Annotated in this window: 52 protein-coding genes, 1 pseudogene and 1 riboswitch (1 of these 54 running past the window's edge); of the genes and pseudogenes, 35 read left to right on the forward strand and 18 right to left on the reverse strand. The window is 42.4% G+C overall.

The window, feature by feature from the left end; translation table 11 throughout:
- Positions 1-492: 492 nt before the first annotated feature.
- Complete coding sequence (locus B9Z54_RS12640) at positions 493-2,205, reverse strand: sigma 54-interacting transcriptional regulator (RefSeq protein WP_113928740.1); 1,713 nt, start codon at positions 2,203-2,205, stop codon at positions 493-495.
- Positions 2,206-2,414: 209 nt separating this feature from the next.
- Here B9Z54_RS12640 and B9Z54_RS12645 point away from each other — a divergent pair.
- From B9Z54_RS12645 to B9Z54_RS12685, 9 genes and pseudogenes are all read left to right on the forward strand, one after another.
- Positions 2,415-3,841 (forward strand): annotated as a pseudogene (locus tag B9Z54_RS12645) (aldehyde dehydrogenase family protein).
- A 12-nt stretch (positions 3,842-3,853) separates the two neighbouring features.
- Complete coding sequence (gene ahlS, locus B9Z54_RS12650) at positions 3,854-4,699, forward strand: AhlS family quorum-quenching N-acyl homoserine lactonase (protein WP_113928741.1); 846 nt, start codon at positions 3,854-3,856, stop codon at positions 4,697-4,699.
- Positions 4,700-4,713: 14 nt separating this feature from the next.
- The gene (locus tag B9Z54_RS12655; RefSeq protein WP_113928742.1) at positions 4,714-5,892 is read left to right on the forward strand and encodes an iron-containing alcohol dehydrogenase; all 1,179 of its coding nucleotides are present in this window, start codon (positions 4,714-4,716) and stop codon (positions 5,890-5,892) included.
- A 528-nt stretch (positions 5,893-6,420) separates the two neighbouring features.
- Positions 6,421-7,023: a hypothetical protein gene (locus tag B9Z54_RS12660; protein ID WP_113928743.1), complete on the forward strand. Its 603-nt coding sequence runs from the start codon at positions 6,421-6,423 to the stop codon at positions 7,021-7,023.
- A gap of 426 nt (positions 7,024-7,449) precedes the next feature.
- The gene (locus B9Z54_RS12665; RefSeq protein WP_113928744.1) at positions 7,450-9,210 is read left to right on the forward strand and encodes a cache domain-containing sensor histidine kinase; all 1,761 of its coding nucleotides are present in this window, start codon (positions 7,450-7,452) and stop codon (positions 9,208-9,210) included.
- A gap of 4 nt (positions 9,211-9,214) precedes the next feature.
- Positions 9,215-10,396, forward strand: coding sequence for a response regulator transcription factor (locus B9Z54_RS12670; protein ID WP_113928745.1), 1,182 nt, complete (start codon positions 9,215-9,217; stop codon positions 10,394-10,396).
- Positions 10,397-10,475: 79 nt separating this feature from the next.
- Complete coding sequence (locus B9Z54_RS12675; protein ID WP_162785197.1) at positions 10,476-11,654, forward strand: ABC transporter substrate-binding protein; 1,179 nt, start codon at positions 10,476-10,478, stop codon at positions 11,652-11,654.
- 132 nt (positions 11,655-11,786) lie between these two features.
- Positions 11,787-13,277, forward strand: a complete 1,491-nt coding sequence (locus B9Z54_RS12680) for a glycoside hydrolase family 68 protein (RefSeq protein WP_113928747.1) — start codon at positions 11,787-11,789, stop codon at positions 13,275-13,277.
- A 69-nt stretch (positions 13,278-13,346) separates the two neighbouring features.
- Positions 13,347-14,921: a glycoside hydrolase family 32 protein gene (locus B9Z54_RS12685; protein ID WP_113928748.1), complete on the forward strand. Its 1,575-nt coding sequence runs from the start codon at positions 13,347-13,349 to the stop codon at positions 14,919-14,921.
- 333 nt (positions 14,922-15,254) lie between these two features.
- Here B9Z54_RS12685 and B9Z54_RS12690 read toward each other — a convergent pair whose 3' ends face one another.
- Positions 15,255-16,325 carry a hypothetical protein gene (locus tag B9Z54_RS12690; protein WP_113928749.1) on the reverse strand — a complete coding sequence of 357 codons (1,071 nt, stop codon included), beginning with the start codon at positions 16,323-16,325 and terminating at the stop codon, positions 15,255-15,257.
- A gap of 307 nt (positions 16,326-16,632) precedes the next feature.
- Here B9Z54_RS12690 and B9Z54_RS12695 point away from each other — a divergent pair, with 307 nt between their 5' ends.
- Positions 16,633-17,724 carry a D-TA family PLP-dependent enzyme gene (locus B9Z54_RS12695; RefSeq protein WP_113928750.1) on the forward strand — a complete coding sequence of 364 codons (1,092 nt, stop codon included), beginning with the start codon at positions 16,633-16,635 and terminating at the stop codon, positions 17,722-17,724.
- 355 nt (positions 17,725-18,079) lie between these two features.
- Here B9Z54_RS12695 and B9Z54_RS12700 read toward each other — a convergent pair whose 3' ends face one another.
- The 7 genes from B9Z54_RS12700 to B9Z54_RS12730 form a co-directional block, all read right to left on the reverse strand.
- Entirely contained in the window at positions 18,080-18,280 is a 201-nt protein-coding gene (locus B9Z54_RS12700; protein WP_162785198.1) for a hypothetical protein, read from the reverse strand.
- Positions 18,281-18,345: 65 nt separating this feature from the next.
- Positions 18,346-18,552 (reverse strand): hypothetical protein, encoded by a 207-nt coding sequence (locus B9Z54_RS12705; RefSeq protein WP_113928752.1) that lies wholly within the window; start codon positions 18,550-18,552, stop codon positions 18,346-18,348.
- Positions 18,533-19,267 (reverse strand): hypothetical protein, encoded by a 735-nt coding sequence (locus B9Z54_RS12710; protein ID WP_113928753.1) that lies wholly within the window; start codon positions 19,265-19,267, stop codon positions 18,533-18,535. The genes B9Z54_RS12705 and B9Z54_RS12710 overlap by 20 nt, the downstream gene beginning before the upstream one ends.
- A 547-nt stretch (positions 19,268-19,814) precedes the next feature.
- Positions 19,815-20,597 carry an energy-coupling factor transporter transmembrane component T family protein gene (locus tag B9Z54_RS12715; protein WP_113928754.1) on the reverse strand — a complete coding sequence of 261 codons (783 nt, stop codon included), beginning with the start codon at positions 20,595-20,597 and terminating at the stop codon, positions 19,815-19,817.
- Positions 20,578-22,269, reverse strand: coding sequence for an ABC transporter ATP-binding protein (locus tag B9Z54_RS12720; RefSeq protein WP_113928755.1), 1,692 nt, complete (start codon positions 22,267-22,269; stop codon positions 20,578-20,580). The genes B9Z54_RS12715 and B9Z54_RS12720 overlap by 20 nt, the downstream gene beginning before the upstream one ends.
- Positions 22,253-22,849 carry an ECF transporter S component gene (locus B9Z54_RS12725; protein ID WP_113928756.1) on the reverse strand — a complete coding sequence of 199 codons (597 nt, stop codon included), beginning with the start codon at positions 22,847-22,849 and terminating at the stop codon, positions 22,253-22,255. The genes B9Z54_RS12720 and B9Z54_RS12725 overlap by 17 nt, the downstream gene beginning before the upstream one ends.
- Positions 22,849-23,451, reverse strand: a complete 603-nt coding sequence (locus B9Z54_RS12730) for a YkoF family thiamine/hydroxymethylpyrimidine-binding protein (RefSeq protein WP_113928757.1) — start codon at positions 23,449-23,451, stop codon at positions 22,849-22,851. The genes B9Z54_RS12725 and B9Z54_RS12730 overlap by 1 nt, the downstream gene beginning before the upstream one ends.
- Before the next feature lie 100 nt (positions 23,452-23,551).
- Positions 23,552-23,654, reverse strand: a riboswitch (TPP riboswitch).
- Positions 23,655-24,703: 1,049 nt separating this feature from the next.
- Here B9Z54_RS12730 and B9Z54_RS12735 point away from each other — a divergent pair.
- Positions 24,704-24,919 (forward strand): hypothetical protein, encoded by a 216-nt coding sequence (locus B9Z54_RS12735; RefSeq protein WP_113928758.1) that lies wholly within the window; start codon positions 24,704-24,706, stop codon positions 24,917-24,919.
- Positions 24,920-24,968: 49 nt separating this feature from the next.
- On the forward strand, positions 24,969-25,724 hold the full coding sequence (locus tag B9Z54_RS12740; RefSeq protein WP_113928759.1) for an RQC-minor-1 family DNA-binding protein: 756 nt from the start codon (positions 24,969-24,971) through the stop codon (positions 25,722-25,724).
- Positions 25,725-26,684: 960 nt separating this feature from the next.
- Here B9Z54_RS12740 and B9Z54_RS12745 read toward each other — a convergent pair.
- From B9Z54_RS12745 to B9Z54_RS12755, 3 genes are all read right to left on the reverse strand, one after another.
- Entirely contained in the window at positions 26,685-26,897 is a 213-nt protein-coding gene (locus tag B9Z54_RS12745; protein ID WP_113928760.1) for a hypothetical protein, read from the reverse strand.
- A 319-nt stretch (positions 26,898-27,216) separates the two neighbouring features.
- Positions 27,217-27,579 (reverse strand): DUF948 domain-containing protein, encoded by a 363-nt coding sequence (locus B9Z54_RS12750; protein ID WP_113928761.1) that lies wholly within the window; start codon positions 27,577-27,579, stop codon positions 27,217-27,219.
- A gap of 367 nt (positions 27,580-27,946) precedes the next feature.
- Positions 27,947-28,141, reverse strand: a complete 195-nt coding sequence (locus tag B9Z54_RS12755; protein WP_345840726.1) for a type II toxin-antitoxin system RelE family toxin — start codon at positions 28,139-28,141, stop codon at positions 27,947-27,949.
- Between the two features lie 152 nt (positions 28,142-28,293).
- Here B9Z54_RS12755 and B9Z54_RS25275 point away from each other — a divergent pair, with 152 nt between their 5' ends.
- The 6 genes from B9Z54_RS25275 (at position 28,294) to B9Z54_RS12785 (ending at position 31,912) form a co-directional block, all read left to right on the forward strand.
- Positions 28,294-28,440, forward strand: coding sequence for a hypothetical protein (locus B9Z54_RS25275; RefSeq protein WP_205207710.1), 147 nt, complete (start codon positions 28,294-28,296; stop codon positions 28,438-28,440).
- Between the two features lie 123 nt (positions 28,441-28,563).
- A complete protein-coding gene (locus B9Z54_RS12765; RefSeq protein WP_113928763.1) occupies positions 28,564-29,445 on the forward strand; it encodes a DNA helicase in 882 nt (293 codons plus the stop codon).
- The gene (locus B9Z54_RS12770) at positions 29,390-30,712 is read left to right on the forward strand and encodes a replicative DNA helicase (protein WP_240189908.1); all 1,323 of its coding nucleotides are present in this window, start codon (positions 29,390-29,392) and stop codon (positions 30,710-30,712) included. Before B9Z54_RS12765 ends, B9Z54_RS12770 begins: the two co-directional genes overlap by 56 nt.
- Positions 30,713-30,888: 176 nt before the next feature.
- The gene (locus B9Z54_RS12775) at positions 30,889-31,122 is read left to right on the forward strand and encodes a hypothetical protein (RefSeq protein WP_113928764.1); all 234 of its coding nucleotides are present in this window, start codon (positions 30,889-30,891) and stop codon (positions 31,120-31,122) included.
- Positions 31,123-31,262: 140 nt separating this feature from the next.
- Positions 31,263-31,535 carry a hypothetical protein gene (locus B9Z54_RS12780; RefSeq protein ID WP_240189909.1) on the forward strand — a complete coding sequence of 91 codons (273 nt, stop codon included), beginning with the start codon at positions 31,263-31,265 and terminating at the stop codon, positions 31,533-31,535.
- Positions 31,532-31,912, forward strand: a complete 381-nt coding sequence (locus B9Z54_RS12785) for a pepsin/retropepsin-like aspartic protease family protein (RefSeq protein ID WP_113928766.1) — start codon at positions 31,532-31,534, stop codon at positions 31,910-31,912. The genes B9Z54_RS12780 and B9Z54_RS12785 overlap by 4 nt, the downstream gene beginning before the upstream one ends.
- Before the next feature lie 342 nt (positions 31,913-32,254).
- Here B9Z54_RS12785 and B9Z54_RS12795 read toward each other — a convergent pair whose 3' ends face one another.
- Together B9Z54_RS12795 and B9Z54_RS26210 are read right to left on the reverse strand one after the other, a co-directional pair.
- Entirely contained in the window at positions 32,255-32,800 is a 546-nt protein-coding gene (locus B9Z54_RS12795; RefSeq protein ID WP_113928768.1) for a GNAT family N-acetyltransferase, read from the reverse strand.
- Positions 32,793-32,924: a hypothetical protein gene (locus B9Z54_RS26210; RefSeq protein ID WP_275887807.1), complete on the reverse strand. Its 132-nt coding sequence runs from the start codon at positions 32,922-32,924 to the stop codon at positions 32,793-32,795. Before B9Z54_RS26210 ends, B9Z54_RS12795 begins: the two co-directional genes overlap by 8 nt.
- A gap of 291 nt (positions 32,925-33,215) precedes the next feature.
- On the opposite strand from B9Z54_RS26210, the gene B9Z54_RS12800 reads away from it, so the two are divergent.
- Entirely contained in the window at positions 33,216-33,764 is a 549-nt protein-coding gene (locus B9Z54_RS12800) for a DUF488 domain-containing protein (RefSeq protein ID WP_113928769.1), read from the forward strand.
- A 390-nt stretch (positions 33,765-34,154) separates the two neighbouring features.
- Positions 34,155-34,787, forward strand: coding sequence for a helix-turn-helix domain-containing protein (locus B9Z54_RS12805; RefSeq protein WP_113928770.1), 633 nt, complete (start codon positions 34,155-34,157; stop codon positions 34,785-34,787).
- Positions 34,788-34,887: 100 nt separating this feature from the next.
- Here B9Z54_RS12805 and B9Z54_RS12810 read toward each other — a convergent pair whose 3' ends face one another.
- Positions 34,888-35,973: a carbohydrate kinase gene (locus B9Z54_RS12810; protein ID WP_113928771.1), complete on the reverse strand. Its 1,086-nt coding sequence runs from the start codon at positions 35,971-35,973 to the stop codon at positions 34,888-34,890.
- 249 nt (positions 35,974-36,222) lie between these two features.
- Here B9Z54_RS12810 and B9Z54_RS12815 point away from each other — a divergent pair, with 249 nt between their 5' ends.
- From B9Z54_RS12815 to B9Z54_RS12865, 11 genes are all read left to right on the forward strand, one after another.
- Positions 36,223-37,329 (forward strand): carbohydrate kinase, encoded by a 1,107-nt coding sequence (locus B9Z54_RS12815; RefSeq protein WP_113928772.1) that lies wholly within the window; start codon positions 36,223-36,225, stop codon positions 37,327-37,329.
- A gap of 1 nt (position 37,330) precedes the next feature.
- Positions 37,331-38,248, forward strand: coding sequence for a pseudouridine-5'-phosphate glycosidase (locus tag B9Z54_RS12820; protein WP_113928773.1), 918 nt, complete (start codon positions 37,331-37,333; stop codon positions 38,246-38,248).
- Positions 38,249-38,600: 352 nt separating this feature from the next.
- Entirely contained in the window at positions 38,601-39,125 is a 525-nt protein-coding gene (locus B9Z54_RS12825) for a nitroreductase family protein (RefSeq protein ID WP_113928774.1), read from the forward strand.
- Positions 39,126-39,269: 144 nt separating this feature from the next.
- Positions 39,270-40,322 (forward strand): FecCD family ABC transporter permease, encoded by a 1,053-nt coding sequence (locus tag B9Z54_RS12830; RefSeq protein ID WP_113928775.1) that lies wholly within the window; start codon positions 39,270-39,272, stop codon positions 40,320-40,322.
- Complete coding sequence (locus B9Z54_RS12835; RefSeq protein ID WP_113928776.1) at positions 40,323-41,348, forward strand: FecCD family ABC transporter permease; 1,026 nt, start codon at positions 40,323-40,325, stop codon at positions 41,346-41,348.
- 25 nt (positions 41,349-41,373) lie between these two features.
- On the forward strand, positions 41,374-42,159 hold the full coding sequence (locus tag B9Z54_RS12840) for an ABC transporter ATP-binding protein (protein WP_113928777.1): 786 nt from the start codon (positions 41,374-41,376) through the stop codon (positions 42,157-42,159).
- A 24-nt stretch (positions 42,160-42,183) separates the two neighbouring features.
- A complete protein-coding gene (locus B9Z54_RS12845; protein WP_113928778.1) occupies positions 42,184-43,011 on the forward strand; it encodes an ABC transporter ATP-binding protein in 828 nt (275 codons plus the stop codon).
- Positions 43,012-43,187: 176 nt separating this feature from the next.
- A complete protein-coding gene (locus B9Z54_RS12850; protein ID WP_113928779.1) occupies positions 43,188-43,541 on the forward strand; it encodes a hypothetical protein in 354 nt (117 codons plus the stop codon).
- Positions 43,542-43,782: 241 nt separating this feature from the next.
- On the forward strand, positions 43,783-43,923 hold the full coding sequence (locus tag B9Z54_RS26690; protein ID WP_113928780.1) for a (2Fe-2S)-binding protein: 141 nt from the start codon (positions 43,783-43,785) through the stop codon (positions 43,921-43,923).
- A 193-nt stretch (positions 43,924-44,116) separates the two neighbouring features.
- A complete protein-coding gene (locus B9Z54_RS12860) occupies positions 44,117-45,667 on the forward strand; it encodes an AraC family transcriptional regulator (RefSeq protein WP_162785200.1) in 1,551 nt (516 codons plus the stop codon).
- A 107-nt stretch (positions 45,668-45,774) separates the two neighbouring features.
- On the forward strand, positions 45,775-46,740 hold the full coding sequence (locus tag B9Z54_RS12865; RefSeq protein WP_113928782.1) for an ABC transporter substrate-binding protein: 966 nt from the start codon (positions 45,775-45,777) through the stop codon (positions 46,738-46,740).
- A 753-nt stretch (positions 46,741-47,493) separates the two neighbouring features.
- Here the strand turns inward: B9Z54_RS12865 and B9Z54_RS12870 are convergent.
- Positions 47,494-48,486 (reverse strand): sodium:calcium antiporter, encoded by a 993-nt coding sequence (locus B9Z54_RS12870; protein WP_113928783.1) that lies wholly within the window; start codon positions 48,484-48,486, stop codon positions 47,494-47,496.
- 1,056 nt (positions 48,487-49,542) lie between these two features.
- Between B9Z54_RS12870 and B9Z54_RS12880 the strand changes: the two genes are divergently transcribed.
- Positions 49,543-49,830, forward strand: coding sequence for a hypothetical protein (locus B9Z54_RS12880; RefSeq protein WP_113928785.1), 288 nt, complete (start codon positions 49,543-49,545; stop codon positions 49,828-49,830).
- Between the two features lie 107 nt (positions 49,831-49,937).
- On the opposite strand, the gene B9Z54_RS12885 is transcribed toward B9Z54_RS12880, so the two are convergent.
- On the reverse strand, positions 49,938-50,738 hold the full coding sequence (locus B9Z54_RS12885; RefSeq protein WP_113928786.1) for an SDR family NAD(P)-dependent oxidoreductase: 801 nt from the start codon (positions 50,736-50,738) through the stop codon (positions 49,938-49,940).
- 88 nt (positions 50,739-50,826) lie between these two features.
- Positions 50,827-51,849 carry a helix-turn-helix transcriptional regulator gene (locus B9Z54_RS12890; protein WP_113928787.1) on the reverse strand — a complete coding sequence of 341 codons (1,023 nt, stop codon included), beginning with the start codon at positions 51,847-51,849 and terminating at the stop codon, positions 50,827-50,829.
- 654 nt (positions 51,850-52,503) lie between these two features.
- Here B9Z54_RS12890 and B9Z54_RS12900 point away from each other — a divergent pair.
- The 3 genes from B9Z54_RS12900 to B9Z54_RS12910 form a co-directional block, all read left to right on the forward strand.
- Positions 52,504-53,193, forward strand: coding sequence for a response regulator transcription factor (locus B9Z54_RS12900; RefSeq protein ID WP_113928789.1), 690 nt, complete (start codon positions 52,504-52,506; stop codon positions 53,191-53,193).
- Complete coding sequence (locus tag B9Z54_RS12905; protein ID WP_113928790.1) at positions 53,186-54,550, forward strand: sensor histidine kinase; 1,365 nt, start codon at positions 53,186-53,188, stop codon at positions 54,548-54,550. Before B9Z54_RS12900 ends, B9Z54_RS12905 begins: the two co-directional genes overlap by 8 nt.
- A gap of 100 nt (positions 54,551-54,650) precedes the next feature.
- Positions 54,651-57,671, forward strand: partial view of an efflux RND transporter permease subunit gene (locus B9Z54_RS12910; protein ID WP_113928791.1) — the 5' portion only. 39 nt of this gene lie beyond the right edge of the window; 3,021 of the gene's 3,060 nt are visible here — the first part of the coding sequence; it begins with the start codon at positions 54,651-54,653; its stop codon lies beyond the right edge, outside the window.

The following is a 57,671-nucleotide window of genomic DNA, read 5'->3' on the forward strand; positions in this document are numbered from 1 at the left end:
TGTCAGGTGTCCTTCGTGACTTGCTCGAGTGCCACCAGGAGGTAGTTTTTCGATGTTAGGTGTCCTTCGTGATTCGCTCGAGTGCCACCAGGAGGTAGTTTTTTGATGTCAGGTGTCCTTCGTGACTTGCTCGAGTGCCACCAGGAGGTAGTTTTTCGATGTTAGGTGTCCTTCGTGATCGGTTCGAGTGCCACCAGAATGCCGTTTTTTGATGTTAGGTGCCTCTCGTGACCCGCGTGAGTGCCACCAAGAGGTAGTTTTTCGTAGTTAGGTGTCCCTCGTGGCAGCGTGAGAGACACCAGCCGCCGGATTTTCGTAGTCAGGTGTGTTCCACGTGGCCCGTCTGAAGGCCGCTTGGCACCGAATTGTAACTAAAAACCCCTTAATCAAACGTTTGATTAACTTAGCAGAAACCCAGTCTTATCAACCGCCGAAGCCATATTAGTTTCCAGGGGAGTCCGGATTGCTGGACTGGGATTTTCTTGGCGGCGGTCACCAAGAAGAATCCATCCCCCACTTCTTCAGCTTTTTCACCAAAGTAGAATGATCAATTCCCAAGGTTTTCGCGGTTTTTCTTATGGAAGTCTCCTTCTTGAGGGCCTCTTTGATCAGGTTTTGTTCGTATTGTTCGACTCTTTGCTTCAGGTTGGTGTTGTTTTCCAAGCTCTCACCTGCGTTTTTTGCTGTTCTATGGATGTGAGGGGGCAGGTCCGCCCCTTCGATGGTCAGGGATGGCACCGAGACAATCATGCTTTCCACCAGGTTTTTGAGTTCGCGAACATTTCCCGGCCAGCTGTAGCGCTTCAGCATCTCTCTTGTTTCAGGAGCCATTTCTTTCTGGATGTTATAGGATTTGCAAAAATAAGTGAAGAAGTGGTCCATCAATACCTCGATATCATCCGGTCTTTCAACCAAGGGAGGGATGTGAATCTCCACGACCTGCAATCGGTAGTACAGATCCTCCCGGAAGCGGCCTTGGCTCACTAACTCTTTTAAATCCCTGTTTGTCGCGGAAATGATCCGGATATCGAGCTGTTTCACTTTGCTGCTTCCGATTCTCTGAATCTGTTTTTCTTGTATGACGCGAAGGAGCTTGACTTGCAGGGGCAAGGGGAGTTCTCCGATTTCGTCCAGGAGAACGGTGCCTTTGTCAGCCAGTTCCAGTAACCCGATTTTTCCGTCTGAATTCGCGCCTGTGAAAGCTCCCTTTTCATAACCGAATAGCTCGGATTCCAGCAGGTGCTCTGGGATGGCCCCGCAGTTCACTTTTATGAAGGGCTTATCTTTTCTGTCACTGTAATCATGTACTAAATTAGCCAGAACCTCTTTTCCTGCACCGGTAGGGCCGAGCAGAAGGAGGCTGGTGGGGAAAGGGGCGACTTGTTTGATTTTATGAATGATATCAGTCATTTGGCTGCTTTGGAAGATGACCTTTTCGCCGGTGCCGTCGACGGAGTAGGTGAATCGATTATGATTCATCTCTGAAAAGCTTTTGGCTTTTCTCAGTTCTTTGCTCATTTGCGTTAACTGTGTGATATCCCGGACGCTCGTAACGATCATTTCGATGTTGCCGGAGTCATCCAGCACCGGATTTCCTGTGACGATGACATCTTTTTTGTTCTCGATTTTTTGCAGGATGGACAACGGCTTTTTTTCTTCCAAAACTAACAGGGAAACGGATTGGTCAAAATATCCTTCTTTCATCAGGTCGGCCATGTGATTGCCAATCAGGTCATCTCGGTTAAATCCCGTTATTTCCTCATAGGCGGAATTGACGAATAAAGTAAGCCCGTGCTTATCTACAACATAGATGCCGTCAGCTGAGGATTCGATTACCTGTTCCATCTGCTTCAGCAAAAGCCGGTAATGTTCCATTTGCGAGATTTCCTGAAGAACACCCACCGCGCCTATCAATCTGCCGTCCTGGTACAGCGGTGTCCGGTTCACCATATACTGGGCACCGGCAATCTCCATTTTCACGCCGATGGAACTCTGCTCGGTTTCCAATACCTTGTAAAGTTCAGAGTTGGGGATGAATTCTTTGATATCCTGTCCTGTATAGTCTTCATTTCCGTTACATAATAGATTGCTTGCAGAGAGATTCATAAATAGTATTCTTCGATCCCGGTCCACCACAATCACACCATTGGTCATCGAGGAAAAAGTGCTTTTTAAAATCTCTTTATCCATCATTACGTCCTGCAAAATCATCCCACCCATACCTGTTGAATTTTGTCACCGCCTGGTGAATAATATCACCACATCAGAAAGCGTTTACATTAAAGTGTAAAGCAGCCTTTTGGTGAATTTTATCACCACCTGAAGAAAACCACAATTTATAAACCTTGTTATCACACTATTTTAACAGTTGGCACGACTCTTGCATGTAAGTAAGTGAAGGAGGTTAGGAATCTATGAAGACCAGAGGGTTATTGATTAACGGAAAAACGGTAGAAAAAAGAGAACATACCCTCTTCGCTCTCCATTTGATGGGGAACTACTGGCGAATATCAGCATGGCGGACGAACAGGATGTTGAGCAGGCGATAGAAGGAGCACATTCAGCCTTTGAAATCATGAGTAAGATGCCTGCCTATAAACGAGCGGAAATCCTATCCAAGGTGTCGGATATCCTGCGCAGCCGCAAAGAGGAGATGGCACAGGTTATTGCGAAAGAAGCAGGCAAGCCGATCAGGACAGCCCGCGGAGAAATCGACAGGACGGTTGTCACCTACCAGCTTGCTGCAGAAGAAGCGAAAAGGATCTATGGAGAAACGATTCCAATGGATGCAGCACCAGGAGGGGAAAATCGGTTAGGCTTCACATGGAGAGAGCCGTTGGGAGTGGTGACGGCGATCAGCCCATTCAACTTTCCTTTCAATCTGGTGGCACACAAGCTCGGCCCTGCATTCGCAGCCGGAAACACCGTCGTATTGAAGCCTGCTGAACAGACACCGCTCAGCGCCTTTTATATCGCGGAAATTTTTAAAGAGGCGGGTCTTCCGGAAGGGGCGTTATCTGTCGTGACCGGAAGCGGCAAAGAACTGAGCGATGCTTTGATTACAGATGAGAGAGTCAAGAAGGTGACTTTTACCGGCAGTGCCGCGGTAGGGAAAATAATTAAGAAGAAAGCGGGACTCCGCAAAGTCACCCTGGAGCTTGGTTCAAACTCGGGGTTGATCGTTGAGCCCGATGTGCCTGTGGATAAAATTGTTCAAAGATGTGTCGATGGTGCCTTCGGATTCGCGGGACAGGTCTGCATCTCTCTTCAAAGAATTTATGTCCATCAATCCATTTACCAGGAATTCAGTGAACAGTTCATTGAAAAAGCGAAGGGGTTGAAAGCCGGAGATCCCTTGGATGAAACGACGGATATCAGCGCCATGATCAGCAGGGAAGAAGCGGAACGGATTGAGTCATGGATAGGGGATGCAGTAGACCAGGGAGCGTCAGTCGGACTGGGCGGGACCCGGGAAGGCTCTGTTTTTACTCCTACCGTCATGCTGGATGTAACCAATGGTATGTCTATTTCATGTCAGGAAACCTTTGCTCCCGTCATATCAATCGTTCCTTATGAGAACTTGGACGATGCGATTCACATGGTCAATGATTCTGTGTATGGCCTCAATGTGGCTATTTATACACAGAATATCAACAATGCGATGAAAGCAGCCAAAGAACTGCAGGCTGGCGGTGTCATCATCAATGATATCCCTACCTTCAGATTGGATCACATGCCATATGGAGGAGTAAAAGAGAGCGGCTACGGCCGTGAAGGAATCAAGTATGCTGTTGAGGAAATGACAGAATTAAAATTTGTCACGATCAAAACCACATTTTAAGGAGGAAGAAGAATGAACATTATTACACCAAAACCAAAGCTGTATGTAATGGATAATGGAAGAATGAAAATGGACAAGAACTGGATGATCGCCATGCATAATCCCGCAACGATCAATAACCCAAATGCACAGACAGAGTTTGTTGAGTTCCCGGTGTACACCGTACTGATCGACCACCCAGAAGGAAAAATCCTCTTTGATACAGCCTGTAATCCAAACTCCATGGGAGCAGAAGGACGCTGGGGAGAAGCGACTCAGCAGATGTTCCCGATTTCCATGAGCGAAGAATGCTATCTTCATAACCGCCTGGAGCAGTTGAATGTCCGTCCGGAAGACATCAAATATGTCGTCGCTTCCCATCTTCACCTGGATCACGCCGGCTGCCTCGAGATGTTCACCAATGCCAAAATCATTGTCCATGAAGACGAATTGAATGGAACTCTCCAAACCTATGCGCGCAACCAAAAAGAAGGAGCCTATGTCTGGGGTGATATTGACGCCTGGATTAAAAATAACCTGCAGTGGCAGACCGTCAAACGGACAGAGGATAACCTGCAGTTGGCAGAAGGAATCAAGCTGTTGAATTTCGGCAGCGGCCATGCCTGGGGAATGCTCGGCCTCCATATCGATATGCCGGAAACAGGCGGAATCATCCTTGCCTCTGATGCCGTCTACACAGCCGAAAGCTTCGGGCCGCCAATCAAGCCGCCAGGAATTCTCTATGATTCAGTGGGCTACTCAAGCGCTGTTGAAAAAATCCGCAGAATCGCCAGAGAAACCAATTCAGACGTATGGTTCGGACATGATTCAGAGCAATTCAAGAACTTCCGCAAATCCACCGAAGGCTATTACGAATAAAAGGAGGAACAAGGATGAGTTTTTCAAAACTGGTATTCGCTCCTTTAAGTTATACCGGATGGGGTTCATTAGAGCAGCTTGTGCCTGAAGTGCAAAAGTATGCTCCGGAAAAAATCCTCGTGGTGACCGATCCTTTGCTGGCTGACATCGGCCTGGCCAAACGCGTGACAGCCCCTCTGGAGGAGAACGGATTCGATGTGACTCTGTACACAGAGGTAGTACCGGAGCCTCCTTTGGAAACAGGAGAAAAGCTGGTATCCTTTACCCGCGAAGGAAAGTTTGAACTGGTGATCGGCGTCGGAGGGGGAAGCGCAATGGACCTCGCCAAGCTTGCAGCTGTAATGGCTGCCCATGAAGGCCCGGCTGCAGATTATTTGAATCTATCAGGAACCAAACAGGTAGAACACAAAGGCCTGCCTAAAATTTTGATCCCGACGACCTCCGGGACTGGTTCAGAGGTGACCAACATCTCTGTCCTTTCATTGGAGTCAACCAAGGATGTCGTCACACACGATTATCTGCTGGCGGATGTCGCAATTGTCGACCCGGAATTAACCGTCTCGGTCCCGCCGAAAGTAACGGCCGCAACAGGGATCGACGCCCTGACACATGCAGTCGAGGCATACGTGTCCGTTAATGCCAGCCCGACATCGGATGGACTTGCTCTGCAGGCGATAAGACTGATTGCCCGCTCAATCAGAACAGCCGTCAAGGACGGAGAAAATAAACAAGCCCGTATTGATATGAGCCACGGCAGCTACATCGCCGGCCTGGCTTTCTTCAATGCCGGAGTAGCGGGAGTGCACGCATTGGCCTATCCGCTCGGGGGACAATTCCATATCTCCCACGGTGAATCCAATGCCGTCCTGCTGCCCTACGTCATGGGCTACATCCGAAAAAGCTGCACCACGCGTATGGCCGACATACTGAATGCCCTGGGAGGAAACTCTCTCTACTTATCTGATGATGAAGCTTCCTATAAGTGTGTCGAGGAACTCGTCCGGCTCGTCAAAGATGTCGGCATTCCTCAGACTCTATCAGAATTCGATATACCCGAATCCGCTTTGGAAAGCCTGACTCAGGATGGAGTGAAGCAAAAGAGGCTGCTTGCCAGAAGCCCGCTGCCATTAGGAGAGGAAGACATCCGAAAAATCTACAGATCCGCTTTTGAGGGGAATGTGGTTGAGGGGTAATAAGTAAAATGTCTGTTGTAACAGGTGTGCTTGTGAGGTGCAAGACGGAAAATCGCTGGCGGGATCAAACCTCACAGTACAATTCATAGTCAGGAAGGCTGAGGGATGCAATGATCTCTCAGCTTTTTTATATAAATATAGAAGTTGAAAAGGAAGTTTGGAATAAAGGGGAAAATTCCCCTTATTTACGGAATAGTGCCCAAAATCAGCCTAAATAGAGGGAGAAATTCCCGCTATTTGCTTAAAAACCGGGAAAATAGCCTGTTTTTCAGCGCTTAAGGGGAAAATTTCCCCTTATCTACCCAGAAATAGAGTCCAACTTTGCATTTAACGGGAAAATCTCCCCTTATTTTGTAGGTGGTAGGCTACTCAGCGAAAAATAAGACTTCTTAATCCTCCCCACTAATTAGTTCAAGCCCTGGGCCCTATCACCTGAATGAGTTGTAGTTTATGCTCCTTCCTTGTCTCCCTAATTCTCCCAAACTATAATAGTAATAATAGAAGCTAGAAATCAAAGGGGTGACGACAGTGGCAAAACTACCAATCAAACCAATTATAAAACTAGCTAAAACCCACGGCCCGACAGTTGGAAAGTTTGTAAAAGAAAACTGGAAAGAGATATCACAGGGAGCAGCCTTCGTGGGCAGCGCCGGCAAAATCGCAAAGGATTTTCGGAAAAACAGAAAAGAGTCTGAACAGTATCTGGAGAAAAACCATCCCCGTAAAATCCGCTTTCACCAGTACAAAACGAGCATATTGCCTGATCTTCATAACATGAATAGATTTGAACTTTTTAAAGGTAAATTAGAAGTTGAAGGTTTTATTGCGCAAATCAAAGAGGAAGAACAGAAGGAGGCAGGTGTGAAAAAGCCCCTCCATTCCAAGCGCCTGAAAGACTGGAACGATATTTTAATTCAAATTGAGGCGAAAATAGCGTCAAAGGATTACCAGGAATATATCATGATGTACAATAATCCTTCCTATCAAAGTGAGTATTTCAAAGGGTATGAGAGGCAGCTGGAAAAGTACAGGAACATGGTGGAAAATCACGACAACGAAGAACTGTATGAGTATCTTCTAACGCATACGAAAAGAAGCAAAGAGGATATTAAGGTTGATTTTTCTTTGTGAATATAGGAGCAGCTGAATTGCAGGCTGAGATAGGGAGAACCAAAAACCCATCGAAAAGCTTCATAGTATGAACAGGAGCTGGACTCCAGGAATGCGCAGCTGAAAAAGCTGCGTAATTTTTTATTTTCCTTACCAATGGATATAAAGGAAGCAAGGTTTTATATGCTTTAACCTTCTTAGTCAGCCCAAATTATTCGGGAAAATTACTTCAGTGGGACAAGGAACCTGTCCCTCCGTTCCTCGACAGAAAATAGTATCTTTCTTCCAACGGACACAAAGACCTATACACTTTCTCCTATTATACTAATGTAAGCGCAACCTGCCAGAGTTGAACAATACTTCTGCATGATTGACGGTCTCGATGGGCTGTAATAGTCTATAAGTGCTATTGATCAAGGTCACAATTCAACTAAAAGGAGATCCGCTTTGCAAAGCTTAAGAAGCCGATTATTTCTCATGCTGCTTCTTCTAATTATTTTGCCTTACTTTATTATTGTTCTCATTATCTATCATAATTCATTATCGAGTATAGAACAGCAGGAGTTAGAAGAGGGCAGGGATACTTTAGCCAAAAGTGCAGAAGATCTAACGAAGCACTTTAACCGAATCATTGAATTACCTTATGCATTGTATAATTCACCTAACATTTTGCAAGTGTACGAAAAGGGCTTCACTCAAAACATAGATGAGCAGTTAACCGCTTTTGAAAAAACGATGGAAACTTTCTCTGTCACCCAGCCGGAACTTAGGCAAATCCGATTCTACTTTCACCAAGGTCAAACCTCTTTGACGCTATACAATGCAAGTATAAGTGCACCAAAAGAACAAACAGACCTTCATCAGCAACCGCCTTTTAAAGAGCTTTACGAATCGAATGATAATTATGTGTTAGAAAGTCCAAGAGCATTGGAAAATTACGATAATACTGCTATTATTCCAGGTTCGGATCACACAATGGTGGTTCCCCTGCACCACAAAGTGATCAATGTGTTAAATGGAAAATTCCTGGGGTTCTTGACGATTGACCTTGAATTATCCTCCTTTCTTCCTTATATTCAACATTTAATCAGCCATCCAAGTGATCAAGTTTATCTGATAAATGATAAGGATGAAATCATTTATTCAAATAAAGCAGATGAAATTGGCCAAGTGCAAAAGGTAAGGAACTTTTCTCTGGATAAAGCTGTGCTGGAAAAAGATCTTGCCGCCCCCTTGTTAGATTGGAAACTAGTAAAAATAGTTTCCAAAGAGGCGTTAGTTCAGGAAGCAAATCAAGCTGTATATATAAATGTTTTACTAGGGCTAGGTGTTGTTTTGATGGGGGTCTTGATGATTTTGATCATCTCCAGGATCATTACAAAGCCTCTAAGTGAGTTAAGCAAACAAGTCCAGAAGATTAAAAGTGGAGGGGGAGAAATATCGGTTGACTCAAAATATAATGATGAGATTTGGTATCTTTCCACTCAAATGCAACAAATGCTGCAACGCATTCAAACACATATCAACCGAGAATACAAATTGGAATTGGAACTTAAAAAAAGTGAATATAGATTGTTGAAATCGCAGGTGAATCCCCACTTCCTATTCAATGCTTTGCAGACCATCGGAGCAGTGGCCCTTAGGTCAAATAATCTAAAGGTGTATAAGTTGATCATTTCCTTATCGGGATTAATGAGATATTCCCTTAATGCTGACCACTTTGTGAAAGTAAGAGAGGAATATGCCTATATCCAATCCTATCTTCACCTCCAAAAAGAGAGATTTGGTGATGACGTAAAAGTAGAAATAGAAGTGGAGGAGGGAATTATGGATTTAATGATACCCAGCATGATCATTCAGCCGCTTGTCGAAAACTATTTTAAGCATAGTTTTGAAGCAGGGTACGATGCCGCCACGCTGCGAATAATCGGCAGACGTAAAGAGGAATTTGTTGAATTCCATGTGAGCAATGATGGCGCACCTGTGGAGGAGAAAAAACTGCAGGCGATGACCGGGTATATCTACGGTAAATCTAAGGCGGATGGCCCTTACAAAAGCGGGGTAGGATTGAAGAATATATATGATCGACTCATTCTCCACTATGGAAAAGAGGCATCAATGAAATTTGGAAGCAGCAATGGAAAAGGGTTCTATATTCAAATCACTCTTCCGCTAACTAGAAAAGAAACTCTGTCAGAAAGGGGCTGATTCCGTGAAGGCATTATTGGTGGACGATGAAAAAAATGTGTTGATGGTAATGCGGCATCTCGTTAATTGGAGTGAGTTAGGCGTTGAGGAACTTTTGGAAGCCAGGAATGGAATAGAAGCTTTAGAGGTCGTAAAGAAGGAAAGTCCTGCCCTCCTTCTTACTGATATTAAGATGCCTAAAATGAATGGAGTCGTTCTTGTAGAGGAATTAAGGAAAAGAGGTTATCAAGGAAAGGTCATTTTGGTTTCAGGATATGATGATTTCGAGTTTATGAGAAAGGCGATTCAATTAGACACTTTTGACTATATTCTAAAGCCGATAGAACCTGACTCTTTTCATCACACGCTTACTAGGGCAGTTGAACAGTTGAAACAAGAAAAGAAGGAAGCGTTGGAAAAAGAAAATCTTCTTAAGAAAATGAAGAAGTTCCAAGCAGATCAACTGTTCACTTCCTGTTGTCTGGGAAAGTCAGAGGATATGGCCGCTATGCGCTTTGTAATCAAAGAGGAAGAGGAATATGAAGTAACATTATTATCCTTCTATCAAATGAACCATTCGAAGGAAGTTATCCATTCACTTTCCGGGGAGATGGAATCCAAACAACTTGGTACTGCTTTTTCATTTGTTCAGGAAGACAATATTGGCATTGTCATTTCAATAAAGGGAGAATGGTTAAACGTTGAAGAATGGCTTCGCAGTAATGTGGAGGCTCCCATACGGATCATACAGGAACCTCTTCCGTATATCGCTGGCTTGCCCAAGGTTTTTCAGAACCTTCGAACGAAACTCGATGAGAATCATTATGCAGCAATTAAAAGTATAGATGAGATAGCGGCAAAGAAACGGATACAAGAAATCATTTCTTACGTCGAGTCTTATTATATGGATGATTTGAGCTTAGAAAAACTTTCAAGATTATTTTTTCTGTCCAGGGAGCATATCTCCAGAACTTTTAAGAAAGAGACGGGGAAGCCGCTTTCTAAGTTTGTAACAGACCTTCGCATCCTCCAAGCTAAGAAGCGATTGACAGAAACAGATGAATCCATCATTTCCATCTCTATGCAGTTAGGATATCAAGATGAGAAGTACTTCTCGAAATTATTTAAAAAAATCGTGGGCATGACACCTTTCGACTACCGCAGCAGACAATTGCCTTACAGACAACACGATAAAATAACTCACTAGCAGATTCATTTGAGGTGAATTCATGAATAACTTGTCTTTTCCGGTAGTATTATTTCTTACAATGATGATAAGTGGATGTATGTCTGAGAATAATCAGAGAGACCTGGCAGCAGAAAGTCATCAGGTTGAACTGGCAATCCGAAATTCAAAGGTAGAAATAGCTGAGCCCTTTGAGGCAATGGTAGAAGAATATGAAAGGGAACATCCGGCTATTTCCATAACAGTAGAAACAGTTGGCGGCAGGCCGGACGATTTCAGTGATATCAAGGCTAAGATAGCTGCAGGAAATGGACCGGATATTTTTACAAATGTCGGTTATGGGGAAGCGGAGAAATGGTCATCGCACCTAGAGGATTTGTCTGGCGAGCCATGGGTGGAAAATGCCAGGAAGAACACCCTTGAACCCATTACCATTAATGAAAAGATATTAGGAATGCCTATAAATTTGGAAGGTTTCGGGATTGTTTATAATGAAGAGCTGTTCACAAAAGCTGGAATACTCTCACCTCCAGCATCCATTGAAGAATTAGAGGAGGCTGTGAAGAAATTAGAAAGAGCAGGAATTACCCCGTTTGCTAATGGCTATTATGAAGAGTGGAAGCTGGGTTACCACCTGCCAAGCTTGGCATCCACCTTGCCTGATGAACCGAAGAATTCAGTACCAGGGACGCAAACCAAACGATTGGATGATTTGTTGACATTTATTGATTTTACAATGATACATGGAAATAGCAATCCTTCTAAAACAGATTATTACAATGAATTGGATTTGTTTTTTACTGAAAAAGCAGCCATGGTCCTCCAAGGAAATTGGATACAGCCGCTATTAAATCAGAAAGCACCGCATCTTTCTGTAGGAATAATGGCTGTGCCGATTACAAAACAGACAGACAGCAAGTTAGCAGTTGGAGTACCTGGTTATTGGGTCATTAACAAACAAATTTCCTTAGAAAAGAAAGAAGCAGCAAAAGACTTCCTCCATTGGATGGTCTCTTCTGAAACGGGCCAACGATATATTACAGAAGAGTTTTCGTTTGTTCCCGCCTTTAAGAATTTCGATATACAGCACAAGAAGGATCTCACGGGTGCCACGTTAAAGCAATTGGAAGAAGGAGAAGTGTCAAGTTCTAAATGGTTGTCCTTTCCTCCTTTGTCAAAGCAGAAAGCTGGAAAAGCATTAAGAGGATACACGAAAGAAAATATTTCCAGAGAAGAAACGCTCCAAGTGTTAGAAGAAATTTGGTCAGCAGGTGAGTAGACATCCAGTGCTTTCCATATCAATATACGACGATAATAAGGTCAATTCCAGACATATCCCGATAGTACCCGATTATTTATACTTACCTTGTAAGAAGGTTCTTACAAAAAATCGTTACTAGGAGGAACTTGTATGAAATTATCTCATTTTGCATCCAAGGCAACTGTGGCAACCCTAAGTGCAGCAATCTTATTCAGTGGAGGGACTTTTGCATCAGCATCAGGCCAGCCGCCCGTATCCAATGAAAAAGTGAAGGTTTATAAAGAAACATATGGTACTTCACAAATTACACGGGTGGACATGAAAAGAATGGCGAAACAACACGGCGACAAGCGATTTACGGTGCCAAGCTTTGATGAATCCGGGATTAAAAATGTCAAGTCCGCTACAAAAGTAGACGAAAATGGCAATACCATATTGATGGACGTTTGGGATACATGGCCTTTACAAAATGCAGACGGGACAGTTGCAGAATATAACGGTTACCATATCATCTTTGGCCTTGCAGGAGCCCCTGACAATCCAAACGATACATTTGTATACATGTTCTATAAGGATGCAGAAGATGATTCCATTGATGCATGGAAGAATGCTGGAAGAGTCTTTGACGATGAGGATAAATTCAAAGCTAATGATGAAATCCTAAAGGGACAACAAGAGGAATGGTCCGGATCGGCACTCTTTACAGAGGACGGAGAAATTCGATTATTCTATACGAACCGTGGGGGCTTTGATGAAAGCACCGGGATTTTTGGTAAACAAACATTAACGACTGCACAGGTGAATCTAACTGAGGATGAACAAGCTGAATTGCAGATCGATGGAGTAGAAGATCATAAGTCCATTTATGATGGCGGAGACAGCAAGACGTATGAAACTGTCAATAAAGCTTTTGAAGATCGCAACTTCATGAACAACCACACATTGCGCGATCCTCATTACATTGAAGATAAAGGCCGCAAATACTTAGTATTTGAAGCAAACACAGGAACTGAATATGGATATTCCGGCGAAGAATCACTTTATAACCGTGCCTACTACGGCCAAGGCAAACGTTTTATGATCAATGAAATGAGACATCTGATCAAAAGCGGTAAAAAAGAGGTGGCTGAACTAGCGAATGGTGCGATAGGAATCATTGAGATTAATGACGACTACACGATCAAAAAAGAAATGAAGCCATTGGTGGTTTCGAATACTGTCACAGATGAAGTTGAACGTCCGAACATTTTCAAAAAAGACGGGAAGTTCTATTTGTTCACTAGTACTCGTGGTTCCAAGATGACGATTAAAGGAATAGATGATGAAGACATCTATATGCTTGGGTATGTGTCCAACTCTTTGACAGGCCCATATAAGCCGATGAATAGAACGGGAATCGTATTACATCAAGATTTAGATCCGAATGATATCACATGGACATACGCTCACTATGTCATCCCGCAGCAAACTACAGATGACTTTGTGGTAACAAGCTACATGACAAATCGCGGTTTCTTTGAAGATAGGAAGTCTACATTTGCTCCTTCTTTCTTATTGGATATCAAGAATAAACGATCATCAGTAGTAGATGGCGGATTATTAGAACAAGGTCAAATAACAGTTGATGAAAAAAACGAGTAAAAGTTTACTAACAAGAAGAAAATGTCGAAGAGGCATTTTCTTTTTGTATATAAGGAAGCGTGGAATAATATGCCTGTATCATCTCTCTTTAAAAAATTCATCTTTATCATCATGATTTTCATCGTAGGTGCAGCTTTCATAGCCAGCCTATTGAAATGGAATCAAGACCCATCAAGAGAAAATGTCCCTGAGGAGGAAAATTCTTTTCGGCCCGATTACCATTTCACCACTCCTGATAAGTGGAAAAATGATCCCCAAAAACCGGTTTATCATAATGAAAAATACCATTACTACTATTTATATAATCGGGACTATCCAGAAGGAAATGGCACAGAATGGCGGCATGCTACATCGACAGACCTTGTGAATTGGAAAGATGAGGGAGTGGCAATACCTAAATACACTACCGAAAACGGAGATCCCTGGTCAGGCTCTTTGGTCATCGATCATGATAATACTGCTGGTTATGGTGAAAATGCTTTCGTTGCCATTTTGACACAGCCTTCTAAAGACGGGCAGCAGGAACAATATCTCTGGTACAGTACAGATGGCGGTTATACCTTTCAGCAAGAAAAACAAGAGCCGGTTCTCCCTAATCAAGGGGGAAAAGACTTTCGCGATCCCAAAGTCATTTGGAATGAAGAATACAATAAATGGGTGCTATTGTTGGCAGAGGGAACGAAGATAGGATTCTATGAATCACAAAATTTAAAAAGCTGGACCTACACAGGATCATTTGAAACCAATAAATTAGGTGTGCTCGAATGTCCGGATTTATTTCAAATAAGAGCATCTAATGGAACAGTAAAATGGGTGCTTGGCGTGAGTGCAAATGGTGAAGAGCAAGGAAAACCCGCCAATTATGCATATTGGACTGGAGAGTTTGATGGAAAAGAATTTCATGCGGAAGAACACGAACCGCAGTGGCTGGATTATGGACATGACTGGTACGGTGCCGTAACGTTTGAGAGTGAAGGGAACTCCCTTGATTATAGGTATGCATTCGCATGGATGAATAACTGGTCTTATGCGAACCATACACCGTCAATGGAGAAAGATGGCTTCAACGGTATGGATTCCATTGTCCGCAGGATAGAACTGAAACAGAGAGAAGAGGGAGGTTATGCTCTATACTCCACTCCAATAAAGGAACTGGATCAGTTGGTGAGTTCAGAAGAGGCCGTTAATAATATTGTTTTGGCGGATGAATCCAAGACATTGGACTTAAAGGCTGAGTCTTACCGTATTGAAGCAGAAATCCAGTGGGAAAACACCAAAAACGTAGGACTGAGATTAAGAGAATCAGATGACCAGACTCGACATATTGATGCAGGAATTTCTGTTGATAATCATTACTCATATGTCAATCGGAGCTATACGGATAACCCTGATAAGGAAGGCCGCTATCAAGAGAGCCAAGCCCCTTTTGCTACCAAGAACAACAGAGCCAAGCTGACTATTTTAGTAGATAAAATGAGCGTGGAAATGTTTGTCGATGATGGATTAGTAACTCATAGTAATCTTGTATTTCCTCCGAGGGGAGATAAGGGAATAACTTTATACTCCATAGGAGGCAGAGCTGAGTTTAAGAATGTGAAAGTAGAGATATTAGACAGCAAAACAACTAAAAAAGACCTTCCTTAATCGGAGGCCGCTGAAATAGTCCAACCAAAACGTTAAAAGGGAGAATCGTTCAATTATTAGACGATTCTTCTTTTTTTGGCTTTAGCTACTATGAAAGAGTGTTGAATTCTGATCAAGTTGTGCGGATTCGCTGGGCGGGCGCTCGTGAAAATGGCTCAACTTTCCTTATTTTAATTCGGTTGGTTACTCAATGAAGGTGAAGACCTTTTTACTAAATCACAATACTCACCGTAGATTTTTCTATGTGAACAATTTCGATAGTTTTCCTTAATTGTTAAAAAAAGTACTTCTAAAGGCAGGTAAACCAGAAGGTCCAACTGCCTTTATGAATATTTAATGCCCCACCAACGGATACGTCCTGATATCCTGTGCCGTATCGTTCACTAAACGAATCTCCCACGCATTAAAGTCAAGCGCGGCAAGCTGCATGGCGTTTTCAAACACTGTGCGGTCAGCTTCTGTAATGGTCTCCTCATCCATCGTATATTGAACAGTCGCATTGCCGTTTTGGAGTGAAGCGCTCACGACTTCCAATCCTTCTACAATGGCTGAAGAGTAGAATGTGTCTTCATTTTCCACTGTGCCCATCGCTTCTACCGTCTCCGGGAAGGATAGAGGCTCTCCGTTTTCATTCTCAACCTGCTCATCCAAGTCCACGCCGGGCAGGAACAGAGTCTGCTCTGTGTCTTTGTCGTAAATCGTATAGTACCCGCGCGAAAGCCCTCTTTCGTCTTTGATGATGATAGGCTCATCAATCGGACTTTGGGCTACAATGATGTCTTCCTCGCCATCGGGATTGGTAAAAGTAATTTCTTCAATGCCATAGAAATCGCTGATCCCGACCAACGAGTCATAGAATAAAGTCGTCTGGGCGGAGGTGGTGGATAACTGATTTCCTTCTTCAGTAAAATGCACCTGCAGCTTTGGCCATTCTGCAGCAATCTCAGTAAAGGAGCCAAGGATTTCTTGTTCAGAAGGATCGTTTTCGATAAGCGACCTCTTTAACCGTTCTTCGGGTGAAAGGTTTTCCCCTTCTTCACGTGTAATGGTGTAGGCTGTAAGAAACTCGGTCCCTGTATCGTACGGGTGTGAGCCAATAAAATAATTCGGGGTGATTTGAGCTCCTCCATAGGTGTCAGAATTATCATCACCGTCTTCATTTGAGGATTCGCCATCATCATTTGAGGAATCATCGCCTTCATTTGTGTCCTCTTGGTCAGTGGTGTCTTCATCATTTGTTCCCTCGGTTTCCATTTCATCCGCATCCTCTGTCACTGCTGCATCTTGAGAGTTTTCATCAAGAGGTTCGTCATCTTGTCCAGTTGCATTGTTTTCAGAGTTTTGACAGCTTACCAGCAGAAAAGCTATGGAAGCCATTCCAGCTATCCTGGTTAATTTTTTCATTCAAATTCCCCCTTTTGTCCTATGTACCCTATCCTGAGATATTAAACAGATAATTACATATTTGAGAAGGTTTGTAGGACAGAGGGACAGGTTCCTTGTATTGCCGATTATAAACAATTATATGGGTGGGTCAAAAATAAAGCCGAAAGAATTCCAGCTGAATAGCTGTGTGAGGCTTTATCTCCATTGGGAGGCAGAGCCTTTTTATATTTCAAGAGAATTGTAGAACTACCCCTGTCATTTAGGAAGGAATTAAAGTACAACAGTTGAATTAGAAAAAGAGACACAACTGGAGGGAGAATGACTCATGACGTCAATCACAAACCTGGACACACCGACCTTACTGCTCGATTACCAAAAACTGCTGAAAAATATTAACGAGATTGCCAGTTTTGCAAAAGAGAATAACCTGGCATATCGGCCGCATATCAAGACCCATAAATCCGTCGATATCGCGAAACTGCAGCTGCAAGCAGGGGCTGTCGGTATAACAACCGCGACCATCCCCGAAGCAGAAGCAATGGCTGCCGGCGGGATCAGGGACATCCTAATCGCACACCCAATCTCCAGTCCGCAAAAGATAAAGAGATGTATCAAACTTATGGAGAGAGGCGTGAAGCTAAAAATCATAGTAGACAGCAAGGAACAGCTGGTCTATCTGCAAAAAGAACTGGAGCATACACCTTTTACATTAGAGGTATGGATAAAAATCAATTCCGGTTTGAACAGATGCGGAGTGGAACCGGGCAAGGATGCCTTGAAATTGGCAAAAGAAATTATGGCGAATACAAATCTGATGCTTGGCGGGATCTTAACACATGCAGGACATTCCTATGGGGCATCAAGCTCTGACCAGATTGAAAAAATCGGCCTCCAGGAAGGACAGGCAGTCGTCGAAAGTGCAGAGGAATGCGAGAAAGCAGGGATCCCCATCCCGGTAAGAAGTGTCGGGTCCACACCGACCTATAAAATCTCGGGGAAAGTGCCGGGAATCACGGAAATCAGGCCGGGGAATGCGGTGTTCTTTGACGCCATACAAGTGGGATTAGGCGTTGCAGCCATTGAAAACTGTGCACTCACCGTATTGGCTTCTGTCGTGGGTGTTCATCCAGACCGGATTGTCTTTGACACAGGAAGCAAAACCCTCTGCCTGGACAAAGGCGCCCATGGAAACGAGAGTGTGAAAGGGTTTGGCCATGTAGTCGGGCATCCGGAGATAACCATTGAACGGTTGTCTGAAGAGCATGGGGTTGGAGATTTTTTAGGGGAGACTTCCTTAAAGCTGAATGATAAGGTGCAGATTATTCCTAACCATGCCTGTACAGTTGCGAATATGTTTGAGGAGTATGTTGTGTATGAGGATGGAAAAGGGATAGGTGTTTGGGGAGTGGGGGGTTAAGGACTTTGGAAACTTGGGGCCTGATCTTCGGTACTTTAGAGTATTTACGTACCGGGGGCAGGCCTCGTATTAAAATGTCTGAGGCAATGTGACTTTTTGGATATAAGTTTGAGGGACACTATTAAGCTGATTTAGGTTCCTTAGTTCTCGAGATCAGTTTGAAAGACACTAAGTGCTGCTTTAGTTGTTTAGTGTGTCCCTCGTGGCCAGTTTATACTTAGTTCCAATAAATTTTTAGAAGACGTTATATATGTAGTTGGGTTCTAGAAGAGGTGAGGACTCATTAAGAATCTTTCTAAATAGGCAAGGAAGAGAAGAAGAAGAACCTACAAACAATTTTCAAGTTGAGGGTTTTTTATATGAATCTATCATTATTGTTATAAGGCCGGCCACTTTTAATGTAATCTTTTAAAATAGTAATGACATCCTCTAATGTTTCTACTGAAGTCTCAGTACGAGGCACTTTGTTTCCTATTTCATAATGGTGATGATAAGGGTCGGTTTCAATGTTGTTATATGGGGGATCTGGTTTATACTGCTTATCGAATGCAGTCAAAAATCTCGTTGAAACCCCCATCTTTTCTTTTCTTTGCGATAATTCCCAACCGTATCTATATTCTTCTAGATGTGCATTTCTAATTTTTCATTGATCAAAAGAACCGTTTCCCCATGAACATCGTGATTCTTTAATGGAAGCACGGCTGTTACCTTTTTGCTTCCCCTTGCTCTGTTTTCAAATATCTCTGTCTTGGTATAGTCGAACAAATCGGGATGTGATTCGAAGAGTTTTTGGATATGTTGAATACGGTCATTCTGATTTGTTTTCATTTTGTAATTCCTCAAGTTCCTCGATTATGTCTTTCCAATCGTAGTATTCATCGGGTTCTTCTAACTCATCTGGATTTTCAATGTTTGCATATACATCATAGAAAGATTTGTCTGCGTGGTTTGTTTCATATTTTTTATTTTCTTCTTGGAGTTCTTTGATAATGTCAATAGTGGTGCGATTTCGGAGTTTAAACGCTTGATATAGAGCTTGTATTCGAGAAGCCCATAATGCGTTATGCCAATAGTAAGTTACATGAGCTGGATATCGGTAGTGTGAAGTTGCATCAGTCACTTCCAGTCCTAGTTTTACATATCGACTTAACGTGGATTTAGATATACCTAAGTTTTTGCAAATGCTTTCAGAACGATGAAGATAGTCTCGTCGGTATTCATACTTCAATGAACCTTTTTGGGTGATAAGTAAGAATAATGAATCGAGTAAATATTTAATATTGGCCAAGTTCTCAACAGGGTGATTTTCAGTATCTCTTAATTCTGTTATGAGAGATGATGCAGTGCCGAGATATTCGTCATGTGAAGAGACCTTATTATTAAAAAAAGTATCTTCAGAGTGTATGATTTTTTTAACAAATTTGCGATGTTTGATTTCAGTTGCATGAGCTAACATGAGAAAAATAAAGCCAGGGTCTTTATCGTAATCAATATTATCTACTATTAAGGCTGCAGGACTTGTTTTTCCTTCTTCAATAATCATATGAAATCCTCCTTTATCTATATTTTACCACGAATTGAAACGATAATACATTTTCGTTTCAAAGAAGATTTTTAAAAATGAAGTTGCTGGGCTAAATCCAATAGTAAATCAGGGGTTGAGCGCCATCACTTTAAAGTTGATTTGTATGAGTGATACCTGAGTCAGTTTTTGATTGCTTAGTGTCCCTCGTGGCCTGTTTGAGAGACACTAAGAAGCTGATTTAGGTTGCTTAGTGTCCCTCGAGAGCGGCATGAGAGACACTAAGAAGCAGATTTGATTATATAGTGTCCCTCGGGATCAGTATGAGAGACACTATAAAGCTGTTTTTGTTATATAGTGTCCCTCGAGCCCCGTATGAGAGCCAACAGCCGTCTATTACTCCTCCTTGGATGTCTCTGAGCACCCGTCTGCGATTTATCTACAAAAAAAATCAAAGCCTGCCCCCAATAAATAGCACCGGGGGGCAGGCCTTCTTAATTTCGACAAAATTATACAAAATCCGGGTGGTGACTGTCACTAAGAAAGAAGCACATCACCGCGCCTCAAACTACAACTCCTTCTGATACAACCCAAGCGTTCCCAGGCTCCACGAAACAAATACGCTCATCAGGATCCCGCTCACCATGAGGAACAGGAAAAGCCAGTCTTTCCCGCTGAAGTGGAAACGTCTGTAGAATGTGCGGTCACCCTCGCCTGTGAAGCCTTTCGATTCCATTGCCAGTGCTGTTCGTTCGGCTTTCCGGATGGCGCCGGCGAGAAGCGGGATGATGTAGCGCTTCAAGTTGCGAATCCTTTCTGGAAGGGAGGCTGTTTTTTGTTTGACTCCCCTGATGCGGTGAGCGCTCCTGATGATGGAGAACTCTTCGCGGATGAGGGGGAGGAAACGGTAGCCTGCCATGATTCCGTATGCAAGCTTTGGCGGCAGTTTGCATTGCTGCATGAGGCTCAGGATGAAATCGACCGGCTTTGTTGTCAGTACGAATAAGAGCGAGAGAACTGAGAAGCTTAAGACACGCAGACCGAGTGATATGGCCGTCTCCAAGCCGCTGTCCGTCATTGTGAGAAATCCCCATTGCCACAGGATGGTATCACCCGCCTCAACTTCGGCGAACCACATGCTCGACCAGATGTACACGATGGCAAAGAATAGAAAGGGAGAGAACAGCAGCAGCCATCTCTTCCAGGACACCTTGCCCAGCAAAAGAGTGACCAGGATGGTGAACGTGATGCTGATAAGGGGAGTCACTGGATCGAAAAAAATTGAGAGAATCAGGATGCAGACAATGACAGTGAGCGCCTTGATTGCTGGATTAAGGTTGTGCAATAACACGGTTCTCAGCTCCTGTTTCGATCTGTCTTTGAAGCTTGACGGCAAAAGGAAGCTTCAACCTTGCTTGCAGCAGGATTTCATCTTGCTCCCACAGAAGGGAAGGGGATCCGTTAAAAAGAATCCTTCCCTCGCTAAGTACAACCACTCTGTCTGTATACTTATGAACGAGCTCCATGTCGTGGGTAATCATAACGATGGCGCCGCCGTTTTTTCTTCTCTCTACAAGAAGATCCATCAGCTCCCGGGAAGTTCTTGCATCCTGGCCAAAGGTCGGTTCATCGAGAATCAGTAGTCCGTTTTGATCACTGAGCATTGTTGCGACACTCAGCCTGCGCTTCTGGCCTTGGCTTAGTGAAAAAGGATGGCGGTCCGCAGCGGAAAGGAGGTTCAGCCTTTCCAATGTGTTCCTGACTTTAGCTGAAATTTCACTTTCAGAATAACCGTGCTGTGAGAGTCCAAAAGACAGTTCTTCAAAAACGGAATCCGTGATGAACTGATGCTCAGGATTTTGGAACACATAGCCGATTCGTTTCCACAGCTCGGTTTCCTTCCACTTCCCTAAAGCTTTTTCTTCATAAAAAATACTGCCTGCAGAAGGGGGATGGATTCCGCACATAACCTTGGACAGCGTCGATTTGCCAGATCCGTTCGCCCCGAGAAGAGCAACGAATTCTCCTTCGTACACGTTAAAATCTATGTTTCTCAAAATCTCTTTCTGCCGGTAGGAAAAAGTGACCTGTTCCATTTCCAGCAACGGTTTCCGTCCAACGAGCGAATCGCTGTTAACAGGTTGAAACTTCTGAAGGAAAGCAAAAGTTTCAGTCACTCCTTCTATCAATTCATCGGTAGTGAAAGGAAGGGAACTCCCCGCGTAGATTCCGGCAGCTGCCGCCTCCATGCCAGCCAGTGTCGGGCTCGGCAGCCAGACGCCTTCTTCATTTAAATAGGAGGCATGCTCTGTGAAACACTCCCTCGGATTTCCGTTAAAAATAATTTCCCCATTACGACTGAACACCAGGCACCTGTCTGTTATGTCCATCCAGTCATCAAGGCGGTGCTCGATCACGATCATGCTGAAGCCTTGGCTTTCCTGCAGATTTTTTAACAGCTCCACAAGTTCTGAGCTCGATACAGGATCGAGGTTGGCCGTCGGTTCATCAAGGATGACAAGGTCTGGTTCTGTTAAAAGAACTCCCGCCAGTGCGAGCTTTTGTTTCTGGCCGCCGGACAGCACATGAATAAGACTCTCTTTGCAGGAAAGCAGCCCTGTTTTTTCCAGCGCTTCATCAATCCTCGCAGACATTTCCTCAGGAGGAACGTTATGATTTTCGAGCACGAAGGCCAGTTCATCCTCGACCGTCAGCATACAGAACTGGCTTTCAGGATCTTGAAAAACGATGCCCATCCGCTGATTGATTTTTCCTGGAGGAAAGTCCGTGAGTTTCTTCTTCTGAAAGAAAATCTCTCCTTCCATCACACCCTCGACAGCTTCGGGATAAAGGCCCTCGACACAGTAGCACAGCGTACTTTTTCCACAGCCGCTGGGGCCGAGCAGGAGCAGGGTTTCTTTTTCAAAAAGTGAGAAAGATACATCCTTGAAGATCCAGGCTTCGTCGTCCTCATAGCGAAAGCTCAATTGTTCCACCTTAAGAAGTTCAGGCTGTCCGTTCATGATTCTTCCTCGCCGCCTTCATTTCTTTTCCTATAGGGAAGGAGCTGAGGGCGCCTGTCCTGGCAAGTCCTTCACTGATATATTTTCCGAGAAGGCCGGCAAGGATGGCTCCGCTTGCAAGCCGCACGAAAAACATTGCCGTCACATATCCAGGTGAAAGAGCCGCGAATCCTGAAACATAAAATCCCCACAGGAAGCTTGAGACTGACGAACCCATTCCGGCCAGAACGAGAACAAGTGTTGAATAGTTTCTCCAGCGAGTTGCGGCGAACACAGCCTCTGCGCCAAGCCCTTGGATCATGCCCGAGACGATCAGCATCGGACCTACAGCATTTCCGAGAAGCACTTCGATCGTCGCGGCGACGGTTTCAGAGATAAACGCGGCTCCCGGCTTCCGGATGATGTACGCAGCAATAATGGAGACGATGAACCAGATGCCGAAGATAAAATCATATCCGATCAAGCCGAACATTCCGAACAGCACATTCCCGACTTGCAGGAAGGCCAGATAAACGACACCGAATATCACGGCCAGAACCGAAAGAAGAACAACTTCACGCAGCTTCCATTTTGCGAGCATTATTTCTCACCTTTTTTCGAAGGAGAATTTGCGGACATCGTGACGGTCATGACCACATGAGAGGAATCTCCCTGCTGGCAGTTGTAGAAGGCACGTTCGAGAGTCGCAAAAATATCATGAGCATCACCGTCAAGCCGTGTAGCATAATGAACACCTTTTGTCTTCACGCCTTTTTCCATCGCATCATTCACCTGATCCATGATGTTCTCCATATAAGTCTTACTGCCAAGCGGATAGAGAGCAAAGTGGACCGCCACATCCTGAGAGATTTCGGAGAGAGCAGCTTCATTCATACGCTCGTCATTCTCTGATAAATAAACATCTCCTTGGGTATCTCCAGGACAGCCGTTTGAAAACGTGGCATTCAGCACAACATGCTTACCTGTCTTACTCGCATTGAGAAAAATAGCCTTCACCGCATCAAACACATGCACCGCCCGGCCGCGTACACACGAAGACACATCATCCGTCTCACGCCAAACCTTCGACGTATCAGTTTCCTCAATAGCACCGAGGATAATACTGACAAAATCGTCCGCCATCGGATGGATCGTAAACCTCGCTCCTGTAATCTCACTTGTACCGCATACTTGTTGATTCATAATGTATTCCTCCTAAAAAAATATTTTGGACAACAAAAAAACTGCATCACAGAGTGGGATGCAGTCGATTGATATCATAAGAGAAACACATGAAAATAAGATACCTTCTCCTGCACTTCCCCACGCTGGTATTATCCAGATCGGGTAATAAGGGTCGGAACCTGACAGCTCCTCTCAGCAAAAATGCACCCCTAGTGCGAAAACGTGTTATGCAGTTTTTTCAAGATTAATGGTAACGCATTCTTTTATGCTTGTAAACTGGAATTTTGGAAAAATGATTGCGCAACCAGTTGGTGCCTGACCCCCGGTGACCCAAAGGAATAACGCGTTAACGCATCGGGGGTCTGGCCACAGGGGGGGACAAAGGGACAGGTTCCTCGTCCCACCAAATATTTACAATTTATTATCAGGGCATGACTCCCAACGCACTAAAGTGTAAACGTAACCGGAAGCTGCACCCGCTTAATTGAACGTATCTAGACGGATGGGAGACTCCCGGCCAAACAAATAACTCAAAAGAAAATTGCGCTGAAAATCTACCGACTCTTAGACTCTAATTGTTATTTTCATAGAAAAAGTTGTATTTGTTGCTCATTTTATTTCATTTTAATTTTTTATCAAACATTTGCCTGTCGGCTGGCTGGAAAGGTACATTCTCAACTAGTCGATGGAAAGATGCTGCTGGATTAGTGACTGGTGGCACTTAATAGCAGGGTTCAGGACTTTGGCTAGTTATTTAGAGGGAAAAATTCCCCTTATTTACTAAAAAGCATCATAAAAAGCTCAAATAGAGGGAGAAATTCCCCTTATTAGACTTAAATTACTGAAAATAGGTGCTAGTTCTTCATATAAGGGGAAAAATTCCCTCTATTTACTCCAAAATGAGCGTGGAAATGCCAATAAGGGGAAAAACTCCCCTTATTTTTACGGCTGGATTTCTTAATTATGCAAATGACCAGGCCGCTTTCGCTATAAAGCCTACTCCACCCGACCCTGGTGTACTAAAGTATTAACGCGTTAACGCAGCTGGGGTCAGGCACCAGAACACAAGAAAAATTCAAGCGAAAATGATAAAATTTTCAATGAGTAAAATATAGAAGTATGTCTGGGTATCACTGTGACGATACTAAAATATCAATCCAACAACCACAAGTTATTGCGGTGATTGAATCCGAAATCTTATACTACATTTTCAATCTACAATATAATCAAAAACAGACCTCATAGTGATATTTGAAATTATAAGGAGGGAATGGAGCTGGCTAAAAAGAAGAATGCAGACGCATGGGCGGACGCTAAAAAACGCTGTCGATTGAATGAGGCGGATATAAGTATGGCGAAGGAATTGGGGATGACACCCAAGAGTTTGACAAAGAACATCCCTTCACCCAAGCAGCACTGGAAAGCGCCCGTAAAAGAGTGGGTCAGAGAACTCTATCAGAAAAAGTTTGGAAAAGTTTTGAGCTAAGCGAAAAATGTGTTGTACAACAAAATACTGAAGAGGAGTGGTCTTCATAATGTCCAAAACACTTTCATTATCTCACCAGGAAATAAAGGCGATTTTAAGAGCAGCCGATGAAATTATTGCCCAAGGAGGGAGAACGCTCTTAGCCAAAATCTTGAAAGGCTCCCGCGAGAAAAAAGTTCTGGAGCTGAAGTTGGACAAGGCTCCCGTATATGGCTATTTTCGAGAGGAGAAAATAGATGACATCATGCTGAAGATCGACTGGATGATCGAACATGACTTCCTCGAAATTGAGTACTTTGGAAAACTTCCGATGATTGTTTACACGGAGAGGGGCTGGCTGATCGAATCTGACCAATATACTGATGAGTTCATCAGCGAATGGGAAGAGTGGATTTTACAGGGAATAAAAGAACCGGACATGACCTATTTAAAAGATCGGAACCGGCAGATGATTCTTTTGATGCTGCAGAAAATCAAAGAATCCGGAAATCAAGATTTTATTCCTTATTTGAAGCTATGGAAAGAGATTGATTATAAAAAAGTCACAACAGAGATTCAAAATACAATAGAGGCTCTGGAAGCAAAAGAGCCTGTCGATGAAGCAGCAGTTATGGAAAGACAAAGCAGAACTCATGAGGCTTTAAAAGGAGCGGCACCGGAAGATTTCCTTCTGAAGTGCTATGAATGTGGAGACCGATTCTTATTTACTATCGGTGAACAGCAGTTTTATAAAATGAAAGGATTTGACCTGCCGAAGAGATGCGGTGACTGCCGTGAGTCTAACTTGGTACGTTCTTATTGGTGATAAATCTCATAATTAAGACTTTGCCCGCCAGTACACTAACGTATTAACGTGCCGGGGGTCAGGCTCTGCCTTAGGATTAGTGACTGGTGGCACTTAATAGCAGGGTTCAGGACTTTGGCTAGTTATTTAGAGGGAAAAATTCCCCTTATTTACTAAAAAGCATCATAAAAAGCTTAAATAGAGGGAGAAATTCCCCTTATTAGACTTAAATTACTGAAAATAGGTGCTATTTCTTCATATAAGGGGAAAAATTCCCTCTATTTACTCCAAAATGAGCGTGGAAGTGCCAATAAGGGGAAAAACTCCCCTTATTTTTACGGCTGGATTTCTTAATTATGCAAATGACCAGGCCGCTTTCGCTATAAAGCCTACTCCACCCGACCCTGGTGTACTAAAGTATTAACGCGTTAACGCAGCTGGGGTCAGGCACCAGAACACAAGAAAAATTCAAAAAGAAAAAGGCACTCATTTAATAACGGGTTCTGTTTTGAAGTACAAACTTCAAATTATCCAAAGAAATGGTTGAGTTATTCACACCCAAAAAGAATGTCTATTGATTTCCACTCCAGGTGCGTGACTCCGCGGGGCGTGCGGTGAGCCTCCTCGGCTTCGCCTGTGGGGTCTCACCTGTCACGCTAGTCCCGCAGGAGGTCACACACCTTCCGTTCCAATCAAATCATTGCTGACTTTCTTAAAATATATACTCTCCTTTATATTAATATGGGAATAAAAGTGCACAGGAAATCGTGCCACAAATTTTGAAGAACAAAAAGTTCTGTCATTTGCTTTTTAGGTTACATTTTGTATTACCAATTGAACAGATTAACCAGATTAACCAGATTAACCAACAAGAATACCGTTAAACCAAGGAAAAAGGATTGTCAAAATCGATGCGATTTGGTACTCCTTTTGATATGTGAATTTTTTATTTTGTACTCGAAAACAGAACCCGTTACTCATTTAAGTGTCTTTTTTGTCCTGATTATTTGGTAGAGTCGATTTCTGTTGTTCTTTCAAAAGAGCAATCAGCTGCTCGTTTTGGTTGATGATTTTTTCGTTTTGTTTAATGGATTTCCCTACCCCTTTTGCGATGTAGGGAAGATAATACAATACGAATACGACGACTGAAATGGCGATTAATCCATAAATGATCCCAACCAAAATAAGAATCACCACATTCCTTTTTTTACCATTATACCATCTTTTATTTTTTAAGTAGAGACGGAAAGGCAAACTAGGTGTAAAAAGCTGCATCTTTTTCTTGTATATCAGAAACTAGTGAACTTAGAGAGATGGCAAGAGTTTAGTTTTATTCAACGATTTTTTAATCTATCTCGATTATTTTATCAGAGGCTCTCTTAGCAGGAACAGCTATCTTATTGAAAACAAGGACGTTCACTGAAGAACGCGAGAGGTACCCGGGGCAAGAAACCAGTGAAGTTACTACAAAAAAGGAACCATGTGGCGTATCCCCATGGTTCTTTGTTGTTCCTCACTTCAATTTTATCTGTACCGGCTTGCTCTCCTGCGTATGAATCGTCTGCGGCTTTCGCGTTCCTAAAGCCTTTCTTTTTACGGAGCTTGTCACGCTGTGTATCATTTCTCCTACATCTTGAGCCGACTCAACCAGCGGGTCAACGGCTTTCATTTTTCCTTTTACATCATCTGAAATCTGGTTGGCTGTGTGAATCAGTTCTTCTGCTTCATCTGTGAGGCTGTTTACGGATGTACGGGCGTCGTGCAATGTCTTTTTTGTTTCGGCAAGTGTGGCCATTACTTTTCGCAATGTCAGGATCAAATAAACGACGAGAATGGTAAACGCGACAGCTGCGATAACAGCACTCATCTCAAGCATTGAGACCAGCTCCCTTCTTTTATATATGTCTATGAGATGAGAGGGGTAGACATTCCTTCTCTCGAATTGGAATTATTAGGTAAGCGAGGGGCTGAGACCTGTAATTCAATCTAAAAATCTTCGTGCTTTTTTCTTAAACGAACGTTTGATTGAATGGTCAATCCTCCAGAGCAGGAGGAGAATCAGAGCCTGCCTCCCTGTACGGTAAAGTCCTATCGTGCCGGGGTGTCATTGAGCCTTTATTTTTGTATTAAAAATAAAAAAGACCATAATTATGAAATGGTCTTTCAATTCTAGTGGTTACTTGTATACATCACCGCGATTATCAATGGTTAATATATAGATTATTTTCTCATTATGATCAATTTCAAATAGTTCTGAATGGTCCAGTTCTCAACCTTAGTTGCCCTTTTTTACCCTTTAAAGGTTTTATGTCACCTATAGGTGGTTGAATTAATAGTCCCTTCAAAGCTATGCTTATTCTTAATACAACAGATGTTTCTTGTTTTTTTAAAAATTTTATAGCCTCACGACTTAGTGTCAGTTGGTAAGTTAAGCTCATTCAAAGCTTCCTCCCATGACAAAAACTCCAAGTTGTTCTTTAGATAGCGTACCGGGGGTCTGGCCCCTTTATTCACAGTAAAAATTGATAAGTACCTAACACATGAATTACTATAGAAAGTAGTAAAATAGCGTGAAGTTGGAGTGAGTTTAGTGAAGTGGATTTCTGGAAAAAACAAGAAACCTCTTGTAGTATTTATACTACTCTTTTTATTCATTGCCGGTTTGCTCGATATAATCTTTGAAGGCTTGGTCTTTCAATTATTACCGGAAGCGGTTCAGGCATTTTTGAAAGCCTGAAAATCAATTTTGAATGCTGAACTCTCATCCCGAGAGCTCAGCATTTTTTTTATAAAAGTGGTGTCCTTTTCCCAGAAACCTCTCTATATAAAAGGTGAAACAATATATAGGGAGGAATTACTGATGACAGGATGGATCAAATTCAACCGGAACACGATTGAAAGTCCGATTTGGGGGAGCCCGTTTACGTTGAGGCTTCTATTATTGCTGAGCTGCAGGGCATTGCAGAAGGAATTCATGTATGTGGAAGAAGTGAAGGTACATAGAGGGCAGTATTTACGCTCGTATTCACGGCTGGCGGAAGATTTGCAGTATGTGGAGAATGGCAATTTGAAGATTCCGTCGAAGAATACGATCAAAGTGAGTGTGGATCGGTTGAGGAAATATGGTCTCATCTCTACGAAGGAAACTAAAATCGGCACCTTGTTCACATTGCTCCAGAATGACGGTGATTTTTCCGCGCTCGAAAACGGAAGAACGGAGGATGAAGCACAGGAAGACAAAGCGCCGACCATGGCGGCACTAAAAGAAGAATGTAAGAAAGGTAGAGAAGAGAAAGAAAAAGAGAGCGTGCGCGAGAGAGAAGACCTGCGTTCCAAACCAGATGTGCAGAGAAGAGTGGAGAAGGTCACGGAAAAATTTTTGAAGCTGCGAAATTCTGGGTTCTATATTTCGCCTAAGGAGCAGTGTGCCATTGAAAAAATAGTGGAGAAGGACATTGGGGTGGAAACGCTAATTTCCTGGATGGATGAGATCCAGTCTGCCTATCAAAAGCGGAATGCGGACGACACTATCAAGTCGTTTACCTACTACGAGAAGGGTTTGATGCGGAAAATCCGGAAATCAAGGAGTTCGTCAAAACCCTCAAACTCTTCTGCCAACCAGCTAAAAGAAACCAATGACTTCCTGGCCAAGCTGGAGAGGTGGAAAAGAGAGGGGGAGGCCCGTATTGCAAACGGATCCAAGAGAATCAAACCGTCCTTTGAGCCTGTATGGAACCGATGAAATGGCGGGGCAGCAGGAATTGTTTGAAGCTGAAAGCATGGTGCTTGGAGCGGTTTTCCTGGAGCCTGCGGCCATCAACGACATCATTCTGAAACCTGAACACTTTTCGCAGAGCAGGCACCGGGTCATTTTTACAGCGATGAGGGAGCTGCAGCGCGATGGTGTGGAAATCAACCCTTTCAGTTTGGTTAATCTTCTGGGAACCGAGATTGAAAATGTCGGCGGCGTTACATACTTCACGGAGATCTCTCTTTGTTGTCCTTCCGTAAGCGGTCTGGAGCATTATCAGGAAGTGGTGCTGAAATCTTACCGGATAAGAGAGCTTCGGAAAGCGGCCGCCCATTTCCTGAATCATTCGAGCGGGGAAACGGCAGAAGCTTTTTATCAAAAATATGTCGAGACACAGGAGCTGGGACTGGAGAATGGGAAAAGAAAAGGCGAAGCACTGGTCCAGCTCTATGAGTCTCTATATGCAGACCCTGTACAAGCTGGCGTCTCTTCCGGATATGAAAAGCTCGACGGATTTACGGGAGGGTTCAAACCAGGGGAACTGATCATTGTCGCGGGAAGGCCGTCGATGGGAAAGACCGCCCTCGTACTGAATCTTGCCTATAACGCAGCCTCAAAAGGCACCGTTGTCGATTTCTTTTCACTCGAGATGAGCGAGATGCAGCTTTATCAGCGGCTGATCAGCAGGATGGCTTACATCGATGCGGCCAAGTGGCAGAATCCGTTCCGTATTTTTTCGGATAAAGAAACCCGAAAGGCGAACGAAGCGCTGAATACATGCTACAAAATGCCTTTCCAAATCCATGATCAAGGCAGGCTGACCCTGGACGAAATCCGCGCAAGAATCCAGAAGACGAGAAGGGAAAACGAAAATGCTCCTTGTTTAGTGGTCATTGATTACCTGCAGCTGATTCCGATTGAAGGGAAATTTGAACGCCATGACCTGGCAATTGGAGCCATCACCAGGGAATTGAAACAGATGGCGAAACAGTACAAAGTGCCGATCATTCTGCTGTCACAGCTTTCCCGGTCAGTCGAACAGCGCCAGGATAAACGGCCGTTGATGTCTGATCTCCGTGACTCCGGCAGCATCGAACAGGACGCGGATATGGTCATGCTGCTTTACAGGGAAGGATATTATAAACGGGATTTCGAAGGGCAGGAGACGGAAATCAATCTGGTCAAGCATCGGAATGGGCCGGTTGGGACGGTTAGGTTGAAGTTTGTTAAGGAGTTTAGTTGGTTTGTTTCGGGATGAGTGTGGTTGGTGTAAAACAGGTCATGCTGCTTTGTTTTGGAATTTCGGCTCTTTACTACACCTTCCGACAAATGCTGGGTTGTCACTGTGACTGTAGAGTAAAAGGAAAAGACTAACCCTGAAGAATCCTGAATAATATGTTGAGTGTAAACTTAATTTTAACCAGGGGGGAGTCCATGTTAATAAAACTATTAAAAGGCTTGTTCGCTAAATGGGAAATGATCTATTCCACTCATGATTTCGCTGAATACTCAGCCATGAAGGGAAGGCTGGAAAACAATAGCATTCCCTATAAGATGAAAACGGTGAGTCCAGGAGCAGGAAAGGGAGAGGCGGCCTCGTATCAGCTTTTCGTGTCAAAAGCCTTGATGAAAAAAGCAAAAGAGGCGATTCATTATAAAGATTCCTAAATCAAGAGAATCAGGGCCTGCCCCCCAGCACACTAACGCATTAACGTCCCGGGGGTCAGGCCCGCGCCTTAAATAATCCTAATAGTAAAAGAGTTAATCTATTTATTGAAGAATGATATACTAAAAATAATAATAAGGAGGTGTTACCATTGAAATGGGAACAAGTACGTGAACAGTATCCGGAGCAATGGGTACTTGTAGAGGCTATTTCGGCCTATTCGAAAAATTCAATACGCTATCCCGATGAATTATCAGTCATTTCTCACTTCCCCGATTCAACTCCCGCATGGAAAGAATATAAAAAACTTCATTTAGCAGAACCTACACGTGAATACTACATTTTTCATACTGACCACCATACAATCGAAGTGAAAGAACAAAAATTCATTGGAGTAAGGAGACGACTTCAATGAAGATAGAGATGACTGATGGATTACCGATCGTCTCAGTTACATTAACCTTTAAAGAAAAGACAATGATTTTACATGATGTTCTTTTAGACACTGGCTGTTCAACTACTATCTTTGATACCATTGAAGTAGAGGAAATTGGGCTTATAATAGACCGAGCAAATGGCAGCCCCAGAAGGATGTACGGTGTTGGCGGGGAAAGCGAACTCTGCTATGAGCAAGTCGTATCAGATTTAATAATTAATAACCAGCTGTTTGGTTCTTTTCCACTACAATTAGGAATTACAAAGGAAACCTATGGATTTAACGGCATACTTGGAATAGATTTTATGATTGATATAGGGTTGATAATAGATTTTAAAGAAATGACCGTTAAGTAGACTGAGAAAACCACTTTTGTTTGTTCAGATGGAAATCAGAACCTGGAAATCACGACCTGTCCCCAGCACACTAACGCATTAACGTGCCGGGGGTCAGGCCCCTTTTCCCAAAAACTTCTATGTCCCCAGATCTTTTCGAAAAAAGATCTTCTAATTCTCTAGTACATTCGCATTTTAAACATTTAATGCTAAACAATGGAGTATCCTTCTTTGCGTCTAAAAGCTCTTCTGCGATTGCCTTTAAAACTGGTAGAACAAATCGTTTCATCACTTCACCCCATGTCGATTTTTGATAGGCTTACCTGCTTCGTTCGTACGGGGGGTCAGGCCCAGCCTTCCCAGTCATTCAAACACCTTATACCAATACAATGTAGTTTCAATATGTGGATTATATGACTGCTTCAGTGTATCCGCCCCGCCCAGCACGAACCCGTGTCTCACATAGAATCTGCATGCACCAAGATTATCGTCTTGTGTTTCCAGGGACATCCCTATAAGCTTCCGTTGTTTTGCCCACTCTTCCGCTTTATGTAAAAGCCGCTTTCCAACTCCGCTTCCTCTATACTCTTTTTTAGCAGCAATGTTTTCGATATAACAGAAGTGATTCCAGTCCTTAACGATTCTAATTTGCCCTAAGCAAGTATCATTGATATAAGCTAAAAACAAGGCTCGGTCCTCTCTGTTTATATATTGGCTCCAATCAAGCTTGTCATCTGGAAAACGTGTTTCTCTGGCTTCATCAAAAAGAATCTCTTTATAAGTCCATTTTCCGGATTGTAAACTGGGGACAACTCTGCCAAACAACATAAAATAATCATTTGTTTTATGGATGTCCTCTATTAACTCAGGTTTCAATGGAGCAATGATGATGTTACTTTCACTATTCATATTCCAGCCTTCCTTCTTCAATGTTTTTGAAACCTTCAACGTACTGGCGGACATACGGCGGGTGAGAGAGCACGGGAAGATAATCAGCCAAACGTACTTTCCCGTCTCCAAGACCCTCTTTCAAGTTCGCTGTTTCATCTAGAAACTCCCAGGTTATATATAAGTGAATCCATTGATGTCCTGCTGTTGGATTATGAGGTGTGCATGTGGCTTTTTAAAAAAACCATATAATTACCACCTTACGTAAACCATTCTTCAAAAATTCGTAATGCCCTTTTTATGGAATAAATTTTTTGTAGTAGAATCAATTTGGCGAAAAAACACCAGAAGAACTTTAAACGAAGAAGCATACACTTTGCACTCAGCGTACAGAAATGTTCTAAACCCGCAATAGATTTTTAAGGAGAGGATCACATTGAAGGTCTATACGATTGGACATTATAATCATTCAATCCAACAATTTTTAGAACTGCTGGGAGCGGCTGATATTCGCTTTGTGGCAGATGTCCGTGCATTTCCGGCAAGCCGCAGTAATCCACACTTCAAAAAGGAAAGCATGACCCAGTGGCTGAAAGAGGCAGGGATTCATTATCAGCATTTTCCGAGTCTTGGCGGGAGAAGGAATATGTCGGGAGAGGTAGGGGAGCAATTGAACGAAGGATGGAATAACCGCTCATTTCACAACTATGCGGATTACACACTGACGGATGATTTTCAGTATGCGTTGGAAGACCTCAAGGAACAAGCCGCGGCAACACCGCTCGTCTATATGTGTTCAGAACATCATCCCGCCAGGTGCCACCGCCTCCTCATCAGCAACTGGCTGCAGGCAAAGGGATGGGAGGTGAACCATCTCATTCCAGACTCCAAGGGGAATCCCGAGGTGGTCCCTCATGAATTGGGGAAGTGGGGAGCCATGCCGATCATTGAAGAAGATGGGACAGTTGTGTATCCAAAACTATAAAAATAAGAAAAGCAAATTAAACAGCAGCTTTCTTGCCGGCTGAAAATTAAGGTCATAGAAAATCCCCCTTATCTTTTTAAGTGAGGGGGATTTCGAATTTTATTTGGACAGGTGAACTGTGCTTGAGCATGCCGCAATGCCAGGCTGTTTACCACTTCATACCTTCTAGATAGTCAAAGATATAAAAGCATAGTTTTTTGGATTGAAAATGTTATAGTTATTATATTAATTTGATTGACTTTCAATGTAATCCTCTACAAACAGGCCATTTTATTGAATAAATGTTCTAAGTCAATCTATTGCAACCAATAGTTGCTGTGTGGTTGGTGGTGTGCGACCTGTAAAACCAATATGATTACAGTTATCATATTGAAAAAGGAGCGTTGTATTATGACGTTAGGTTCTAAAATTAACAATAGAAGAAAATCTCTAAAGTTATCGCAAGAATATGTAGGTGAACAGTTAGGAGTGAGTCGGCAGGCGGTATCAAAATGGGAAACAAATCAGTCAGAACCGTCCACAGATAACCTATTAAAATTGGCTGACTTATTTGATATTGATATTAAAGAATTAGTTTCTCCTGAGCAATTTGTAGAGGAACAAAAAAGCGTAGAAACTCGGATTGATCGAAGTCAAAAAGATATAAAAATGCAAATGGCAGCTGTCTTTGGCCGAATTCTTATGCTGGTCAGTTTTTTAGGTTACATGGGTGCCTATAATGATCCCGCTTCATATCAACTTCCTAATTGGTATTTACACGTTTGGTGGGGTGTTCTATTTTTAATCGGTGCAGTCTTAACGTTCGAAGGATCAAGGGATTACTTTAGTAGAAAATCAGGGTCGAAAAAAATAATAGTGCTCGATCTATTATTTGTTTTCTCTTACTTTTTATATGGTATGTTGCCTTTTGAAAGAAGTTTAAATACACTCATTACATTACTTTTTGGTTCTGTAATTTTAATTATCATAAACATTAAATTCTTTATACCTATATGGAGGAAACCAACGTCATTAGATAAATAAAATTTTGGGAAATCAAGGCCTGCCCCCAGCACACTAACATATAAACGTGCTGAGGGACAGGCCTTTTTGTTCCTATCACCATTCGACAAATGTCGGGGCGTCACTGTGACATTAACTCATGAATTTTGTCAGGATTTAAAAGCGAGGATATCGATTTTTCCGTCTGAAGTGTAAGGGCAGCGCCGGCCAAACCTAATTGGCAGGCTTGAACTAATGATTTCTCATTCATGATTCCGTAAACCGCACAGGAGGAAAAGGCTTCTCCCGCTCCTGTCACATCCACTACTTCCGTTTGAAAAGCTGGCAAATGGCCGGATTCCTCACGAGAAGAGTAATATGCCCCTCCATCACCAAGTGTGATGATGACTTTTTGAACGCCGCGCTGTCTGAGTTTTTCAGAGGCTGTTGGGCAGTCGTCTATGGAGTCAATTTTTACTTCGGCAAGCAGTTCCGCTTCTTCCCGGTTTGCGAGTAACAGTTCCACTCCTTCAAGACGGTAAGGAAGTTTTCGTGCCTTGGCGGGGGATACAGGGTCAATGTACAAAGGAATGTTTTCCTCTTTGCAGCGTTGAATCAAGTAGGTGATACAGTCCTTGGGAATGTTCGTATCCAGGTACACAGCTTGTGAGGCGGCAATATGTGACCACTTTTCCGCGAACATCGAAGTGGTTAATTTCTCGTAAATATTCATATCAGCCATAGACACAATACTCTCGCCATCAATGTCTATTAGTGTGGTAAAAGTACCTGTCCGTTCGGTGGGCAATACCCAAACCTGGCTGACATCCACTCCCTGGGCTTTCGTTTCTTTCAGTATCCAGTTACCTTCTCTGTCGTCTCCCACACACGTCATGAGGGAAGTGCTGACTCCAAGCCGGATTAAATTTTCGGCAAAGTTGCGCGCCACACCCCCGCAAGCCTCCGTGATCTCGACCGGGTTGGATGAATATAATTTCACCTTCTGATTCGTGCGGGCTTTACGGTCGGTGTTCGCCCCTCCAATACAAACAATCGATGATTCTTCCCGAAGAATATAGCCGCGTCCTTTGATTTCACCGCGCCTCGTCAAGCTGGCAATATAATTTGCTACAGCAGGCCGTGATAGCCCGACTTTAGCTGACAAATCCTGCTGTGATATAAAGGGATTCATTTTAATATGATGTAAAATTTGTTTTTCTTTATCCATGATAATCCTCATTTCTTCTTAGAACGATCGTTTTAAAACCTCAGTTTGCTGTTACATCGATTATACGTAATAGGCATGTGGCATACAAATGAAATTGGAATGGAATCAAGGGGACGGTCCTTGTGATGCGCTTTTCTTCAAGCCGCACCGGGAGGACCGTCCCCCTGTTTCCTCTTGACAGCCAAAAATGAAAGCGTATACTAAACTTATGTTTATTTAATAAACTTTTGTAATGAGAGGAGATGTAAAATGGGAGATGATCGGAATGAAAATGAGAGATTACTAGTCGATTTGATTCGGGAAAGTCCATTTGTTTCTCAGGAGGAGTTAGCAGAATTAGCAGGAATGTCCCCGTCATCCATTGCGGATCACCTTTCTGCTTTGGTTAAGAAAGAATATGTCACGGGCCAGGCTTACGTGTTGAATGAAGCAGCGCCGATTGTCTGTATTGGCGGAGCGAACGTTGACCGGAAATTTTATGCCAAACACAAACTTATACAGGCGACATCTAATCCCGTTACATCTTCTACATCTGTAGGAGGGGTTGCCAGAAATATTGCGGAAAACCTGGGGAGATTGGGAGAGGAAGTCGTCTTAATGTCTGCAAGAGGGAATGATTCGGAGTGGACAGAGATCTATGATTTATCTGCTCCATTTATGAATTTAGAACATGTCGCCTCATTTGAAGACTCATCAACAGGTTCCTATACCGCCGTTTTGAATGAAGAGGGTGACTTATCCGTCGCATTGGCAGATATGGATATCTATGAAAATATCACACCTGAATTGTTGATGAAAAGCAGTTCTATCCTCAAAAGAGCGAAATGTATTGTAGTAGATTTGAATTGTCCAAGTGAAACGATTGATTTTCTCTGTTCATTTACAGCCCAACATACTATTCCATTAGTCATCATCCCGGTTTCATCGCCAAAAATGAACAGACTTCCAAAAGACTTGAGTGCGGTGAGCTGGCTCATTGTCAATAAAGATGAAACAGAATGCTTTATGAGTATGAACATCAATGATGATGGCGATTGGGAAGATTCCGTTAAAAAGTGGGTAGAACTCGGAGTGGAAAATGTCATTGTCACGAATGGTTCAAAGGGTGTGATGGCTGGAGGAGAGGATGGAAAGGTTCATTATTTTCCAGCGATCGAAACAACATCTGTGGTCGATGTGACAGGTGCGGGAGATGCATTCTGCTCAGGAGTGATCTATTCCTGGCTGCAAAATAATGCACTCGATTACACCATCAAGTCAGGTCTGGTCAACTCACACAAAACCATCCTGTCAAAATATACAGTCAGACAAGAGTTATCTCAACAACAATTTAAGCTGGATATGGAGGAGTTTTAAAATGGAACAATACATTGAATTATCTCAAGAAGTACAACAAGCCAAAGAGGAAGGCAAAGCAATCGTTGCACTGGAATCGACTATTATCTCTCACGGTATGCCTTATCCGCAAAACGTACAAACAGCTCGCGAAGTGGAGCAGATCGTCCGTGATAACGGTGCTGTCCCGGCGACCATCGCCATCATTGAAGGCAAGATCAAAATCGGGTTAACAGCCGATGAATTGGAACTGTTCGGTAAAAGCTCAGACGTAGCGAAAGTATCCAGACGTGACCTGGCGCAAATTATCGCCACAAAGAAATTAGGGGCCACCACGGTTGCCACCACCATGATCTGCGCTGATTTAGCCGACATCAAAATCTTTGTCACAGGCGGCATTGGCGGTGTCCATAAAGGGGCAGAAACGACGATGGATATCTCAGCGGACCTGGATGAATTAGCAAAAACAGACGTAGCCGTCATCTGTGCCGGCGCCAAATCCATCCTGGATCTTGCACTCACACTCGAATACCTTGAAACAAAAGGAGTCCCTGTCATCGGCTATACAACAGACTTCCTGCCAGCATTCTATACCAGAAAAAGCGAGCATAAATTAAACTTCTCTACCGATTCCATCGACGTCATTGCCGAAACGCTAAAAACAAAATGGGACCTGAACCTTCAAGGCGGAGCAGTCATCGCCAACCCAATCCCTGAAGAACACGCCATGGACGAAGACTACATCAACGGGATCATCGCCCAGGCAATCAAAGAATCAGAAGAAAATAACATCATCGGAAAAGACAGCACACCATTCCTGTTAGGAAAAATCAAAGAGCTAACAGAAGGCAAAAGCCTTGTTGCCAACATCGAATTGGTCAAGCACAATGCGAAAGTAGGAGCAGAGATTGCGGTTAGTTTTAATGAAAAAACCAACTGAGTAAATCAGGGCCTGACCCCAGTACACTAACGTATTATCGTACCGGGGGTCTGGCCCCTTTCCCTATCAGTGTCCGATACCCAATGTTCCTAACAATCGGGACGTACATCGGCTTACTCGTTATTGGTGCTATTGTCCTTTTAAGAAGATGGGAGAAAGAAGAGATGCTTGATATTGACTAGAGTCAGGGCCTGCCCCCGAGTACAGTAACGTTTAACGTACCAGGGAACAGGTCCTGTTTTTTTAGGGGGAAATATTCTTCAGTGGGACTTCTGAAAAGAGCCAAAATAATAAAAATGGTAGATTTTGAGGAGGATATTAAATGTAGAAAGTACTATCTCCGGTTGCGAAAGTGACTCGAGAGCGACTTTCAATCAAAACCGGATACACAGACAAACCAGTTACAGAAGAGGTTGTAAAAGAAATATTGAGTGATGCTGTTTGGGCACCAAATCACGGTTTAAGAGAACCTTGGCGCTTCATATTTGTGCCGACACACCAAAAAGAAGAGTTTGTGGAGGATGTTGTAAAGTTATTTCCGGCAGGGATGCAAGAGAATAGAAGAAACTACTTCAGCCAGCCGTCAGCTTTCCTGATTGTCATAATGAAAGAAGATCCAAGGCAGAAGCAATGGGACGAAGACTACGGAGCCGTGAGCTGCTTGATCCAAAATTTCCAGCTTCTTGCGTGGGAAGAGAAGCTAGGAGTGGTTTGGAAAACAAATCCTCATAATTATGATCCAAAAGCTCATGAGTTACTTGGGATAAAGCCCGGTGAAAAGATCGTTGCATTTCTCCATATGGGTTACTTTGAGGAAGCTCCTGAACCAAGACCGCGCACCCCAATTGAAGAAAAGTTTACCTTGTACAATAAGTAATAAATGAGATAGCCCGCTTTAAAAACAAATATGTCTATACAAAAGAGCAAAATAGTTCATGGACATCGAAATTAGATTAGGCTAGACTATTTAGTTGATAATGATTATCAAAATCGTTACGTAAAAGAAAAAGGAATGACAGGTATGCATATTGACGATTCGTTTAATGAATACGATGAGGAGCAGGATGATGAGATAAAGTCCCGTCCCATAACAGCTGCCCTGATTCTCATTGGCGGGATGATATTACTTGTTCTCGGGCTTGGGGTATCGGTCTCGTTAGGAGCGGCTGATATTAAACTGCTTACGGTGTGGGAAGCAATTTTTCACTACAACCCTGATTTGACGCAGCACCAGATCATCCAAGAGTTAAGGATTCCCAGGGTATTGGCTGCCGCACTGGTCGGAGCTTTTCTGGCAATGTCAGGAGCGATTATGCAGGGGATGACGAGGAATCCGTTAGCTTCTCCTTCTATAATGGGAGTCAGCCAGGGGGCAGCATTTGCGATTGCGATTGCCTTTGCATTCTTCCCTGGCATGACTTCCCTGGGATTTATGTTTTCTTCCTTTATTGGAGCAGCTATTGCAGTAGGAATTGTTTTTGGAATTGGCTCGCTCTCTCCCGGCGGCCTCACTCCTGTAAAGCTGGCGCTGGCCGGAACGGCTGTAGGCGCTTTTCTGAGTTCCATCTCATCAGCGATAGCCATTCATTTTGATGTTGCACAGGACATGACGTTTTGGTTTGCGGGAGGCGTGGCAGGTGCCAGATGGACTTCAGTGGAACTATTGATCCCTGTTGCGATTATTGGGATTACAGGTGGATTGGCGCTGGCGAGATCTATTACAATATTAAGCTTGGGAGATGATGTTGCGGTTGGGCTGGGGCAAAAGACGGCAGTCATCAAAACTTTCGGTACGATTGTCGTACTGCTGCTTACTGGGGCTGCTGTTTCTGTGGCAGGGACCATTGGCTTCGTTGGACTGGTCATCCCTCATATCACCCGTGCTTTGGTCGGGGTGGATTATCGCTGGATCATCCCTTGCTCGGCTGTATTGGGTGGACTATTGCTTGTAGTATCAGATATTGCTGCAAGGATGATCAATCCTCCATTTGAAACCCCTGTAGGAGCTATAACAGCATGTATCGGTGTTCCTTTCTTCCTGTATCTTGCCCGAAGAGAAGGGAGGGAGCTATAGATGAAACAAGGTATCATCAAGCGCCCAATGTTCATCATGCTAATAATCACAATCGGAATTATTTTTATGTTTTTAATAAGCTTGAACTCTGGTGCCATTCGGATATCCCCTCCTGATGTGTTGAAAACACTGGCAGGGATGGGAACAGAAAAGCAGGAGCTTGTTCTGTTTGACTTCAGGATGCCGCGAATGGTCATTGCTATTTTAATAGGAGCCGGTTTGGCTGTGTCAGGAGCGATTCTGCAGGGTGTTTCACGGAATGGCCTCGCAGATCCGGGGATTTTGGGAATCAATGCAGGAGCCGGGTTGGCAGTTGTTATATTCATCTATTTTTCGCAGGGATCGGCCATGAGCTCTTATGATCTTCCCCAGCAATTTACAATCTTTGCGATGCCCTTTTCGGCTTTTGCCGGTGCAGCTCTTGCAGCTTTTTTAATTTATGTTATAGCCTGGAAAAATGGTGTCACGCCAATCCGGTTGATATTAGTGGGGATTGGTGTCGGGGCTGGGTTTGGTGCTGCTCTCCTCATTTTTCAGCTGAAAATGAACCCCAGGGACTTTATGTCGGCAGCGATTTGGCTTGCCGGGAGTATATGGGGGACGAATTGGAAATTCGTATTATCTGTTTTACCGTGGATTATGATTCTTATTCCGTATGCAATGTTAAAAGCCAGATACTTAGATGTGCTGGCTCTCGGTGACCGCCTCGCGGTGGGTTTGGGAACAAAGGTGGAGCGGGAGCGCAGAATCTTATTGGCTGTTGCAGTTGGCCTGGCAGGAGCGTGCGTGTCGGTTGGAGGTGGAATAGGTTTCTTGGGTCTGGTTGCCCCTCACCTTGCCAGACGGCTTGTCGGCTCGAAGCATGGGGTACTAATACCGGCATCAGCCCTGATGGGTGCTCTCATCCTTTTAATGGCTGATTTCATTGGCCGGAGCCTGCTGGCACCTTCAGAAATTCCCGTCGGGCTGGTAGTGTCTGCTTTGGGTGCACCATATTTTATTTACTTACTTATGAAGACAAGATAAGTTTCTAAGAAACGGGGGCTCCACTATGTTAAGCACGAAGTCACTCTTTATTGCCTACAAAGAAAAGATGATTGTCGAAGACCTCCATATAGAGATACCCGGCGGCCGGATCACTTCCATCATCGGACCTAATGGAAGCGGCAAGTCCACTATCCTTAAAACAATCGCCAGAATCATGAAACCGAAATCAGGTGTTATCTACCTGGACAGTAAAGCAATTCATGAACAATCAACGAAAGAAATTGCAAAGAAGATGGCCATCCTTCCCCAGCACCCATCAGCTCCTGAAGGACTGACAGTTTATGAACTTGTCTCTTATGGCCGCTCTCCTCATCAAAAGGGGTTTGGAAGTCAAACCAAAGAGGACCGGAAAATGGTGAGGTGGGCAATCCATACAACAGGGGTGGCTTCATTTGCCAACAGGCCCGTTGATTCCCTCTCCGGTGGGCAAAGGCAGAAAGTCTGGATTGCCATGGCTCTTGCACAGGGGACGGATCTGTTATTACTTGATGAGCCTACAAGCTTTCTTGACCTGGCGCATCAGTTGGAAGTTCTGGAACTGTTGGAGAGGCTGAACAAGACTAAAAGCATTACCATTGTTATGGTCTTACATGACTTGAATCTCGCTTCCCGCTTTTCAGATAATATGGTGGCAGTCGATGGAGGAAAAGTGATCAAAGAAGGAAACCCGGATGATGTGATGACAAGGGAGGTTTTACAAAAAGCCTTCAATATAGATGTGGAAATTGTGACAGATCCGGAAATAGGAAAGCCTGTCTGTTTAACATATGATTTACTCACTGACACATAGTAGACAATCAAGGGGGGACATAATTTGGCTTCTATAAAGGTAGAAAACCTTCAGATTGGTTATGGGAATACTATTATAGTAGAAGATTTAAATATCACTATACCCAAAGGAAAGATCAGTACCATTATCGGTCCAAATGGTTGTGGAAAGTCAACCGTGTTAAATACGATGGCAAGGATCATCAAACAGAAATCAGGTGTGGTCAGCCTTGATGGAAAAGCCGTTCACAAGCAATCAACAGAAGAAGTAGCAAGGATAATGGCCATCCTTCCTCAAGACCCAAAAGCGATGGAGGGGCTGACAGTACGTGACCTTGTTTCCTTTGGCAGGTTTCCTTACCAGAAAGGCTTTGGCAAACTGCGGAAGGAGGACGAGGAAATGATTGATTGGGCGCTGTCAGCCACCGGAATGAGTGAATTCTCTATTCGTTCCATTCATGATCTATCAGGGGGACAGAGGCAGCGTGTCTGGATTGCCCTCGCATTGGCACAGGGAACGGATCTGCTTCTGCTTGACGAGCCTACGACCTTCCTGGATTTGGCTCATCAACTGGAAATTCTTGAGCTGTTGAAAAAGCTGAATGAGGAAGAGGGGAAAACAATCGTCATGGTCATTCATGATTTAAACCAGGCCGCACGTTTTGCTCACTATATGATTGCTTTAAAAGATGGAAGCCTGATCAAGACAGGGACTCCTTATGAAATCATGACACCAGCGGTCCTGAGGGAAGTTTTTTCAATTGAAGCCAAAATCGTCAATGACCCTCGAACAAACAAACCTTCTTGCTTCTCCTATAATCTTTTAAATAAGGAATCTGCAACAAAGGTAGAAAAAGTAGCGGTTACAACTTAAGGCCAACTCAATAAAAAAGACTGATCAGTAAAGGGTTAGTCTATTTTCTTGATGCACTGTGGACGAAAGGTCATAAGCTACATTTGTCCAAGGATATTGAGCACTTATATCCATTCCCAGTGAAACATTTGCCTCGTACGATAGAAAGAGATAGAACTATATAAGGGAGCAAAACAATGGACAAGAAAATACGGAACTATATGATAGGGAACTATGGAATGTTCTTTATCAAAGAGGATGACATTGATAGGCACATAGATTTTAAGGTGCAACATTTGATTCACGATGGTAGTCAAGTTAGAGAATTAGTGAACAGACAGAGCAGGCAAATGAATAATTGCAGGGATGTTATAACAGGAACAATCTTTGCCAAGAGATATTCTGTCCTTGCCATGGGCTTTTTAAACTTAATGAGCCAATTTGAGATTATATTGGATACCAATCCCAGGCATTCAGGCATCAAGCTCACGAAAAATGGATGTATGAATTTCATATTTCCGGAATCAGCTTTATTTTTATCGGTGAAATAACTCGAGATGAAAGATATGAACTGAAGCGCTCTTTTATACAAAATCACATAGCACCTCTTTTTAATGCCATTTCTTCACAGACGAAAAGCAAGGTACCTCATATGAATTCCCTCGTCTCCCATAATTTCTTTCAGACCGCACTAAGTCTGGGGGAATCGATGCCAAAAAAAGGATTGAAATTGACGAAAACTTGAAGCTTCTTACTTCAGAGGCGTTATTTTCAGAGGATAGTCCTAATCCAATGAATTTTGAATTTCCCCTGCATATACCCGATGATGAAGCACCATTTTTTATTAGAAAACACTGCTGCCTTTCTTATTTGATTCATGGAGGAGATAAGGAGAGGTGCTGCGGAACTTGTCCGCATCTTTTTACCAAGTGAATAGAAAACAGTTAAAAGCGAGAGGGGGCTCTCGCTTTTTTTCTTACATTCTCAGCAAAAATACTTTATAATTAATATTGATAATCAATATCATTTGCAGAAGTGAATAGTTTAATTTCAAAGAAAGGAAACTCAGCCTATGATGCACTTTACCTCTAATAGAAATCCAGCTATTTTCTTCACTTTTTTGAGAATGATCAAGATAAAGAGCAAGCCTTTCAGCAACTTAAGAAAGCGGCTTATATCCTTGCATGCCATTTGTTATATAAAGAACGGAAAAGGAGATCTCGTCATAAATGGGGAATCTTACAAAGTGACAAAAGGGAGCTTGTTTATTTTTACGCCGAATATGATTGTGGAAGGAAAGGCAAATGGTCTGGAACCGATAGAGTATGACCTTATTCTTTTTTCTTGTTCAGCTTCCATAAAACATAAAAAATTCTGGCAAGACAAAGAGTATACTCTGCCGATACACCGGGAGCAGAAATTAGGGATTTATGAGTCAGAAGTGAAAAAATGCTTAACTCAATTGTCCTCGATCAATAGTGAGGGAGAGACCATTCTCGCTGGGATGGAAAGAAATAATATATTAAATGCTCTCCTTCTATTGCTTTTAAGAAATAATCAAAATAAGAAGGTAATGAGAGGAAACAGCATGGATCATGTTGTTGCCTACTTAAAGGAGCATTACAAAAGAGACATCAAGATAGAGGATTTAGCAAAACTGGCAGGCTTCAGCATCAGCCACTTTACAAGGCAATTCAAGAGACATACTGGACAAACTCCCACCGATTATCTCCTTGAGTTAAGAATGACTGAAGCAAGAAGGTTACTTATTGCAAGCGAGATGACGGTCAGGGAGGTTGCCGGTCATATTGGATTTAAGGATGAACACTATTTCAGCAGGGTTTTTAAGAAGGTTGAGGGAGTGTCGCCGTCAATCTATCTTAAAAGCAAATGTAAAAGGATCGCCACCCTGGATTATGGATATGATGATAATCTCATAGCTTTAGGAATAAACCCCGTGGCCCGGTTGTCATATAAGAGCATGGTGACAAACTATTCCCCCATTCCAGTTCTAACGGGGCAGGGTAAGCAAATGGTGGAACTGGACGATCATGCAAATGTTTTTGAAAAGCTGCTTAAGGCCAAGCCTGATATGATTATCGCGAGCAATTTACACAATGATTATCTTACTATTAAGAGTATCGCTCCGGCAGCGGTGTTGGATAACGGTGTTTCTCCTAAAGATTCCTTCTTGAAGATTGCCAGATTACTTGGAAAACAGAAAGAGGCTGAAGAGTGGATCCAAAAATATGATGATAAGCTTAATTCAGCCATAAGAATAATAGAGGAATTAGGTGAAAGGCAGACCGCATATTTCTTAAGAGTACGGCCTTCCTTTTACCGGATTTATGGAATGGACAATCAATTAGGAAATCTTCTGTATAAAGAATTAAATCTGGATTTGCCTGGAAATTTTAATACAACTCAATGGGCAGCCGACCTGCAATTAGAAGAGTTATTGAACTATAACCCGGATCATATTTTCATCATGGTGGATCCAGGCGACCTTGCTCATAACCAGATGACGCGACTGGTTCAGTCAGAGAAGTGGAAGCAGTTAGAAGCGGTGAAAAACCATAATGTCCATAATGCTGCTGATTTCCTTTTCAAGTCCCAAGGGATTATAGGAAGAATGTGGGTCATAGATAAAGTTGCGGGCAGCCTCAAAATAGGTTAATGGATTTGTCCATGCAAACTAAGTGAAATCTTCCATGGCATCAAGAGGCCTTTTCTTATAAGCTAATGATAATGATTTTCATTATCAAAATATGGAGGAGAACATAAATGAAGAAGTTCAGCTTATTTTGTATCTTTACATCACTCTTAATCCTTTTAGCGGCTTGCGGCGGCAACGAAAACGAAGCTGCGGACACAACTGAAAACGAAACGGTCAATGAAGAGCCTCGCGTTGTCAGCCATCTAAGAGGAGAAACAGAAATTCCGGAGAGTTTAGAAAAAGTCGTTGTACTATCCCCTGCTTATATCGATCATATGTTGGCAATTGATGAAACGCCAGCTGGCGTGACAATAGAAGCTCAATTTGGCGGAGACTATATTCCTTATCTGGCAGACCAATTAGATGGAGTGGAGGTTATTGGATCTTCCTCTGAACCCAACTTGGAAACAATACTTAGTATAGAGCCGGATTTGATCATTTCAGACAGCTGGACAGCAGAATCCATCTATGATGATCTGAATAAGATAGCTCCCACAGTTGTTTTAGGAACTGAAGATTCGGAGGACTATAACGATCCTGACTATTGGCAGCAGGATCTGCTGAAAATAGCTGAAATTTTTGATAAAGTTGATGCAGCTGAGGAGAAAATTGCAGAACTAGAAACAAAGGTAGCAGAAGCCGGTGAAGTAATTAGTGAAATAGAAAGCAATAAGCTGGCATACTTACGCATCAGGAAGGATGTCGTACAAATTTATCCCCAAACAGGCCATCCCTTAAACTTTTTATTATATAATGACTTAGGTTTTACACCATCTGATCTAACAGATGAATCAGAACGCGGTGACTTATCGCTGGAGGTCATCCCCGATATGAAGGCTGACTATATTTTCTTACAAGTTGATTCTTCAGGCGGTCCTGAAAATTTGCAAAGCATAAGTGACAGCTCCCTTTGGCAGTCGCTTGCGGCTGTTCAGAATGACAAAGTCTTTGAAACAGACTTTTGGATATATAAGAGCTGGGGTCTTATCGGAAGAGATGAGATTATTGATGAAGTATTGGAGTTTATGAATTAATCAATCCCAAGAAGGCAGTTAACTGGAATTCACTCTCTGGTTCATAATGACTGCCCACAAGTTTAGAAAAGTAGCTAGTATGAACGATGTCAGGACCCGATCGCATTTTATGGCGATCAGGTCCTTTTTCTTATGGAGTTATTCTCTTAAGATATAACTTCAATAGAATAACTGCCTGAGATACTACTTGGAAAAATCTAGAATAGAGTTGTGCGTGTATATTTCTTTTCAGAAGTATGCATGGAGGATCCCTCTCTTGGCCTGTGTGAATTCGCCTATTGCTTTTTATGACTTAAGTGAAAATGGTTATCAAGAAAGAGATTTAATTCATTTTTCGATTTTTCGGTTAAGATCTCCCATTTGCAGAAGAAATTGATCTTTCAAAAAAATATGGATGAACCAAAAATGCTTATCTTCATTCTTCTCTCTATAATTCAAAAAGGGCTCGGGTGAAATTACATTAAACGGGACAAAGTATGAGATTAAAGGGAAAACTTAATATATATCAGAAGAAGAAAATCGTAGGGATTTTGCAACTGGGATATCCTGCAAGTATTCCGTCTGCAAGATCGGGAAGCCCAGTAGAAGAGTGTCTGACAATCTTAGGAAATTAAATTCGTAAATTCTTATGCAAAGAGAGATTGCTCTTCATAGATCCTAAAAAGGTATAGTTGAATAGATATTTGTATCAAAAAAGGCTTCCGGTAATTTTCTTATAACCGGAAGCCACTTTAGTTTCAGTTCCCTTCTGTCTCACTGGTTCTCAGAAAAAAGAAAACCCATGACCAGCAGATAAGAAACGACGGCTGTCAAAGAAGGTAGAATATAAGTGAAAGAGTTGCGTGTCCGATCTCTTTTTATAATGATCATTACAATGGCGGTTAAAACAAACCCAATAAATGATATGTAAATAATATCATTGCTTGTATCCTGCCATATACTTCCCTCGAAGTAAAATACATCTCCAATAGCAACAACTAAGATATTAAAGATGTTACTGCCAAGGATTGCTCCAATCGCCATATTGATGTTGCCAAGTCTCAAGGCCATAAAGACCCCCATGGCATCCGGCAGTGAGGTCGCTAGGGCAACTAAGAAGCTCCCCACAACAGTGGCACTTAAGCCTGTACTTCGGGATATAGCATCTCCAGAAAGAGAAAGAACACTTCCGAAAATAAAAATGGCAATGGAAAACAATATAAATTTTCGTACCGCCATACGAATAGATGTATTTTCCGAGACCTTATTTCCATTCTCTTCTGTAGATGGTTCCTCAAGTTTGGTTCTTGAAAGCAGCCACATTCCGCCCCCATAAATAATCGCAACAACAAAACTGGTGAGCCCGACATTCAATACTGAAAAAGAGTGATTAATGAGTAAGCCGCCAGCAGAGATCACACAAAGCAGGAGAGCGATGACCCCTGTGTAGATATGAGTGTGGGAGACCCGGAGGAATAAGCGCTTTTTGCGGAAGTAAATATCCAATACAAATAACACTAGAGTATTGAATAATATACTGCCCAGCCCGTTGCCGGCCGCAATATCGGCACTTCCGATGACACTTGCCGAGACTGTCGTCGTTAACTCGGGGAGAGAAGTCGCTACAGCTAGCAGGATGGTACCGGCCAAAAATCCACCCATCCTTGTTTGTTTGCTTATTGTATCCGCGTGTTTTGATAAATGAACAGCAGACAAGGAAGAGATGACAGCCGAAATGAAAAAAATACTGATATATATCCAAGTCATGGTAGTAAATAACTCCTTAAATCCAGGTTAGCTTCAAATCCTACTAGTAAGCAAGGCAGGTGCGCATTCTTATACCTTGGCGAAATAGTAAAATGTGAGGATATGAAGCCTTTACCCATCTGCTATCTTTCTAACACTTTTCATACCTCATTTTAAAGAATATGTACTAAATATAAATATTCAATCAAATGGTGACGATGAGGTTCATTCTAAAGGGGGGCAGGAAGGAACCTGCTGTTAAAGTAAGGTGATAAATCATGGTTAAGCACACAGGGGGAAGCTGAGTAAAGCAGCTAAGGACTTACAGTATTCAGAAATCAGGGCCTGTCCCCCAGTACACTAATGTACCTGGGGTCAGGCCCTTTATCTCAAGTCTTAACGGGGGTTGGTATGCTTGATATCAGTTTCATTACGCCAAAAGCTAAACTAAAAACGACTATCAGTTCAATAGTCTGATAAGTCCATCCGCCAAAACTATTTTGTACACTTAAGGGTACTAATATTAGACAGATGACTAAAGAAGTGATAGCTAAAAACCAGTTTTTCGATAGAAAAGACACAGTATCCCTCCTTTCTTAGCAGGTTTCACCTTGTATATACCCTCTTACACTAAAAGTCACCAAAAATACCATATTCACTTTCTGGTTTTTTAGACGCTTTGATGTTCCCATAAAGGGACAGAGGGACGGGTTCCTCGTCCCACCAAATATTAACAAATGGGACAAGAGGGTCAGGAACTTGTCCCTATTTGCTATTCTGGTTACAATTCACTCTCACACAGCCTCTGTACATTGTCGGGGAACCCTTTTTTGGAACAAATACATTTCACCATGTTGCTTTTATCAAAAACCTAGTCAGTAGGGTGCCGGATGTTCTCTCAAATATTGGCTAATTTCTGTTAATCAAACGTTTGATTAATTAGTAGAAACTCGGAAATAAGGGCATGATTCCAGCACACTAACGCATTAACGTACCGGGGGTCAGAGCACTTTACCCTTTTAACTTACCGGGGGTCAGCCGCTTTATCGAGTTGATAGTAGGAAAGGAGAGATATAAATGGGAAATCAAGAAGATTTCCGGGATGTCCCGGCGGGTGGAACCATTAGCTTTCAACACTTACTGTTTTATTTGGAACAGGGAAGAGAAATAGAATTTGTTTACAAGGATAAAGAATATTTTATTTCTAATACGAACGAAGGAAGAGCTTTGTGGAATGGTGATAATAAGATGAGTGATTATTTTAACAAGGAAGATTTGTCTTTTACAGAATCAGTAAAAGTGGATGAAGTTGCTTTAGCCGACATTTTCAAACGAAGTCTAGCGGCTATTTCTACTGTTTTTTAGGGGGAAACTCAGCCCCCAGCACAGTAACGTACCGGGGGTCAGGCCTCGCCTTTCACTGTGACTATCTTTTAAAATGCTCATCCACTTTTGAAGACTTTCCTTTGGTGCTAGAAAATAGTCGGTACCATGCCTCCATCCATACGTATGGGAGAACCTCTAAAAGCGGAAGCATAAGGGCTGCATAAAAAGGTAGTTAATCTGCCTATCTCAGTTGGCTTGATAAATCGCTGAATTTCAGATTGAGGAAGATTTTTAGTCATAAATTCTTTCTCTTTTTCTGAAAAAGTCATATCTTTGCTTGGGTACATCCCCTCAATTATCTGCTGCACATTTTCAGAGAGCGTTGGTCCCGGCAAGATCGTATTGACTGTAACTTCTTTTCCTATTGTTAGTTTAGATAGGGTTTTTGACAATGATAATAGCATTGATTTTGTCACACAATATTGGGGCATTTGTCCCGATGGCATAACTGCTTCTTCACTCGCAATAAAGATAATTCGGCCAAAATTATTTTTTATCATATTAGGTAAGTGAAATTTGGATAGTCCATTTGCTGCAAGAACATTAGTACGGATATACTTTTCCCATACTTCATCGTCTACGTCCTCATACTTCATAATTTCATAAATCCCCATATTGTTAACTAAAATATCAATTTGGGGATGTTTTTTAAATAATGCTTCCCTTTGTTGATTATCTACAATATCGGCAGCAGCATTTTGAGGGAAGCTATCAGGGAACTCTAACTTAATTTCATTTACAGTTCGTTCTACCTCTTCGTAATTTCGTCCATTGATTAGTACATTAACACCTTCTTTCGCAAGTTCGATGGCAATCGCCTTACCGATCCCTCTTGTTGAACCAGTGACTAAAGCTGTTTTATTTTTAAGTCCATATTCATAATACATTGCTCCTTTAATTTAAGAAATATTCCTTTTCTTCCTTATTAAGTCATCCTGCTGATGAAACAGTATCGAAAATCGAAAAGCAGACTGGTCAATTTATCAAGTTTGTACCGAGATGTTCATTACGCCATTTTTGAGGGGTAGCACCTTCCCATAGGTGAAAGGCACGGTAGAATGAGTTTTGGTCTTCATATCCAATCAAAAAGGCGACCTCTTTAATATTAAGCGACGGGTCTGCGAGGTACTCTCTTGCCTGCTCATGTCGAACGTCTACTAACAAATGCTTGAAGCTTGTGCCTTCTTCAGCAAGCCGCCGCTGCAAGGTACGATTGCTTACCCCTAATTCGCTCGCAATAATCTGAATGTCAGGGCGACCTCCAGTGAGGCTGCGTTTCAAGATCCATTTGACGGTCTCGGTAATTGAACGGCTTCGTGGCTCCTCATTCAATGACTGTTCCAGTACGGGAGTCAGTACCTCTAGTAATTCAGCATTGTACGAGACAAAGGGTCGATCCAGATCTGCTCGATGTATAGTCAATCTGTTACAATTTGTACCGACCTGAATTCGGCAGCCGAAGTAATCTTCAAGAATCTGCATGTCACCAATTGAATGGGTAGAAAATTCTACTAATTTTGCTGTAAAAAGTTGACCTGTGCCTCGGCGTCCCAGTTCGAGAAGAAATGCCAACGTAATGCCAATTAGAATGGGTGGGACGGGTTGTTCACTTTGCGATGATTCTATTTCAATTGTACAGTGTTCACCTTCCTCAGTAATATGTAAGCTTTCAGGAGGGCACAGTTGTTTGTACCTGGCCATGCGCTTTAAGGCATCACGGTAGTCACTAGCATGGTAAGTTGCTAAGACAGTCGGAGGAAAATGATCTGTTTCAAAGGATGTCGCAAGCTTGATGATTCCTTTGGCAGTGTCATCCATGAGGTCAGAATAAGCCTGCCAAATCGCAAAATATTGGGCTGTGGTAACAACTTGATCTGAAACAATAGATAGTGGCAATTGTGCTTTTCGAAGTACATCGTGGGGGGCTATTCCCAATTGCCGTAATCCTGCCCAAAATCCTGCAGGGAATTTTACACGATCAGAGTTATAGAACGTCATGCATATGGACCTCCTTTTTTCATTAGTAGATTACCGTGTCCTTCTTTGCTAATAGTATAGTGTAATAGTAACTCTCCAACGTTGCTTTGTAACTAGCTGATGGCGACATAACACTTGCTAACTACGCCAAATTATATTCAAAACGACAGCAGTACATAAGGGATTAAGTACTGTTCCCGGGGTGGTCTCCCAAAGGCAGCTCAGTGACCAGCTGTTGAATCAGCGGGTTATCGGCAACCTGCATGGAAACAGAAACAAGGGGACGGTCCTTGTGTTGCACTTTTCAGGAAACGGCACCGGGAGAAGCGTCCCCTTGTTTCAAGGAAGTATTTATGTACATATTGAAATTTTGAAGAATAATGTTTTCTATATAATGTCAGGCCGTCACTGTGACATAAAAAAAGGTCAAAGTGACGGGGGTCAGGCCCCGTCTTTTCATTTAATAATCGATAATATACTGTTTTTAGCTCCTTTTAAATTCCTCTAGATTGTCACTTTCAAAATAAATGGATTTCTACACTATTTTACTTTTATACTGGTCTTAAGGCTTATTCGAACTGAAATAGAATACAGCTATACCAATAAGTATATGGATGAAAAAAATAGAAGGAAAACAGAACCTGATCTGCTTCACATTAGAAAGGATAGGTATTTATGTCATTAATATCAATTTTAGTTGTAGACGATGATAGTAATATACGAGAACTAACAAATCTCTATCTGACAATGGAGGGATATAATGTATTGCAAGCAAATGATGGGGAAGAGGCTATAAAATTATTAAAGCGTCAGGATATTCACTTAGCAGTTATAGATATTATGATGCCTCGGAAAAGCGGGTGGGAGCTTTGTGAGGAAATTCGGGAGGGTTATGATATACCAATCATCATGTTAACGGCTAAAGGTGAAAGTGAAGATAAAGTTAAGGGATTTGAGCTTGGCACGGATGATTACATTGTAAAACCATTTGATGCGAAGGAGTTTGTCTTACGTGTCAAGGCGCTGCTTCGACGTAATAAAGTCCATGCTGAGAAAAGAATGTCCATTGGTAATGTAAAGATAGACGGAAGAAGTCTTGAAGTAATGGTTGGGGATAAATCAATTGCCTTTCCTTTAAAGGAATTTCAACTCCTTTTTAAGCTTGCTGCCAATCCTGGCAGAGTATTCTCTAGAGATCACCTTATTGAAGACATATGGGGAATTGAGTTTGATGGAAATGAACGGACGATAGATTCGCACATTAAAAAAATCAGAAAAAAATTGGAAGATAAAAATGCACAGGTTACCATCACGACCATCAGGGGACTGGGTTATCGGTTAGAGGAAAAGTATAAAGATGTTTAATTCATTATACACCAGAATGGTCCTTACGTTTTTAGTTGTTGTGGTGATTAGTGTAACAGTGTCTTTTTTTATCACCTTCAGTATTTATGAAGATCGCGTGATTGAAGAACTGGAAGAAGAAATGATTTTCTCGGGCAAAGCAATCATTCAGCTATACAAAGAAATGGAGCCTGAAAATCTTGAACGTTATTTAGAAGGGATTTCATCAATCCGCTTCAATATAGCCGTATATTCTGAAGACGGAGAGGCCGATTATTACGGAAAAGCAAATCCGGAGAATTATGCTGCACCAAGTGAAATAGAAGCAGTGCTTGCTGGAGGTATTTATAGAATCGATAATCAGGATCCAAGGTTATTAAGAAATTCGTCAGTGGGCCTGCCGTTTGAGGCAAATGGACAAAACTATGCCCTCTTCTTAAAGCCAGGAATTATCGGAAAGCTTAGTTTTGTTCAAGAGGTCCTTACCACTGTCTTAATAAGCGTCTTGAGCATCGGAAGCATCCTTTATCTTTTTGTCGCCATTTATTTAGTTACTCCGATCAAAAAGCTGACAACTTTTACTTCTAAAATTGCAAAAGGAAACTTTTCAGGAAATGTTCCAATAAAAAGAAATGATGAAATAGGCCAACTTGCCATAAGCTTTAATACGATGAACAAAGAATTGAACCGTATAGAGAATACGCGGCGGGAATTCATCTCAAATGTTTCTCATGATTTACAATCTCCTTTAACTTCGATAAGAGGCTTTGCCATAGCACTAAAGGAGAATGAATTTCCAAAATCCCAACAAGATCATTACTTAACCATCATTCAAACCGAAAGTGAGAGACTGGCAAAATTAAGCGAAAACCTATTAAAGCTTTCTGTTCTTGAAGGTAAAGAAAATCCATTGAACAAACAATTTTATCGCTTGGACCAGCAGATACGTCAAGTGTTCCTAAATCATCAACCTCAGTGGTTGGAAAAAGGTATTCAAATAGACCTGGAAGATGTGAAGCCGGTGGAAATTGATGCTGATAAAGACCAGTTGGAACAAGTATGGCATAATCTTCTTACGAACAGCATGAAGTTCACCGATTATCAGGGAGGAATTAAAGTCATTCTGGAAGAACAGGGTGAGAGTATTCAAGTAGTCTTTTCTGATACTGGAAAAGGAATTCCTGAAGAAGATTGGCCTTATGTTTTTGACCGGTTTTTTACAGTTGATCGTGCAAGGGTTCGATCGAAACAAGGGAGTGGACTTGGTTTAGCTATTGTAAAGAAAATCGTTAATCTTCACGGCGGCGAAATTAGCGTTCATAGTGCTGTGGGTAAAGGAACGTCTTTTACGATTACACTGCCAAAAAGCATGGGGTAAAATCCATGCTTTTTTTCTGTCAACCGACATTTAATCTATTGGTCACATTCGGGTCACAATTCTTTCTTATGATAGTGCTCGTAAGGAAGGAGATGCGGCTATGAGAAAAATACTGGAATTCAGTTTGAAAAATAACATAGCTATAATTATTTTATCATTATTAGTGGTTGTTGCTGGGTTGGTTTCATCCAATTCAATAAAATTAGAAACCTATCCAGATGTAGAGTCCCCAACATTATTGGTACAAGCAGTTTATCCAAACCATTCATCTGAAGAAGTTGAAAATGAGGTAACGACACCAATTGAAGAAGCCATTGAAAATGTCAAACCTTATGACACGCTAACAAGTACAACAAGAGATAATCGTACCCTTATTCAAGTAACATATGAATTTGGAGAAGATATGGACGATATTGATCAGAGTATCCAGACATCAATAGATAAAATGGACTTACCTGAAGAGGTTGAACTGGAGTATAAAAGAATTTCTGCAAGCTCAAAGCCTATTTATAAAATTGCTTTCTCAGCAGAGAGCTTAGATGAGTTACAAGAAAATGTAACAGATGAATTGATTCCCCAATTACAAAATGTATCGGGTGTAAGTGATGTTAATATCTCAGGTGCAACAACGACTCAATTAGTTGTTGAAGTAGATAAAGAAAAAAGTAATGAATATGGTCTGACGGTATCTGAAGTTGCTGAATATCTTGAGCAAGGGAATTACGTATTACCTTTGGGCTCACTTGAGAATGAAGGAAATAAAATCCCTGTAAGTCTTGAGGAACAAATTGAGAGTGCGGAAGAATTAAAGGATATTACTATCCCGGTTACTCCTGAACAATCGATTCCAAATCCATCACCTTCATTACAACAACAGCCCCAAAATGTCTTTATTCCTCTAGATGAGATTGCTGAAGTGAAGGAAGTTGAACAAGTTAATGCAATTTCACGCTATAACGGAGACTCAGCTCTTATTCTTGATGTAGTAAAGACACAAGAAGGAAACACAGCAGAAGTTGTTGAGTTATTAAAAAGTGAGGTTGATGATTTTAACGAAAAATATGAATATGAACAATTCACGATTATCGATCAAGGAAAAGAAGTAGAAAAATCAGTGGATTCTTTAATAAAAGAAGGTGGATTTGGAGCGCTATTCACGGTTGTCATCATCTTGCTTTTCTTACGGAATTTTCGAGCTACTATTATTGCCATCCTTTCCCTGCCATTGTCCATTTTAGGAACCATAGCTGTATTGGATTACTTTGGATACACCCTGAATATTATGACTCTCGGTGGTATGGCAGTAGCGATTGGACGAATAGTTGATGACAGTATCGTGGTTATTGAAAACATATTTAAATGGCTGCAAAGGAAAGAAGCTTACACTAAACGTGAAATTATATATAAAGCAACAAAAGAGGTGATTGGAGCTGTAACATCTTCAACAATTGCAACGGTTGTCGTGTTCTTGCCACTTGCATTTGTAGGTGGGATTGTTGGAGAGTTCTTCAGGCCGTTCTCCATTGCTGTTGTAACATCTATTATTCTATCGTTGCTGGTAGCCTTTATGTTAATTCCTGTATTAGGTTTACTCTTCTTAAAAACAGGAGTCCATGAGGGAGAAGCGGGCTGGTTACAAAGGGGATATGACTACTTCTTAAAGAAGTCCCTTTCAAAAAAATGGGTTGTCATCGCCGTTGCATTATCTTTACTGGTGGGCTCCTTAGCAATGATTCCTTCTATTGGTAAGTCATTCCTTCCAAGTGGTCCAGCCAGTGCCCTGCAAATCGACGTGGAGCTTCCCGTATCCACGCCATTGTCAGAAACAGACGAGCTTGCAAAAGGAATTGAGGCTGAGTTAAGCGATTACGAGAAAGTGGATTATGTTCAAGTTGCAGTGGGATTAGCAAACAACACCAATCAGTTAAAACAGAAGAGTTCAAATGATTATACAGCCACCTTCTATATACAGTTACTTGAAGGCGAGACGGTAACTGATCATAAAGAGCCTATTGAAGAAAAAGTAGAGGAACTGGTGAAGGAACAGTATAAGGACAGTTCAATTCGAATTCAAGAGGTACAGCAGGAGGGACCTCCTTCCGGTAAAACAATTGATATCACTCTCTATGGGGAGAATCTTGATCAATTGATTGATGCAGCGAATAAAGTTGAGGATTCGTTGCTGCAAAATGAGAATTTAACAAATATATCAAACACAGCCCAACAAAAACAAACAAAATTTCGCCTGGAGCTGACTGAAGAGGCAAAAGAACAAGGAATCAGTCAATTTGCTGTATATCAGCAAATTGAAGAGCAAATGAATGAATTATCTATTGGAAATATGATTCTGGATGATAAAGAAACGGAAGTAGTAGTCACATATGATGCTCTAGTTTCCAATAAGTCAGAAATGGAAAAAGCAGAGATTGTAACACCAGCAGGAGTGAAGGAGTTAGCGGATGTTGCAGCAATTGAAGAACAACAAATTCCTGCTGCTATTGCACACAAGGATACAAAAAGTGCATTCACAATATCGGCAGAGAGTATAGGTGAAGAAGTCGGGCAAGTAACGGAAACCGTTGAAAAAGACATTGCCGCCCTTTCATTACCTAATGGAATTGAGTGGGAAGTAGGCGGCGGTCAAGAAATGATGACAGAAGGATTTCGTGACTTAGGCCAGGCTATGATGATTGCAATAGGGTTAGTATTTTTAACCTTAACGATTACGTATGGCGGAATCATCACTCCAATTGTTATCTTGTCATCGATTATCTTTGTTCCCATTGGTTCTTTAGGAGCCATTATGCTGACCGGAGAAACCTTATCTATGAGTGTAATGATTGGAATGCTGATGCTGATTGGAATTGTAGTTACCAATGCAGTTGTCATGCTGGATCGGGTGGAAAGCAACAGAAGAGAAGGACTTGACTTACACACTTCACTAATTGAGGCTTGTAAATCGCGTTTCCGTCCAATCTTAATGACGGCACTTGCAACAATCCTAGCCTTAGTACCATTAGCGTTATCTCAATCTTCATCAGGTGTAATTTCGAAGAGTCTTGCGATTACGGTTATTGGTGGTTTAACAACAAGTACTCTTTTGACGCTAGTATTTACCCCT

The organism is Bacillus sp. P14.5 (genome assembly GCF_003316765.1).
In the GTDB taxonomy this organism is placed as follows: domain Bacteria; phylum Bacillota; class Bacilli; order Bacillales; family Bacillaceae_B; genus Rossellomorea.

Coding starts and splice junctions, on each gene's coding strand:
- B9Z54_RS12880 (WP_113928785.1), top strand. CDS start 49,543: ATGGGAAATCAAGAAGATTTCCGGGATGTCCCGGCGGGTGGAACCATT.
- B9Z54_RS12730 (WP_113928757.1), bottom strand. CDS start 23,451: ATGAATCAACAAGTATGCGGTACAAGTGAGATTACAGGAGCGAGGTTT.
- B9Z54_RS12900 (WP_113928789.1), top strand. CDS start 52,504: ATGTCATTAATATCAATTTTAGTTGTAGACGATGATAGTAATATACGA.
- B9Z54_RS12750 (WP_113928761.1), bottom strand. CDS start 27,579: ATGCTTGAGATGAGTGCTGTTATCGCAGCTGTCGCGTTTACCATTCTC.
- B9Z54_RS12785 (WP_113928766.1), top strand. CDS start 31,532: ATGAAGATAGAGATGACTGATGGATTACCGATCGTCTCAGTTACATTA.
- B9Z54_RS12740 (WP_113928759.1), top strand. CDS start 24,969: ATGTCCAAAACACTTTCATTATCTCACCAGGAAATAAAGGCGATTTTA.
- B9Z54_RS12685 (WP_113928748.1), top strand. CDS start 13,347: ATGCCTGTATCATCTCTCTTTAAAAAATTCATCTTTATCATCATGATT.
- B9Z54_RS12695 (WP_113928750.1), top strand. CDS start 16,633: ATGACGTCAATCACAAACCTGGACACACCGACCTTACTGCTCGATTAC.
- B9Z54_RS12775 (WP_113928764.1), top strand. CDS start 30,889: ATGTTAATAAAACTATTAAAAGGCTTGTTCGCTAAATGGGAAATGATC.
- B9Z54_RS12820 (WP_113928773.1), top strand. CDS start 37,331: ATGGAACAATACATTGAATTATCTCAAGAAGTACAACAAGCCAAAGAG.
- B9Z54_RS12885 (WP_113928786.1), bottom strand. CDS start 50,738: ATGTATTATGAATATGGACTTAAAAATAAAACAGCTTTAGTCACTGGT.
- B9Z54_RS12870 (WP_113928783.1), bottom strand. CDS start 48,486: ATGACTTGGATATATATCAGTATTTTTTTCATTTCGGCTGTCATCTCT.
- B9Z54_RS26690 (WP_113928780.1), top strand. CDS start 43,783: ATGAATTTTGAATTTCCCCTGCATATACCCGATGATGAAGCACCATTT.
- B9Z54_RS12805 (WP_113928770.1), top strand. CDS start 34,155: ATGACGTTAGGTTCTAAAATTAACAATAGAAGAAAATCTCTAAAGTTA.
- B9Z54_RS12755 (WP_345840726.1), bottom strand. CDS start 28,141: ATGAGCTTAACTTACCAACTGACACTAAGTCGTGAGGCTATAAAATTT.
- B9Z54_RS12655 (WP_113928742.1), top strand. CDS start 4,714: ATGAGTTTTTCAAAACTGGTATTCGCTCCTTTAAGTTATACCGGATGG.
- B9Z54_RS12725 (WP_113928756.1), bottom strand. CDS start 22,849: ATGCTCGCAAAATGGAAGCTGCGTGAAGTTGTTCTTCTTTCGGTTCTG.
- B9Z54_RS12690 (WP_113928749.1), bottom strand. CDS start 16,325: ATGAAAAAATTAACCAGGATAGCTGGAATGGCTTCCATAGCTTTTCTG.
- B9Z54_RS12840 (WP_113928777.1), top strand. CDS start 41,374: ATGTTAAGCACGAAGTCACTCTTTATTGCCTACAAAGAAAAGATGATT.
- B9Z54_RS12705 (WP_113928752.1), bottom strand. CDS start 18,552: ATGAAAACAAATCAGAATGACCGTATTCAACATATCCAAAAACTCTTC.
- B9Z54_RS12680 (WP_113928747.1), top strand. CDS start 11,787: ATGAAATTATCTCATTTTGCATCCAAGGCAACTGTGGCAACCCTAAGT.
- B9Z54_RS12765 (WP_113928763.1), top strand. CDS start 28,564: ATGACAGGATGGATCAAATTCAACCGGAACACGATTGAAAGTCCGATT.
- ahlS (WP_113928741.1), top strand. CDS start 3,854: ATGAACATTATTACACCAAAACCAAAGCTGTATGTAATGGATAATGGA.
- B9Z54_RS12850 (WP_113928779.1), top strand. CDS start 43,188: ATGGACAAGAAAATACGGAACTATATGATAGGGAACTATGGAATGTTC.
- B9Z54_RS12860 (WP_162785200.1), top strand. CDS start 44,117: ATGATCAAGATAAAGAGCAAGCCTTTCAGCAACTTAAGAAAGCGGCTT.
- B9Z54_RS12795 (WP_113928768.1), bottom strand. CDS start 32,800: ATGAATAGTGAAAGTAACATCATCATTGCTCCATTGAAACCTGAGTTA.
- B9Z54_RS12710 (WP_113928753.1), bottom strand. CDS start 19,267: ATGATTATTGAAGAAGGAAAAACAAGTCCTGCAGCCTTAATAGTAGAT.
- B9Z54_RS12815 (WP_113928772.1), top strand. CDS start 36,223: ATGGGAGATGATCGGAATGAAAATGAGAGATTACTAGTCGATTTGATT.
- B9Z54_RS12810 (WP_113928771.1), bottom strand. CDS start 35,973: ATGGATAAAGAAAAACAAATTTTACATCATATTAAAATGAATCCCTTT.
- B9Z54_RS12675 (WP_162785197.1), top strand. CDS start 10,476: ATGTCTGAGAATAATCAGAGAGACCTGGCAGCAGAAAGTCATCAGGTT.
- B9Z54_RS12720 (WP_113928755.1), bottom strand. CDS start 22,269: ATGAACGGACAGCCTGAACTTCTTAAGGTGGAACAATTGAGCTTTCGC.
- B9Z54_RS12830 (WP_113928775.1), top strand. CDS start 39,270: ATGCATATTGACGATTCGTTTAATGAATACGATGAGGAGCAGGATGAT.
- B9Z54_RS12735 (WP_113928758.1), top strand. CDS start 24,704: ATGGAGCTGGCTAAAAAGAAGAATGCAGACGCATGGGCGGACGCTAAA.
- B9Z54_RS12905 (WP_113928790.1), top strand. CDS start 53,186: ATGTTTAATTCATTATACACCAGAATGGTCCTTACGTTTTTAGTTGTT.
- B9Z54_RS12865 (WP_113928782.1), top strand. CDS start 45,775: ATGAAGAAGTTCAGCTTATTTTGTATCTTTACATCACTCTTAATCCTT.
- B9Z54_RS12890 (WP_113928787.1), bottom strand. CDS start 51,849: ATGACGTTCTATAACTCTGATCGTGTAAAATTCCCTGCAGGATTTTGG.
- B9Z54_RS12835 (WP_113928776.1), top strand. CDS start 40,323: ATGAAACAAGGTATCATCAAGCGCCCAATGTTCATCATGCTAATAATC.